The organism is Desulfobacter vibrioformis DSM 8776, from assembly GCF_000745975.1.
GTDB classification, from domain to species: domain Bacteria; phylum Desulfobacterota; class Desulfobacteria; order Desulfobacterales; family Desulfobacteraceae; genus Desulfobacter; species Desulfobacter vibrioformis.
The window spans coordinates 115,343-163,490 of sequence record NZ_JQKJ01000011.1 but is presented as its reverse complement, the minus strand read 5'-3'; the positions used below and the strand labels follow the sequence as shown (position 1 = coordinate 163,490).

Annotated in this window: 60 protein-coding genes and 1 pseudogene (1 of these 61 only partly in view); 9 read left to right on the top strand and 52 right to left on the bottom strand. The window is 50.5% G+C overall.

Going from position 1 to position 48,148, the window contains the following annotated elements; genetic code table 11:
• From Q366_RS08930 to Q366_RS08870, 12 genes and pseudogenes are all read right to left on the bottom strand, one after another.
• Positions 1-248: pseudogene (locus Q366_RS08930) on the bottom strand (IS1 family transposase); the annotation flags it as partial.
• Between the two features lie 452 nt (positions 249-700).
• Entirely contained in the window at positions 701-3,640 is a 2,940-nt protein-coding gene (locus Q366_RS20255) for a phage tail tape measure protein (protein ID WP_051957940.1), read from the bottom strand.
• Entirely contained in the window at positions 3,637-3,861 is a 225-nt protein-coding gene (locus tag Q366_RS08915; protein ID WP_035238154.1) for a hypothetical protein, read from the bottom strand. Before Q366_RS08915 ends, Q366_RS20255 begins: the two co-directional genes overlap by 4 nt.
• Before the next feature lie 53 nt (positions 3,862-3,914).
• Positions 3,915-4,349 carry a hypothetical protein gene (locus Q366_RS08910; protein WP_035238152.1) on the bottom strand — a complete coding sequence of 145 codons (435 nt, stop codon included), beginning with the start codon at positions 4,347-4,349 and terminating at the stop codon, positions 3,915-3,917.
• Between the two features lie 78 nt (positions 4,350-4,427).
• The gene (locus Q366_RS08905; protein WP_035238150.1) at positions 4,428-5,711 is read right to left on the bottom strand and encodes a hypothetical protein; all 1,284 of its coding nucleotides are present in this window, start codon (positions 5,709-5,711) and stop codon (positions 4,428-4,430) included.
• A complete protein-coding gene (locus tag Q366_RS08900) occupies positions 5,686-5,925 on the bottom strand; it encodes a hypothetical protein (protein ID WP_035238149.1) in 240 nt (79 codons plus the stop codon). The genes Q366_RS08905 and Q366_RS08900 overlap by 26 nt, the downstream gene beginning before the upstream one ends.
• Complete coding sequence (locus Q366_RS08895; protein ID WP_035238147.1) at positions 5,926-6,345, bottom strand: hypothetical protein; 420 nt, start codon at positions 6,343-6,345, stop codon at positions 5,926-5,928. It lies immediately after the preceding gene.
• Complete coding sequence (locus tag Q366_RS20250; RefSeq protein ID WP_051957939.1) at positions 6,346-6,855, bottom strand: phage virion morphogenesis protein; 510 nt, start codon at positions 6,853-6,855, stop codon at positions 6,346-6,348. It abuts the gene before it with no gap.
• A 1-nt stretch (position 6,856) separates the two neighbouring features.
• Positions 6,857-7,309 carry a gp436 family protein gene (locus Q366_RS20245; RefSeq protein WP_156968147.1) on the bottom strand — a complete coding sequence of 151 codons (453 nt, stop codon included), beginning with the start codon at positions 7,307-7,309 and terminating at the stop codon, positions 6,857-6,859.
• 111 nt (positions 7,310-7,420) lie between these two features.
• The gene (locus tag Q366_RS08880; RefSeq protein ID WP_035238145.1) at positions 7,421-8,404 is read right to left on the bottom strand and encodes a major capsid protein; all 984 of its coding nucleotides are present in this window, start codon (positions 8,402-8,404) and stop codon (positions 7,421-7,423) included.
• Between the two features lie 33 nt (positions 8,405-8,437).
• Positions 8,438-9,022 carry a hypothetical protein gene (locus tag Q366_RS08875; RefSeq protein ID WP_035238142.1) on the bottom strand — a complete coding sequence of 195 codons (585 nt, stop codon included), beginning with the start codon at positions 9,020-9,022 and terminating at the stop codon, positions 8,438-8,440.
• Between the two features lie 33 nt (positions 9,023-9,055).
• Positions 9,056-10,000 carry a hypothetical protein gene (locus tag Q366_RS08870; RefSeq protein ID WP_156968146.1) on the bottom strand — a complete coding sequence of 315 codons (945 nt, stop codon included), beginning with the start codon at positions 9,998-10,000 and terminating at the stop codon, positions 9,056-9,058.
• A gap of 71 nt (positions 10,001-10,071) precedes the next feature.
• Here Q366_RS08870 and Q366_RS08865 point away from each other — a divergent pair, with 71 nt between their 5' ends.
• The gene (locus tag Q366_RS08865; RefSeq protein WP_035238137.1) at positions 10,072-10,350 is read left to right on the top strand and encodes a hypothetical protein; all 279 of its coding nucleotides are present in this window, start codon (positions 10,072-10,074) and stop codon (positions 10,348-10,350) included.
• On the opposite strand, the gene Q366_RS20240 is transcribed toward Q366_RS08865, so the two are convergent.
• From Q366_RS20240 to Q366_RS08720, 29 genes are all read right to left on the bottom strand, one after another.
• On the bottom strand, positions 10,347-11,762 hold the full coding sequence (locus Q366_RS20240; protein WP_051957937.1) for a phage head morphogenesis protein: 1,416 nt from the start codon (positions 11,760-11,762) through the stop codon (positions 10,347-10,349). The two genes, Q366_RS08865 and Q366_RS20240, sit on opposite strands and share 4 nt — an antisense overlap.
• Positions 11,762-13,261, bottom strand: coding sequence for a phage portal protein family protein (locus Q366_RS08855; protein ID WP_051957936.1), 1,500 nt, complete (start codon positions 13,259-13,261; stop codon positions 11,762-11,764). The genes Q366_RS20240 and Q366_RS08855 overlap by 1 nt, the downstream gene beginning before the upstream one ends.
• 1 nt (position 13,262) lies before the next feature.
• A complete protein-coding gene (locus tag Q366_RS08850) occupies positions 13,263-14,732 on the bottom strand; it encodes a hypothetical protein (RefSeq protein ID WP_035238136.1) in 1,470 nt (489 codons plus the stop codon).
• A gap of 1 nt (position 14,733) precedes the next feature.
• Positions 14,734-15,309: a hypothetical protein gene (locus Q366_RS08845; RefSeq protein ID WP_035238134.1), complete on the bottom strand. Its 576-nt coding sequence runs from the start codon at positions 15,307-15,309 to the stop codon at positions 14,734-14,736.
• Positions 15,309-15,554, bottom strand: a complete 246-nt coding sequence (locus Q366_RS08840; RefSeq protein ID WP_035238132.1) for a hypothetical protein — start codon at positions 15,552-15,554, stop codon at positions 15,309-15,311. Before Q366_RS08840 ends, Q366_RS08845 begins: the two co-directional genes overlap by 1 nt.
• Entirely contained in the window at positions 15,547-15,882 is a 336-nt protein-coding gene (locus Q366_RS08835) for a hypothetical protein (RefSeq protein ID WP_035238130.1), read from the bottom strand. The genes Q366_RS08840 and Q366_RS08835 overlap by 8 nt, the downstream gene beginning before the upstream one ends.
• Positions 15,882-16,301, bottom strand: a complete 420-nt coding sequence (locus Q366_RS08830; protein WP_035238128.1) for a M15 family metallopeptidase — start codon at positions 16,299-16,301, stop codon at positions 15,882-15,884. The genes Q366_RS08835 and Q366_RS08830 overlap by 1 nt, the downstream gene beginning before the upstream one ends.
• A gap of 385 nt (positions 16,302-16,686) precedes the next feature.
• Entirely contained in the window at positions 16,687-17,016 is a 330-nt protein-coding gene (locus Q366_RS20235) for a hypothetical protein (RefSeq protein ID WP_051957935.1), read from the bottom strand.
• A gap of 3 nt (positions 17,017-17,019) precedes the next feature.
• Positions 17,020-17,376 carry a hypothetical protein gene (locus Q366_RS08820; RefSeq protein WP_035238125.1) on the bottom strand — a complete coding sequence of 119 codons (357 nt, stop codon included), beginning with the start codon at positions 17,374-17,376 and terminating at the stop codon, positions 17,020-17,022.
• 1 nt (position 17,377) lies between these two features.
• On the bottom strand, positions 17,378-17,995 hold the full coding sequence (locus Q366_RS08815) for an HNH endonuclease signature motif containing protein (RefSeq protein ID WP_035238123.1): 618 nt from the start codon (positions 17,993-17,995) through the stop codon (positions 17,378-17,380).
• Positions 17,988-18,248, bottom strand: a complete 261-nt coding sequence (locus Q366_RS08810; RefSeq protein ID WP_035238122.1) for a hypothetical protein — start codon at positions 18,246-18,248, stop codon at positions 17,988-17,990. The genes Q366_RS08815 and Q366_RS08810 overlap by 8 nt, the downstream gene beginning before the upstream one ends.
• Positions 18,245-18,583, bottom strand: a complete 339-nt coding sequence (locus Q366_RS08805; protein WP_051957934.1) for a Mor transcription activator family protein — start codon at positions 18,581-18,583, stop codon at positions 18,245-18,247. The genes Q366_RS08810 and Q366_RS08805 overlap by 4 nt, the downstream gene beginning before the upstream one ends.
• A 9-nt stretch (positions 18,584-18,592) precedes the next feature.
• Positions 18,593-18,808 carry a hypothetical protein gene (locus Q366_RS08800; RefSeq protein WP_035238120.1) on the bottom strand — a complete coding sequence of 72 codons (216 nt, stop codon included), beginning with the start codon at positions 18,806-18,808 and terminating at the stop codon, positions 18,593-18,595.
• Positions 18,805-19,074 carry a hypothetical protein gene (locus Q366_RS08795; protein WP_035238118.1) on the bottom strand — a complete coding sequence of 90 codons (270 nt, stop codon included), beginning with the start codon at positions 19,072-19,074 and terminating at the stop codon, positions 18,805-18,807. The genes Q366_RS08800 and Q366_RS08795 overlap by 4 nt, the downstream gene beginning before the upstream one ends.
• 9 nt (positions 19,075-19,083) lie before the next feature.
• Positions 19,084-19,623 (bottom strand): phage protein GemA/Gp16 family protein, encoded by a 540-nt coding sequence (locus Q366_RS08790; RefSeq protein WP_035238116.1) that lies wholly within the window; start codon positions 19,621-19,623, stop codon positions 19,084-19,086.
• Between the two features lie 12 nt (positions 19,624-19,635).
• Positions 19,636-20,250 (bottom strand): DUF3164 family protein, encoded by a 615-nt coding sequence (locus Q366_RS08785; RefSeq protein ID WP_035238114.1) that lies wholly within the window; start codon positions 20,248-20,250, stop codon positions 19,636-19,638.
• Positions 20,237-20,440 carry a hypothetical protein gene (locus Q366_RS08780; RefSeq protein ID WP_035238112.1) on the bottom strand — a complete coding sequence of 68 codons (204 nt, stop codon included), beginning with the start codon at positions 20,438-20,440 and terminating at the stop codon, positions 20,237-20,239. Before Q366_RS08780 ends, Q366_RS08785 begins: the two co-directional genes overlap by 14 nt.
• A complete protein-coding gene (locus Q366_RS08775) occupies positions 20,430-20,639 on the bottom strand; it encodes a hypothetical protein (protein WP_035238111.1) in 210 nt (69 codons plus the stop codon). Before Q366_RS08775 ends, Q366_RS08780 begins: the two co-directional genes overlap by 11 nt.
• 257 nt (positions 20,640-20,896) lie before the next feature.
• The gene (locus Q366_RS08770) at positions 20,897-21,244 is read right to left on the bottom strand and encodes a hypothetical protein (RefSeq protein WP_035238109.1); all 348 of its coding nucleotides are present in this window, start codon (positions 21,242-21,244) and stop codon (positions 20,897-20,899) included.
• A gap of 12 nt (positions 21,245-21,256) precedes the next feature.
• Positions 21,257-21,499, bottom strand: coding sequence for a hypothetical protein (locus tag Q366_RS08765; RefSeq protein ID WP_035238107.1), 243 nt, complete (start codon positions 21,497-21,499; stop codon positions 21,257-21,259).
• Positions 21,500-21,520: 21 nt separating this feature from the next.
• Positions 21,521-22,447 (bottom strand): AAA family ATPase, encoded by a 927-nt coding sequence (locus Q366_RS08760; protein ID WP_051957933.1) that lies wholly within the window; start codon positions 22,445-22,447, stop codon positions 21,521-21,523.
• A complete protein-coding gene (locus Q366_RS08755) occupies positions 22,440-24,068 on the bottom strand; it encodes a DDE-type integrase/transposase/recombinase (protein WP_035238105.1) in 1,629 nt (542 codons plus the stop codon). Before Q366_RS08755 ends, Q366_RS08760 begins: the two co-directional genes overlap by 8 nt.
• A gap of 2 nt (positions 24,069-24,070) precedes the next feature.
• The gene (locus Q366_RS08750; protein WP_035238103.1) at positions 24,071-24,922 is read right to left on the bottom strand and encodes a hypothetical protein; all 852 of its coding nucleotides are present in this window, start codon (positions 24,920-24,922) and stop codon (positions 24,071-24,073) included.
• Positions 24,923-25,216: a helix-turn-helix domain-containing protein gene (locus Q366_RS08745; protein ID WP_035238102.1), complete on the bottom strand. Its 294-nt coding sequence runs from the start codon at positions 25,214-25,216 to the stop codon at positions 24,923-24,925.
• Positions 25,213-25,803, bottom strand: coding sequence for a hypothetical protein (locus tag Q366_RS08740; RefSeq protein ID WP_035238100.1), 591 nt, complete (start codon positions 25,801-25,803; stop codon positions 25,213-25,215). The genes Q366_RS08745 and Q366_RS08740 overlap by 4 nt, the downstream gene beginning before the upstream one ends.
• Before the next feature lie 2 nt (positions 25,804-25,805).
• Positions 25,806-26,087, bottom strand: coding sequence for a hypothetical protein (locus Q366_RS08735; protein ID WP_035238099.1), 282 nt, complete (start codon positions 26,085-26,087; stop codon positions 25,806-25,808).
• Positions 26,084-26,344, bottom strand: coding sequence for a hypothetical protein (locus Q366_RS08730; RefSeq protein ID WP_156968145.1), 261 nt, complete (start codon positions 26,342-26,344; stop codon positions 26,084-26,086). The genes Q366_RS08735 and Q366_RS08730 overlap by 4 nt, the downstream gene beginning before the upstream one ends.
• Before the next feature lie 65 nt (positions 26,345-26,409).
• Positions 26,410-26,607: a hypothetical protein gene (locus tag Q366_RS08725; protein WP_035238096.1), complete on the bottom strand. Its 198-nt coding sequence runs from the start codon at positions 26,605-26,607 to the stop codon at positions 26,410-26,412.
• A 13-nt stretch (positions 26,608-26,620) separates the two neighbouring features.
• Positions 26,621-27,163: a hypothetical protein gene (locus Q366_RS08720; RefSeq protein WP_035238095.1), complete on the bottom strand. Its 543-nt coding sequence runs from the start codon at positions 27,161-27,163 to the stop codon at positions 26,621-26,623.
• Between the two features lie 117 nt (positions 27,164-27,280).
• Between Q366_RS08720 and Q366_RS08715 the strand changes: the two genes are divergently transcribed.
• A complete protein-coding gene (locus Q366_RS08715) occupies positions 27,281-27,532 on the top strand; it encodes a hypothetical protein (RefSeq protein ID WP_035238094.1) in 252 nt (83 codons plus the stop codon).
• A 67-nt stretch (positions 27,533-27,599) separates the two neighbouring features.
• Here Q366_RS08715 and Q366_RS08710 read toward each other — a convergent pair whose 3' ends face one another.
• Positions 27,600-27,860, bottom strand: coding sequence for a transcriptional regulator (locus tag Q366_RS08710; RefSeq protein WP_035238093.1), 261 nt, complete (start codon positions 27,858-27,860; stop codon positions 27,600-27,602).
• 104 nt (positions 27,861-27,964) lie between these two features.
• On the opposite strand from Q366_RS08710, the gene Q366_RS08705 reads away from it, so the two are divergent.
• The 6 genes from Q366_RS08705 (at position 27,965) to Q366_RS08680 (ending at position 33,193) form a co-directional block, all read left to right on the top strand.
• Positions 27,965-28,450: a helix-turn-helix domain-containing protein gene (locus Q366_RS08705; protein ID WP_035238092.1), complete on the top strand. Its 486-nt coding sequence runs from the start codon at positions 27,965-27,967 to the stop codon at positions 28,448-28,450.
• A gap of 165 nt (positions 28,451-28,615) precedes the next feature.
• Complete coding sequence (locus Q366_RS08700; protein ID WP_084691761.1) at positions 28,616-29,533, top strand: DUF6694 family lipoprotein; 918 nt, start codon at positions 28,616-28,618, stop codon at positions 29,531-29,533.
• A 7-nt stretch (positions 29,534-29,540) separates the two neighbouring features.
• Entirely contained in the window at positions 29,541-29,888 is a 348-nt protein-coding gene (locus Q366_RS08695) for a hypothetical protein (protein ID WP_035238091.1), read from the top strand.
• 106 nt (positions 29,889-29,994) lie between these two features.
• On the top strand, positions 29,995-30,840 hold the full coding sequence (locus Q366_RS08690; RefSeq protein WP_035238090.1) for a hypothetical protein: 846 nt from the start codon (positions 29,995-29,997) through the stop codon (positions 30,838-30,840).
• 7 nt (positions 30,841-30,847) lie between these two features.
• Positions 30,848-31,474 (top strand): hypothetical protein, encoded by a 627-nt coding sequence (locus tag Q366_RS08685; protein ID WP_035238089.1) that lies wholly within the window; start codon positions 30,848-30,850, stop codon positions 31,472-31,474.
• A gap of 516 nt (positions 31,475-31,990) precedes the next feature.
• Positions 31,991-33,193 (top strand): metallophosphoesterase, encoded by a 1,203-nt coding sequence (locus Q366_RS08680; RefSeq protein ID WP_169742947.1) that lies wholly within the window; start codon positions 31,991-31,993, stop codon positions 33,191-33,193.
• Between the two features lie 22 nt (positions 33,194-33,215).
• Here Q366_RS08680 and Q366_RS08675 read toward each other — a convergent pair whose 3' ends face one another.
• Both Q366_RS08675 and Q366_RS08670 read right to left on the bottom strand, forming a co-directional pair.
• Positions 33,216-34,115, bottom strand: coding sequence for a cation diffusion facilitator family transporter (locus tag Q366_RS08675; protein ID WP_051957931.1), 900 nt, complete (start codon positions 34,113-34,115; stop codon positions 33,216-33,218).
• Between the two features lie 36 nt (positions 34,116-34,151).
• Positions 34,152-36,257: a DNA translocase FtsK gene (locus Q366_RS08670; RefSeq protein ID WP_035238088.1), complete on the bottom strand. Its 2,106-nt coding sequence runs from the start codon at positions 36,255-36,257 to the stop codon at positions 34,152-34,154.
• A 438-nt stretch (positions 36,258-36,695) separates the two neighbouring features.
• Between Q366_RS08670 and Q366_RS08665 the strand changes: the two genes are divergently transcribed.
• A complete protein-coding gene (locus Q366_RS08665) occupies positions 36,696-37,688 on the top strand; it encodes a glycosyltransferase family 2 protein (protein ID WP_035238204.1) in 993 nt (330 codons plus the stop codon).
• Positions 37,689-37,701: 13 nt separating this feature from the next.
• On the opposite strand, the gene Q366_RS08660 is transcribed toward Q366_RS08665, so the two are convergent.
• The 8 genes from Q366_RS08660 to Q366_RS08625 form a co-directional block, all read right to left on the bottom strand.
• Entirely contained in the window at positions 37,702-38,664 is a 963-nt protein-coding gene (locus Q366_RS08660) for a hypothetical protein (protein WP_035238087.1), read from the bottom strand.
• Between the two features lie 44 nt (positions 38,665-38,708).
• Positions 38,709-40,400: a hypothetical protein gene (locus tag Q366_RS08655; RefSeq protein ID WP_156968144.1), complete on the bottom strand. Its 1,692-nt coding sequence runs from the start codon at positions 40,398-40,400 to the stop codon at positions 38,709-38,711.
• Between the two features lie 56 nt (positions 40,401-40,456).
• A complete protein-coding gene (locus tag Q366_RS08650) occupies positions 40,457-41,782 on the bottom strand; it encodes a glycosyltransferase family 4 protein (RefSeq protein WP_035238086.1) in 1,326 nt (441 codons plus the stop codon).
• Positions 41,779-42,237 (bottom strand): VanZ family protein, encoded by a 459-nt coding sequence (locus Q366_RS08645; RefSeq protein ID WP_035238085.1) that lies wholly within the window; start codon positions 42,235-42,237, stop codon positions 41,779-41,781. Before Q366_RS08645 ends, Q366_RS08650 begins: the two co-directional genes overlap by 4 nt.
• A 65-nt stretch (positions 42,238-42,302) precedes the next feature.
• Positions 42,303-43,811, bottom strand: coding sequence for a hypothetical protein (locus Q366_RS08640; RefSeq protein WP_051957929.1), 1,509 nt, complete (start codon positions 43,809-43,811; stop codon positions 42,303-42,305).
• A 10-nt stretch (positions 43,812-43,821) separates the two neighbouring features.
• Positions 43,822-46,029 carry a GumC family protein gene (locus Q366_RS08635; RefSeq protein WP_035238084.1) on the bottom strand — a complete coding sequence of 736 codons (2,208 nt, stop codon included), beginning with the start codon at positions 46,027-46,029 and terminating at the stop codon, positions 43,822-43,824.
• Positions 46,019-47,116: an SLBB domain-containing protein gene (locus tag Q366_RS08630; protein ID WP_051957928.1), complete on the bottom strand. Its 1,098-nt coding sequence runs from the start codon at positions 47,114-47,116 to the stop codon at positions 46,019-46,021. The genes Q366_RS08635 and Q366_RS08630 overlap by 11 nt, the downstream gene beginning before the upstream one ends.
• Position 47,117: 1 nt before the next feature.
• Positions 47,118-48,148 carry the 3' portion of a glycosyltransferase family 2 protein gene (locus Q366_RS08625; RefSeq protein WP_035238083.1) on the bottom strand. 241 nt of this gene lie beyond the right edge of the window, so the window shows 1,031 of its 1,272 coding nt (coding positions 242-1,272); its start codon lies beyond the right edge, outside the window; it ends in the stop codon at positions 47,118-47,120.

The following is a 48,148-nucleotide window of genomic DNA, read 5'->3' as shown; positions in this document are numbered from 1 at the left end:
AACCCGACTTTGACCAAGAGCATCTTCAGGGCCATCATCACCTTGTCTTCCGGGGTCCGCAGGTCAAAGAAGACGGTATCACGTGTCTCTGCAAAGCAGTGATCACATTTGTTGCAATAAAAGATACGTCGTTTTCCGCTCTGGGTCATATAGGTCGAAATGGCGCTAATATTACCTCGGTTCATCAGCCGATAATGGGAACATTCCGGGTTTGGGCATGGCTGGCCCCAGTCCTTGGGTTTTCGCATGGGTCAATCCTCCAATCAATTCGGTATATATATCCAAACTGATAGGATAATTGGCATTTTTTCTTTTTCAAAGTATTACCGGGTGAGCACCAAATAATCCCCACTCCAAAAAATGCAACTTCCGCCCGCCTCAAAACAACGTCCGGCGGTTGACTCCACAGGTATAGCGGTCTGATTTGGGCTTATTGTGCCCGTCAATACGGTGCGGTCAGGCCAAAACGGGATACCCCATATATTATGCAGGTTATTAAATAATTGCCGCTTAAGCTCATTTGATGCTGCCTCATTTCTGACATCGACAGAAAATCTAATTGTTCTACGGGGCCGTGAGAACAAGCAAGACCGCTTTTCGGTGCCATTGATAGACGATTGTATGCTTGTTTTCCAGACCCGCGAAACCGTAACATCCGTAATTAGGGTGATATGAATTATCAGTACATCGTTAACCGCTGTCATCTCACTATCCTTTTCACTGCCTGGGCCCGACTGCTTAAAACATTAAGTATTGCGTTCTGACCGCTTGACGTAGCTAAATATTCACCCAACACGCTTGGATCAAGCGTATTGATAATATTGATTGATGTAGATGAACTTGATTGACTTGTATTGGCGGATTGTGATTTTTTTACAGTCTCCATGCTGTTCTGGATATTGCTCAACACTTTATCCAGCTTGTGCGATGTCTCAGATGTGAGTACCCGTTCCCCCTCGTCAAGCAGCCAAGTCCCGGACTTGGGCACCCTGTCAATACCATCGTGGGCCATGCCAACGGCAGATATACTTGAAATAACTCCACCCATGGCTGATGCCATCGCAGCCATAGCAGCCATTTTGTCTGCAAACGTAACCCCTGTTGCGCCAACATCACTGATAGCGTCCCACATATTCAATGATGCCTGAGCAAGCGTAAAAATTTTTGACGCTGTGAACATGGCTTTATATGCAGCTGACTGCTCTCCTGCATAACTACCGATCATATCGGCCATACTTCCGAACATGGAAGAGGCCGAAGAAAGCGCCAGCTTATATCTGGACTGCTCGATCTGGGCCAGCCTGTCCTCATGCTGCTGCTTTATCTGCGCTTCCCTTTGGTCCCACATGGCGTTCAAATCAGACCGTTCCTGCCGGTACTGTTCCAGCAGCGTCATCTGCTGTGAATACCATGACTCCAGCTCCTGGGCCTGGGCATTGAGGGCAGAAGCTTCATCCCCGCTGTAACCGGCTCCAGGAGCCTGTGTAAACCCCACAGATGCCTGCTGGGTCACGGCCCGGTCATAGGTCTCCTGGTCAATGGCTTTGATATTGCGCATTTTATCAAGCCGTTTAAGCTCATCCCCCAGCTTTTCAGCCTCCGTGCGCACCCTGGCCGTGACCCGGACACCCTCATCCATGAGCTGGCTGTATTGCTTTGCCTCATCGTCGATCTCCCCGAAAAAAGAGCCCAGGGCCGTATCAACCCTGCTGCCGTACATTTTGTTATTTAAGGCATCAACCTTCCGGGCATAGATGGCCTGGGCTGTTTCCTTGTCCCTGAGCAGCTTAAGATTGGCTTCATAATCCTGGGCGTAGTATGTCAGCATCTTGTCATACACGGCCTGGGTGATGGTATTCATGCTGCTGTATGCGGTCTGCCATGCCTGGGCCTGTTTTGCCGCCAGTTTTTCGGTATCAGTGTCAATAGGAGCGTTGCTTACAGTGGAGATTCCCGCGGGGATAGTAGGAATAGTTGGGATACCGATCCAATCAATATTATCAACTTTGGTAGCGGTTTTAATATTTTTTATGGATTCAAGGATTTCTTCTTCCTGAGACTTTAATTTTGAGACCTTCTCCTGGAATACTGCCACCTGTTCGTCTGACCAAATTAATTGGTTGGTTCCCTCTGCTTGTTTTATTTTTTCCTGGAAGCCTGTAATTTCCTCTCTGACATCATGCAATTTATCTTTTAAAAAAGCAGTGCCGTCCGCGATATCCGCCTGGAATTGTTCAGCCTGCTCGGGCGTCATGGACAGCCAGTCCCAGAATGATACATGGGAGGCCGCAAATGTAGCGCCCATAAGTTCAGCAGAGCGGGTCACCTGGGAAATTGTTTTCACGGCCTCTGTGCCGGCCGTCACAATTCCCGTAAATAAACTGATGATGGAATCTTTGTTGTCCCTGATGGTTCGCGTCAGTTCCTGGACGCTGCCCCGCAGGCTGCTGTTTGTATCTCCGCTGATAGACAACGCCAATCCCTCGATCGTTGACTTCAAAATTTTTATATCACCTGACAGGGTGTCCATTTTGATGTCGGCCAGGGCCTGAGCCTCGCCGCGGACATCGTTCAGCTGGTTGGCCAACCGTTCATAATTGGTAATTTGATCCATTAGCACCAGCACTGACTTGCTGGCAATCAGCCCATATTTATCGGTGACTTCATTCACTCCCCATCCAGCCTCCTTAGCTGCCTTGAGAGTGCCAATCAGATCGGTCTCCTGCGTGCCCAGCTCTTTGGCTGCCTTGGCGTTGTTGATCATGGCCTGGCGCAAATCGGTGCCTGCATCCGACCCTTTAATGCCGGCGTTTGCCAGGGTGCCGATCAAAGCTGCCAGAGATTCAATATTGACACCATATTGTTTGGCGATAGGCGCGGAAAATTTTAGGGTTTCACCCATTAAAGAGAGATTGGTATTAGACCGGGTGGTGGTCCCAATCAACACATCGTTAAATCTGGCCAACTCATCCACTCCCATCCCCATAGCCGTCAAGGAGTCCGTAACGATATCGGATGCCTGCCCCAGATCCATGCCGGCGGCTGTGGCCAAATTGAGCAGGCCTGGCAGAGCTGATATTTGCTGATCAACAGTATAGCCGGCCATGGCCATGTATTGCAGGGCCTGGGCCGCCTGGCTCGCACTCCACTCCGTTGTTTCGCCCATTGTTTTTGCCATGGTGTCCAGACGGGCGAACTCTTCGGCTGACGCTCTGGATACCCCCTGCACGGTTTTCATCTGGGTTTCGTAAGACATCCCTGTCTTGACCGCCGCCACTGCCGCAGCGGCCAGGCCTCCGCCAAAACTGATGGCTCCAAGCCCGGTAATACTGGACACTAAGCTTTTGGCCCGGGAAACAGACTGCCCCATGGACTGATTTGCCCGTTTCGACGAGTTAGCAATCTCATCAAATGCACCTTTCCCGGATTTCCCAGCCTGCTTGACGGTATTTTCAAATTCCTGCACATCCTTGCGGCCGCCGGCCATGCTCTGGTTGATCTCATCCCCCAGGCCTGACATACTCTTTTCAGCGGTCTTGCCGGACTTGGCCACATCAGCGCCGAACTGCCGGATCACAGTGGCGGCATTACCCTTGTCCACTTCAAGACGTACGGTTATGGCATCATTGGTTTTGGTCATTTCTGCAGTTTGCTTTCCAGGAAGTATTCCATCCTTCCTAAATCCAGCCACTCCTCCAGGGTCAAATCATTCTTTTCAAACGGGTACCCGGCCTTGATCATCTGCCGGACCCGGTGCATCTTCACCGAGTAAGGCCGCGGGTGCCGGATTTCCCGCTTGGGGCAATTTTTGCACATCCAGGCCAGTATCTTTTCGCTGCCTGCCTCAATCCGGCATTTCATCTTGTCTTCAGCCCCGCACGGAGCCTTGTCCTCCAGGGCATTGCAGGTATCCTTTAAGAGGATGTCCCAGGGGCTGTCACCTGCTTTGGCGGGACTGCCGGTGCCCGCTTCACCGCCGTAGGGTTTTCAAACACATGCAGCCCCAGCAGAATCACATGATCCGGGGCCAGGTCGCACACCAGATCTTTCCAGTTTTCCAGGTACCCGTCATTTCCCGGCGTGGAAGAGAGCTGCACAACTTCACCGGTTTCATCTTCCCTGCCGAAATCCCCGTCCCGGATACCGGTCAGGATTTTTTTCCCGGCTTCATATGCCGCACCCGTGGCGTCAATTTGCACACTATCGCCATCGCGTTTCACTTTATCCTGTTCAAATTCCTGCCGTTCTTGTGTGGTGGGCATCCGGTAATAAATATCATGTTCTTCTCCGCCGGCCAGCTTATCCACAATGGTCAGCTTATTGTGCCCGCTCTTTGATAAAATCCGCATAACATCAAATCTCCTTTGAAAAACTAAAATCCCGGTATTCCAAATCTTGTTTCTTGTTTCCAGTCTCTAGTTTCTTGATCATTCCGCATTAACGTAATTGGCCACCTGGTTGCGCACCTGCACAATCACAGACCCGTAAGTATCATGTTCCAGCACCTTGAGATCCCCGGCCTCGGCCAGACGCTTGCCGTCCACGCTGATGGGCGCGGATAAAATCCCCACCAAAGGGAAAATCGCCCGGAACAGATACGGATACCCGGCCTCGTAATCCATGCCTGAAAGGGTGATATCCACACCAAACGTGGCATTGTCTGACAGATACTGCTGCAGGATAAAGTTACGCAGCTCCTGGTTCAAGCTGATGGTCTGGCTTCGCCCCTCGCGCATCAGCCTGGCCGCATACCGGTAATCCGTGCCCATGCAAAATTCCGCTGCAATACTGTTCTCAAGGCTCCAGGTCAGACTGGACACCTCGCAGCCCAGGGTCCGGCCGCCCACAAACTGAGACCCGTTCCAGGAGCCGCCCACGGTGATGGCCAGATTGGCCACCCGCATAGGCGTCTCCAGTACCCGGGCGGGAAAACTCATCCAGCCGTCAGACTCCGCCGGCACATAGATCACGGTATATGCCACATCATCCGTGGCAGTTCCTGGCGCTTCAATGGTCACCACTGCCGGGTCCGCATCAGACACCGCATTCACAGTCACCTGGGTGTTCACACCGTCAATGTCCGCCACAATGCTGTGCACGGCATCCAGCCGTTCAGCAGCCGTGCTGCCCTGCACCTGGCTGGCCAGGGTCAGGGATGTGGCATTGGCCGCATCTGTCACCGTCTCTTTGGCCACATTGTCCGCATGCTTGCCCGTGCCCACCAGCTCGGCGGTCAACGTAGGCCAGGCATCTTTTTTAAATTCCGCCTTAAGCGAATTCACGGCCATGGAGAAAAACAGGCGCTTGAACACCTCCTGGCCATACTGCATGGCACAGCTCATGGACGGATTGGACCGGCTCTTATCCAGATCCCCGGCAATGGGCGTGATGGTGTGCAGATACCCGGACGTTCCGGCAGCAGCCGTGGAAACCGCGCCCAGGCCAAACCCGCACACCAGGGCATAATCCTGGGGCCGGGCCTTGTTAAAGGTCAGCGACATCTTGGAGGTGGCCCCGTTGTCGTAAATGGTGTCTGCCTCTTCCTTGCCGCCCCGCAGCTCTTCCGAGTTATCCTCCCGCCGGGGTTCCAGGTCCGCGATACTGGACTTGTCCGCCAGAATCGTCGTGTCAATGTCCCCCTGGGTGTTGATGGCATCCTCACCGGCCCGGGACACCGCGATCATGTTATAGCTGGCAATTGCTGTGCTCATAGATCATTTCTCCTTGTTCTTCTGATTCTTCCGGGTCCACGGTCTCTTCCGGGGCCGCGGCGGAGTCTTCCTCATCCACTTCCCGGATCTCTTCAAACCGGTTCCGGTACCTGTCCGGCACTTGGGGATAAGATGCCCCATGTTCAAACCGCTGCCGGGCAAACGGCCCGGACATCACCTGGAACGCCGGCTGATTTGATTTCAGTTTGTACATTTATTCCTCCCGTCCGTACTTGAACCGCAGGCCCCTGCGGATCACCAGGCCCTTTTTGTGTGTCAGCAGCAGATCCACAGGCATCAGCGTGGTGGGTACTGCAGACAAAATCCCGCCGGTGAACACCTGGTCTGTCAACTTTTCGCACACATCTCTGACCTTTTCATGCAGCCCCTTGATGTTTGTCTCTGCCTGGCCCAGCCGGTCATAGATATAAATATCCACGACCAGATCCTGCTCCTGAACATTGCCCGTCAAATCGTGGTGGATACCGACGGCTCCGTCTTTAATCCCGATAAACGGGAATCCCACCCCTTCCGGGATCATTCCGGGAGCCGGCACCAGGGTCACATCGGACTTGCGCACCCAGTCAAAGGTTTCCTTGCAGAACGCCTGGATCTGCGGCAGCAGCCTGTCCATTTACCCCACCTTCCCCGTAACCACCCACCCGGTCACGGATTCGTTAAAATAGTCAATATCGTCATCACCGAAACCCAGATATTGCCGCCGGGGAATTTTTACCTGGCTGACAATGGCGCTCCCGAACTTGAGCGCCTTACCCTTTTTCGGTTTGATGGTGCCCCCGAAGTTGTGAATCGCCGCATACTCCACATTGGTGGACGCCAGGTCCACACCGGCGGCATCATGCCCGCCCTGGATGGAGCTGCGCAGGGTCCCATCCACCTGCAGTTTTTTGCCCGGCCATTTGCCTGCCTCGGCGCGCATCTCTTCGGTTGCATCGCTCAGCTTCTGCCAGCCGGTGCCGTCCGGGGCCTGTTCCAGATCAAACCGCTCCATAGTTTCGCTGAGCATGCGCCCGGAAAAATCCGCCATTACAGGCGTCATATCATCAATGCGGCTGATGGCCGCTTTGCACAGCTGCTGCACACCGTCATCCTCCCAGTTTAGGGTCAGGGCAAATCCGCTCATATCAATACTCCCAGGGCAGCGGGCCGTATATCTGACAGCGGCCCGGGCCGGAAAAAACAGGTTTCTGGCTCACCACAGCCGCAGCCCCGTCCGTGGTGCCGGTATCTTCATCAATTTCAATGCCTGGGATATCCGTATCCCCGGAAGCAATGCGCTTCAGCCGGCTGATGGCGTCCTCATACCGCTTCCGGAACTCCTCCGGAGCATCCGCCCGCCTGGACGAAATCCTGTAAATACTGATATCCACGGCCAGATCTTTGATCAGGTCCGGTACCGGACTCAATCCCGCCCCGTACCGCCCGCAAATATGGGAATCAATAATGGCCCCGGCCCCGGTAATGGCTGCCGTGATTTTGCCCTGGTCCGCAGCGCCGGCATCGCTGTCGTCGGTGTAACGGACCAGGTCACGGGCATCCATGGCCGCCTGGATATCAGCAATCGTGCAATAAGCCATATCAAGAAACTGGAAACTTGATACAAGATACAAGACGTATCAAGTGTCTTGTATCAAGGTTCCCCTCCCGTTCATTATTCAATTCTTGTTTCATGTTTCTTGTCTCTAGTTTCATGAAACCACCGTGGCCCAGCAGATCGCCTTGACCACCGGCGCCGGGAACGGCTTGCTGCGGCCGATGATCTTCACCCCGGACGGATCGTCAGACTTGACCGGTTTGGAGTAATAGGGCATGGCTGCCAGCTGGGCATCCAGATCATCCAGGGCGCAGTAAAACAGCGTGTGAATCGCATCAGAGGCATAGGCCATAATCTGTTTTGCCCCAACCTTGGCCGTGGATGCGCCGGTGATGGGGTCCAGATAACTTTCAGCCATTTTTTTGATCAAAAAACCGCCCAGGGAGATGCCGTCCGCCGACACCTCCACCCGCAGCTTGGCCTTGGGGTTCTCCCCGTACACCTCGGCCAGGGTCAGCAGCTGGTTGTAGGCATCCTTGCCCGCCCAGAATTTGACCTCACCGCCGTACCCGGAATCCTCCACCAGGGTTTCCATCTCCTGGAGATGATTGAACACCTTGCGCACATTGGCTTCCGCAGCGTCCCAGAGCACATCCGGCGTATAGCTCAGGGGGGAGCCGAAACTGACCTGATAGGTATCCGTGCCCCCGCCCTCCAGGGCCACAGGCCAGGTCACGGTTCCGGTCAGGGATTTTGCGGCAATGCCTTCGGCAGTTGCCCGGCAGATCCGGCGCAGGTTGTCGTCCACAGTGGATAGTCTGGCCTGGACCCCTTGTTCATCCAGGTGTTTGAGCCGGTTCATGTCCGCAGCCGTGAAAAAATCATGGGTGGCAACTTCAAAGGGCTCGTAATCATCCAGGGAGAGCGATCCCCGCTTGACTGCCAGGGATGCCGCTCCCCGGTTGATCAGGGGCATGGTGGCAAGGATGCTGCTCAGATCAGAGCGGCCCACCTTGTCGAACGGGTGGTTCACCTTGCGGGTAAAAAACGTGTCCACCACCGTGGTCTTGAGCGGCTGCAGCTGTTTGAGCCGCTGGGCCACTGCCTTTACATTGAAATACTTCCTTAAATCCAACATTGAATACTCTCCTTTTATTCTTGATCAATGCGCTTACACCGCGTGGATGTGCCGCTGTCTGAGCCGCTCCACAACAGCATCCCCGGCGGCTGTCTGGGCTGTGACACCCACCTTGAGCGCTGACTTTTTAACTGCTCCGAATACCACCGCATTGGACACATCCATGTCCGAGGTGTCGGTCTCAGCGTCCAGGACAGCCACAGGGTCAGGGCTGTAATCCAGCTCCACAGCAGCAGCGTTGGCCGGAGCAGCGGTAAAGCCCACCACCACCTTGCCGGTCTGGTAATTGATTGACCCGGCTCCGCCGGTGCCGGCAAGATTGCCGCAACCGTCATCATCCAGAGTGATGGATTCTGCCGTCACTTCTGCAGAACCAGGCTCAATAGGCCCGACCTGGCCGGTAAACGCTTTTTCTGTCCCATCTCCTGTGCCGATCTGTTCGGTCAAGCCGGCATATGGCAGAAATTTGCCGTCCGCGTCCTTTCCAAGGACCAGCCCGCAGGGCCAGACAGCATCGTCGGACTCCAAGGGAACCGGCTGGACATTGACCGGGGCCATGGGAATCCCGGCACGTTCGGCATCAAATGTTCTGGATGAAATGTTTCCACTGATAGGCATTTTTGCTCCTTTGCGCAGGCTTATGCTGCGCCGTTATGCATAATTGTTGATGTCTTTAAACACGTCCTGGTCATTGCCGTGTGCAGGCCCGGCATGATCCGGCTTTGCAAACTCATTCAAAAGCCCGTCTTTGTCCGGATCAAGCGCCTCAAGATCCCGCAGATAATTCTCCCTGGGGGTGACAGTCTCTTTTTTGCCGTCCGGGGCGCAAAATTCCATGGTGGCATCTGCATCAGCCATGGCCTTTGCAAAGGAGAGTACTTTGGCTTTTTCTGCCGGTTTGATCCTGCCCGATTCCGCCAGGGCATCCACCCGGGCCTCCAGGGCCTTGTCCGCCTGGTCCTGTTTGAACTTTTCAAACTCCTGCTTTGTTGCCTCATGGGCGTCCTGTTCCTTTTTCAGATCCGCTTGGGCCTGACCGGCCTTGCCCTGCAGGGCCTTGGTTTCGTTTCCGGCCTCCAGGGCTTTGACCTTGTCCTTGAGCCCCTGAATCTCTTTGTCTTTGGGGTCCATTGTCCCCTCCTTTTCAAAATTGATTTGATTGATCATGTATGTCAGAAGGGTTTCCCCCTCGCCGCTGCCGTCATCTGCTTCGAAATTTACTGGCCCCAGACCTTCCACCGCCGGTTCCTGCCCGGCCCCCAGAAGGCCCACATGCCGGATCACCATCTTCACCGGATCTATGGAAACCGATTTGGCCAGGTTTAAGCCCTCTTTTACGGCCATGGACAGGATTTCAGGCACATCCCGGTACTGAGCCCTCAATTCATCCCCAAAACGCTTTAAACTGGCAATTTTACCGAATTCAAACGCCTGGGCATGTTTCTGGGGGTGCCGGATCACGATGGGGGCATTCCCGCCTGTATTCGCCGCAAGGGCGTCCAGATCTTTCGCAGTCCAGTCCCGGGTTTGACCGTTTGAGCTGGTGTGGGTGCCTGCCTTGAAGATCAGATCCCAGTTTTTGTCTGTATTTCCCATGGATTGACTTTTCATCCCCTTGTGGTTAAAGTGGTTTTAAACCGGTAATTTTTAATATCAGGAGCCCAAAGATGGCGTTTCTTTACAAATGCGAATCCATTTTTGACCACAATCCCACGGCCAAGGAACTGACAACCCTTGGCATGGAATCTGCCGATGAGATCGACTTCGCCAAAAAATGCAGGGCTGAAGCCACCAAAGTTCACTGGCGTCAACTGTGCTTTCTTTTTGATATGCGCGGCCAAAAGGAAAAAGTGGACGAATACTTTGAAAAAGCCCGCAAGGACGGATTTGACGACCTGTTCACCCTGGGCCATGAGCTTGCCGGCGGCTGCATTCAGCATGTTTAAATTCCTCCTAAACACTTTTCAAAATCCTCCGGATTACCCAAATTCTTAAGACATGCTTTAAGCAGGGCTTTATCCTTGCCTGAACGCTCTGCCATCAACTGGCTGACAAATACGGCATAGTCATCCGTATTTTTCTTCAGGTGGATCTGTTCCATCTGTGCCAGCAATTCCATATCATCCAGCCCCAGACGCTCCAGCAGGGCATCAAACCGGCGCAGGTATTTCGCATACCCATATCCGTCAGTCTTGACTTTTTTCGCATGCACGGGCTTGTAACCGCCCAATTGATCCATCATTCGCTGATATGTCCTGCGGGACACCCACTGGTTCACTGTTTCCAGCAGGGTGCACCTGTAATCGCCTTTGACATACGATCCGATTTTCTGGTTATTGTGCTGGATCTCATGCCACAGGCTTTCCAGGGCGTACTCTTCGTTGAACGTAAGTTTGTCCGGGGTCCCCAGCTTCTTGAACGCATTCAACAGGTCCCTTGACGGTGTCATGCCGATGCCGGCAAATTCGCGTGTGGAAATGGTAATCCCGCCCTGTCCGTCCGTGGCCATCAGGTAGCCGGCGGATATGAATTCAACCTGCTTGATCCCTTTCCGGCTTAACGGCGCAAGCTTGTCTTTGATCGCCCCAACCATATCTGTCCGGGTTTTAACGCCCAGGGCCGCCTTGCCCGTCACCTTGTCAATGGCAGCTTTCCCGGCATCCCCAATGGGTTTGCTGTACTTGCCGAAATCCGGCTCCCAGAACGATTTGGCGGTATTGCCGGCAAAATTATTGTCCGGCATCAAAGGCCTTGCCGGCATCTTATTCCCGGTCTTTGGGTCAACGGGCTCCACCAGGGCGCCTTTCTTGAGATAGGTATCTTCCTTCAGCCCCTTGCGGTCCATTTCCCGCTGGGACAGGCTGGTCACCGTACACCGGCACCGGTGGCCGTTGGGCGGATAAAAGGTGTCCCAGAACGGATCATCCGCCCGTTTGACCTTGCCGTGGAGCAATGCGTGTATTGGCCTTGTACGTTTGTCCTTAATGGCTGAATACCGCCAGAACGGCCGGGTTTTAACCGTTGCCATCATCTGCTTGTACCGGCCGGTCTGGTAAGCGGTCTGCATGTTGGTGCGGTAAATGGTCTCCAGATGAAACCCCTTATCCTCCCAGCCTGCGGGCAGTTTTTTGAGTACATCCTCTTTCCAGGCCCCGAACGCCTGGCCGTCAGCCAGGGCCTTTCCCAGGCTGTCATACACGGCCTGCACCTGGTCCATCCGGGCCAGTCCGGACACGGTAAAGGCCGTGGCCCGGGCATGGCCGGCCAGATCGTAATATTCCCTGGCCGTGACCGGCACCTTGGACTGCCAATATGCCAGGGCGTCCTTTGGCGGGTATTTGCCGAATTCAAAACCCATCAGCGGTTGCCCTCTTGCCCGGATGCATACCGGCCGAAAATCTCACCCTCCATGAGCCCGGTTTCCACCAGGGAGAACAGGCTGTCCTGCTCAAGATCCTGCCCGGCAATCCCGATGAGCCGGTCCTTGAGATCCTCGGGATCATCAGCGTCCTGGATTGCCTGGCGGATCAGCCTGATATTGGCTTTGTTGGCCTTGTAAAAATCGGGAAGCACCGCGGCAATGTGGACGTCAAGTTCGTCCTGGTGACGGCCTTCGGCGCTTTCAAACTCTGCCGCAGCTCCGCCGGTAACTGCCCCGGGTTTATCCTGCTGTTCCACCAGCTCAAATTCATCCGCATCCAGGCCCTGGCGCTCGAAATGGGCCTTGGTGAATCGCACACCCACGTCATACCGCTTCTTGTCCAGGTCAGCCTGGGCCAGCCGGTCTTCGGCCTCCTCATAGGCAAACACCGGCGGATACTCGTTGGACCCGTTCACCCGGGCGTAGATCACGCCCAGATCGCACATGGCATCGCACACCAGCTGCTCATCCGCCTCGGCCACATCCTCCAGGACATGGTAATGGGTCTGGCTGGATGCATAGGTTCCCGTGGAACCGGTAATTTCACTGCTCTGGGTCTGGCAGGAGACCACCTTGCTGATCACGGCGTTCCAGAAATTCAGATAGCTGATAAACGCATCAGATCCCCCCTTTGAGTCCACTTTTACGATCTGGTGTTCCGATCCGTAGGGCAGCACAGCCACGGCATCCTGGACCATGGCGGCCAGGGAAGAGGCAAGCTTCTGCCGGTCTTTTTCGTCAAAACTGGACGGGGCCTTGGCCACCTGAAAAGCCATCCCGTACCGCTCCAGAAACCGGTTGCACCACTCCACGCCCGCCCGCTTGAACGCCACGGCCCACAGACACCGGGAGAGCAGCCGCAGCCCGTAGGGGTTCTCATACGTGGGTTCATGCTGCACCAGCAGAAATTTGCCGTAGGGCACCGGCTTTTTCTGGCCGTTTTCCAGGAAGCACAGACGCCCGTCACCGTCAAAACAGAACCAGTGCCGGGGTTTTTCTTCCATGGCAACCAGTTTCAGCCGGGAGCCGTCCACGGCCCAGTACAGTTCTATGACCGAATATCCGTAAAAAGGAGCCGCCAGCATGGCGTTAAACTGGTTTTTAAGCTTGATTCCGGCCAGGTCCATGGTCAGGTCCCGGCAAAGGGTTTCTGCGCCCTTGGACGCTGAAATTCCCTTTTCCGGCTGCCCCGGGGAATAATCGTAATTTCCCTTGTTCGTCACCTTGCGCCGGCGCAACTGCATGGCCATGGTCACCTGGTCGTCGGCAGCCAGGGCATCCAGCACTTTGGCATCATCCCCGCGTTTGCGCAGGACAGGGTCCGGATCAGGCAGAATGTCAAACACAGACCCCGTGGCCGTGGCCCAGGTGACCATCTCCGTGGTCAGGGATTTAGGTTCAATTTTTATGGGGTCGCCGTACTGGTCCAGGATCATGTCACCACCCCTTCATCATCCGGGACACAGTTCCGGCACCGGCGGTCACAGGGAACGGGGCCGGAATATCCCCGGCAATGGTCTTGATGGCAAACAACGCAAGGATAGCGGCCACAGCCGCGTCACAATGCCGCTGATTTGCCCCTGACTGGCTTTTCCCTTCCGGGGGCATGGCAATACCCTTCTTTACTTTCATGGCCCTGAAATCGTCTAAAATCGTGCTTCGTTTGGGTATGAAAAATGTCCGGTCCTCAAGGTTGGATTTAAGCCGGGGAGAGTGCTCCCTGTACCACCCCTGGGAGAGCATTACCTCTTCCACCAGATGCACCCCGTAATCCTGGCGGGCATACTCGGCCGTGGCCTGGCCGTTGCCCCGGGCGTCCAGGGCCAGCCCGGAAAGCCGGGGCAGGCGGTCGCAGATATATTTGTAAATCTGGTACTGGGTCCGGAACGGGGCATTGCGCAGCTCCAGGACAAAGGGCGTATGCACGGACAGATCCGGCAGTTCAGCCACCACCCAGTCCACGGTTAAATCCCCGGACCGGCCAAAGTCGGTGCCCATGCCGTGCCGGTGGTTTGGGTTCAGGTCTTTCAATAACGGGTCCAGATGCTCCCGGCAAAAGTCCAGGGTTTCCCGCTCGGCAAGTCCAATGTCCCAGTCCACAAAATCATCTGCCGGCGGGGTCCATTCGATCACCGAGATTTCGGGCTTCATGCACCCTTCGATCATGGTCCGGTTGAGCCAGGCCCCGCCGCCGCGTTTGGGAATACAGAACAGCTCTTCGTCCGCATCATCCCCGAAGTCCGCCAGGGTCTCTTCAATCCATTGGGCCTGGCCCTCTTCGGAAAAGGCAATGCGGCGCTTTTTGCACACCACGTTCCGGTAATACCCGTCATTCAAGGCGTCGTTGAGCGTGGTGCGGTGCAGGGAATAAGGCAGCTTGCCGGCCCGGATATCCAGGATAAGCTGGTTAAACGGGTTATCTTCTCCGTTGTGGGTGGACAAAATACCGATGCTGCCGCCCAGCATGGTCAAGGCCTTGGCAGCGGCAAATACGGTGTCGAAATCTTCGATAAAAGCCGCCTCATCCAGGATCACCCGGCCCTGCTTGGACCGCAGGGCAATGGCTTTGCTGGGAAGCCCCACCACCTCAAACCCCGTGGCAAACCGAATCCGGTACACTGTGACAGCCTGGTCGTTCTCCAGAACCACGGTTTCCTCTTCCATTTCACCGGCCACCAGGTTGAATTTTTTCGCCCACAGGGCCGTATCTCCCACATACTGGCTGGTCATGTCCTTGTTGGTGCCGATGTAATAGGTATTCATGCCCCCGGCTTCCGGTAATGTAGCTGCCAGCAGGGCAGACTCGGATGCGTCCCCAAAGGATGCGCCGATACGCCTGGACTTTTCCCAGACTTTGATCCGGGCTTTGTCCTTATTCCAACCGGTTTGATAGGGTAAAAGCGGCATATTATCCTTCCAGCAACTTTCTGATCAGCTCAGCCTGGTCCGCATCAAAACCCTTTTGCTTTGATCCGGTATCTTCTTTGGTGGCATATTGGCGTTTCATATCACCCCAGGCCTTGAGACCGGCCTGGATCTGTTTGAGATCCATGGTGTCCGGACTATTAATCATCCGGGCGGCCCGGTGCTCTATGGCGCCCCATAGGGCATCCACCATGGATGCTGGGTCATTAAAATTCACATCCGGCACATCCCTGGCCGGATCTGCCGCTCCTGGCTTTATTTTCTCCAGGGCAATGGCGATCTTCTCCATGGCGGCAACGGCATACACGTCCTGGGCATCCTTGGTGGTCAAGGCATTTTTGAGAAGCCCGGCCCGCAGCAGGACCGTATTCTCCCGGATAGACACCTGGGCGTCCCGGTACTCCCGGCGCCGGGCGGTCCACCCCTCATCCGAGCCCCATTTTTTAAGCTGGGAAACAGACACCCCCGTGGCTGTGGACACCTGGTCATAGGTCATGCCGTCCACGACATAGAGGCACCGGGCGTCCAGGCGGGTATCAAGGGGATAGGCCTCAGCCATCAGATCGGCCCCAGGGACCGGTCGATATTTTTGATTTCAGCCTTCAGCTCCTTGTATCTGACAACCTTGTCTGCCAGCTCAAAGGACTGATGCTGCACCAGCACCGGATCAATTTCCACCGGGTCTATATGAGGATTAAGCAGGATTCTCAAACTGTCCCGCAGCCCGATGATGGAAAGATTCAACTGTCTTGCGGCCAGGTCTTTTTCCTGTTTCTGTCCCAGCCAGATAAGGTGTTCACTCACGGTTCTTCTCCTTGTCGATTCGGTCCACCAGCCGGGTCATGGCCTGGGTGTTAAGGGTCACTACTTCCTTGAGATCCCCGGCCAGATCCTCATATCGCTTTACCAGGGCCGCATTGGTCACATACATATCCCGCATTTCCTGCATGTCTGCTGTGTAACGGTCCATCACCGTCTGGACCCGCTCATCGGCCCTGCGCTGGATCTCCTCTGTTTTCTGCTGGCCGAAATACCAGAACACCAACACCAGCCCGATGGGGCCAAGGTTCAGGACCATTTCAAGGATTTTCATGTAAGAGTGCCCTGATGTTACGATTGTTGCCGGGTCCATCAGGTCTCCTTTTCCGTGCTTAAAAGCTCAAAATGCACCAGATCATTAAACCGTTGATCCATGGTATCGCCATCCCGGTCCCAGTCCCCGCCCCACCGCAGCTTTATTCCCAGCTCCCGGGCCTTGCCTATGACTTTGCCCGCAAAAAAATAGAACTGACCAAGCTCATGCCACGGCACCCCTTTGCCAGAAAAGTACGGCCCCACATCCACAGCCAAGGACGGCATGGTATTGTGTTTGCCGTCTGGCCACTGAACCTTGGATTTTCTTTCGGAAAACATTTGATTCTGCCGGGCCTTGGCCCGGTGGCCTTCAATGATCGTGCAATCATCATCCTTGACCACTTCCCGAAACAGCTCCTGGAGCAGGGGATGGCAGGTGTTTAGTTTGTCGTTGGATTTAAGCGAAAATTCCGGCATTGCATTTTGATCTCCCTGTGTATAAAAAACCTTTGCGAAAACACGGAAATCTTAATGCCAGAATAGTGAAATGGTATAGTGAAGTACTTCACAAAAACACTTCACTCCGGGCCGAAAAACTCAGCTCCGGAGTGAAATAATAAAGAGGGTTTATGCAGGTTTATATATTATTAAGCTGATTGCATCTTCCAAAGCGATTCTGCTATTGCAAACCAATTGTCAGTTTTCAAATGTTCATGCCGAATGCCGTGTTGTTCACAGTATTTACGTGCCTTTGCCTGTAACTCTTTGGATGGGAATTCACTGAGTTCTGGTTCAGGTGATCTCCACATATCTGTAATTGCGTCTGACATATTATTCACATTTTGTTTAGGATTATACCAGATTAAGTTGATTCAAATCCGCGCCATTCCTGGCCCGTCATGATGATGTTTACCCGGGTCATTTCCCCGCAATGCTCACATTTTGTACGCTTTTTTGCTTCCAGCTTTTTCCTTTGATTATTCAGGGCTATTCTTTCGTAAACATAACGGCTCTCTTTCCGGGCAAACCGGCACAAAACAGCCATCGGATTCAGCAATTCACCGCAATCCTTGCATTTGCAATATGCCAGATCTTCATGAACGAGAATATGCATATGCTTGCAGCCGAAGCGCTTCAGGCGCTCCTTTTCCAGGCAAATCAATCCTGGTTTTGTGTTAATTTCGATTTCCATGTTTCACCATTTTATAATCAAGCCGTGGAAAGGAAAGCCATGTGTTTTCTCAAAAAAATCAAAGAATTCAATGGAGGTGTAGAAACCATCCGCATTAGCAAGATTTGTCTCTGCAGCCAAACTCAGGGTTATAGTACCGACAACAACATTATGCCGCCCTTCAATAGTGATCGCCTCTGTGGATTTACAGACATCTTCTCGCAGCTTGCGGCAATATTTTGTCCTGAGACCATAGAAATGATACAAGGTCTGGCCCGGCCTCGGATCTTTACCATCCTTACGCCTCGCTCTGATTGTCTGGCGTTTCTCACCCGATTCAACCTTGCCAGCGAATTGTTTTTTATAATTCAATGACGGCATTCTACCTCTCCTTTACCCGCTCAAAAACTTTAACCTTAAGCTTGGTCATTGCCAGCACAGCAGGCTTCAACTCTACCGGCATCCTGCTGTATCCTGCCTGATTGAGCCGGGCCAGTTCCGACCGGGTAACAGCCTCTAAATTGCCTGGATCAAAATTCCGCCTATCTCCATCCTTGAAGATCACCACCATCCCGGCAGGAACTGGCCCGTTATGTTGTTCATAAATATGGACGTGCTTATGTTTAAACCTGGTTTTCGCGCCGGTGTAGGGGTTCTGCTCAGCAACCTTGACAAGAATATAGCCATCCTTACTGTCGACCCGTTCGCTGCCCACAGGTCTGCAATTGGCCGGAATATTCCCCTTTTTGAAACTGCCTTTGTTCGGCCCTGTCAGGCCCTGGCCCTTTGTGTCGGCGTTCCAGGGAGAATTACCTTTTTTAAACTTGCCGTCTCTGCCAGACACGATCCCTTTTCTTGATATAAGCGCCTTGATCTGGGTGGGTGTTTTATCCATGCCGTACTCGTTATTAAACGCCTGGGTGAGCTGCCGGATATTCATAAACAAATACCAGAATTTAAGAAACTCGATCTGCCCCGGGGTATATCTTCTCTCAGTCACGGGGCCGTTCCTCCAGGGCTTCGGCCTTCTTAACTCCCAGCATTTCAGGCGCCGACTTCATGAGGCCGTCATTAATCGCCGTATATGCTTTCAGCGCCAGGGCGGCATTGTCTATAATCTGGGCTGCGCAGCTACTCATGGCCTGGGACCGTTTGATTTCCCGGTTCAAATCTTCCCCTTTCAGGTCATCGTCATTAAGCCGCTCCAACTGTTCAAACAGATGATTATTCAAATCCATAAGCTTGTTTTTCATGGTTGCTCCTTAAAGTTTTCATTATCTTCAAACAGATCCAGCTCCCGTTCCTTGACTTTCGGACGCCTGGACCGCTGCTCCTGGACAATGATCCGGATCTGCCGGGTGGTGAGCTGATAGGCCAGGGCCAGATCCCGGAAATTTTCCCCGTTGAATGCCTGGTAAATCCGGCGGTCCCGGATAGACCGGACAACAGACTCCACCTTGGGGACATACAGCGTACCACCGGAAAACATCACCAGAAGCTTCTTGGCAGCGTCAACATCAAGGGCGTCCGCCACATCCCGGATATCGCCGTCCAGGTCATCCCTGGTTATTTCGTCCCAAAGGTCCATTGGCCCCCTTCAGTATTTAATCACCACCGGCCGTTTTACGGGCGTAACGTCAAACTCAGGCACCGGACATTCCCCCGCAGCCACCATCTGCAACGCATCCACACGGACTCGCAGGCAGGCTATTTCCCGTTCCATGTTCCGAGAGCGGTCAATTTTACACGTAATAACACCCAGCCCAAGCATCAGGATCGCCGCCAACAGTATAAACACCTCAAATCTCATCATTCGGCTTCCCTGATTCCCAGATCCCTGGCAGCTTCGAAGATATCAATTCCGCCCTGATCCAGCTTTTCATGGCAAATTTGGCACTCTCCGGATACATGCATGGGACACCGGGCCTTTAATTGTTTCATCGCTTCATACGCGGCCCTGGACACCCGTTTTTCAGCCAGAGCCGCGCCAAGCACAAAGCAATAACACCTTCCAGACATAATATCCCGGATTCGCCGCCGGATCAGCCGGGTTTCAGTTTCTGTGTATCTTTTTTTCATAATTACACCTCATTGAGGGAAATGCTCGGCAATATAGAAACGCACCTCAATGTCCTCATGGGGCGCCATCCACCAGTCAGGCCCATGTTTTTTTTTCATCTGGTTTTCAAACATCCCTTTAAGCCCCTCAATTACAACAAAAGCATCATGAGATGTTTTTACCTTTGAAATTTTGAACCGTTTCTTCATCCACCTGGTCATACCGTTCTCCACCCGCCAGGAGATGAGCCCGGCCAGGGCGTCAATCTTTGACAGCTCTGCCGGGCTGGCCAGGGCCACCATCTTGCCCGGCTGTTTTTCATGGGCTGCCCGGACCGGGCGTTGCCGCCGGACATAGGGCCGCTTGTCTGACACAATGGCAAAGCCTTTTTTCACAAGCTCATCAATCAGCTCCTCGGCCTGGGCATAGGTCAGGTCCGTGGTAGAACTGACATCATACCGCGTCATCAGCATCACCTTCTTGTCCACCTTACCGATATCAAGCTGCCCACAGGCAATGGCGATAAGCTGACGCTGCTTTCTGCTGGATTCAAGATTGTTTTTATCCAAGGTGATTCCCTCCTATAACGCCGCAAAATCAAGGCTGATTGGCTGCCATTTATCCTGGTTGCCCACCCGCTCATACACCCGCATATACCGCTTTGACCCGATCACCTGCAGGCTGTCCGATATGGCATCCATAGCCTTTTTCCAGTCCGGATCATTGATCTCAAGCCGCCGCAGCCCAAGAATCCGCTGCAGGTTAAATTTACCCTCCTTATCCACGGCAAAGGCGTCATTGATAATGGTTTTAACCTCGCTGCGGCTGCCCTGGGTCCAGGAGTTCAGCAGCTTGTCAATCAGCGCCTTGGCCGCGTTCAGCCGCTCATCAGGCACCACATACTCCGCAACCTGCACCTGAATTTTTTGCCTGCCGTCGTAGGAAAACAGGTTCAGATTCCCCTTTCTGCCACCCAGGGATACCCCGTAATCAGACGCGGACATCTCCACAAAGGCGTCGATTTCAGACATGGCCACATCCTTGAACTTGGCCATCATGTTCCGGTGCGTCCGGGCTTCAATCGCAATACTCCTGACCAGCCCATCCCGGATTTTATCAATCTCCTTGACATTATCCCTATGCACCAGACGGCCCTGGCTGTCTGCCATGTATTCATTCAAATCAACTGCTGACATTTTTAAATTCTCCTTTCTTATATCCATCGTAAAGCGCCAGGCCAACAGCGCATCCCCGGCACCCGATAAACCTGTGATAAAGAGATTCCAAGCCACCACGGACCTTTTTCGTTGGTCCGGCAGCAATCGCCTTTTGCCGCAGCACACAGGTCTTCTCCGGTATGGTTGCTTTATAAACTTCACAATACATGGGATACCCTTCCTGTCTTGCGCCGGGCCTTTTCCGGCCGCCAGTTCCCGGCAGGTGCCACCGCAGTGGACCGGCACAGCCTGCAAGGCAACCCCGGGTTGGTGGTGGCGTAAATCCTGCCGCACTCATGGCAGTACATCTCAATGTAATGGGGCGGATTGTTACGGGTAACACTTCTTGAGTGAATCCGGCCATACATGGTTGGCTCCTTTCCATTGACAGTTCCGGAACACCCCGGATACACTGCCGATGCATCAGCTTGCGTGGTTGTTGCAAAAGGCCCGGATCACAGATGTTGGCGCATCTGCCGGGCCGCTCCCTATTCAACGTCTTTCTTTCCCGCCGACAGTGACTTGCGAAAATATGCGATCGCTGCGCCAATAATAAAAATTCCGGCTAACTCCTCCACGATTTTAATGAAAACCCAGACTCCGATTATTCCGATTATTATTTTCATCACTCAGCCACCTTTTTTCTATCCATCAATTCACGGATCGCATCAGCCGCAAGTACCAGCCCGTTACGCTGAGCTGCTCTATCTGTTCCATCCCCGGGCAACTCCCCCGGAATAATCCACTCCTGCACAGCTTCCCAGGCATCATCCAGGCCCCTGCGGTATTCTGAGTCATTTGTTTCTGTTGTTTCTGTCCTTATGCGGAACATCGCAGGGATAAGAAACGCGACTACAGGCAAAGATTCTCCCGTTGCGTATACCGCAAAACAAACACCCGCAGCCGTCGATACCCAGATGCACGCATAAGCAAGATATCCGGCAACATTGACTATGGTTTGATTTTTAGACACACCGCACCCCCCTTAAGCCGCTGTTAATTCTTTATTTCCGCTATGCCTTGGGCCAAGCACAGGCATGCCGTACTTCGCAGGCCACCACCGCCCCGCCGCCACAACAGCCCGGGACGCGCACCCCGGACACGGGTCACTCACCCGGTGCGCCTGCCACTTCCTGCCACAATCCAGACAGATCATGGTGGTGATATAGGACCTGCGCCTTGCGTTCTTTCCAATTATTGCCGATATCGCTGTCATTATTTTTCCCATAAGTCTCTTTCCTCCTGTTCTCTACCCGTTAACAACCTTGTCCATATCATTACCGGAAATGCCGGCATCCGACCGGGTCGCCAGCACACTTTTCAGAATATCATTGCCAGACCTGGCCTGGTCCGCAGGTGTTTTCTTCGTGGCCCGGGCCACAGACTTCCTGGGCATGGCCTCCCGCCTGATATCCATAGCCCGGGCCACAACATCCCCGTCAACCAGGTCCAGGCCGGCAGCCAGGCTGCGCCCCATGAGATCCACCACCAGGGCCTGCAGGTCCAGGAAATTGGATGTCCCGGAATGCTCAGCCACCATATTCACAGCCTCATCCGTGAACATCCGACCCACGGTGCTTTGGATATATCCGGCCACCTCATCCATGGTCAGCCCCATCATCACCACACTGTCAGAACGCAGCCGTACCTCGGAAACGCCACGTTTGGCCATGGGGTCGGACTGCCCCACCAAGACAACGGAAAACAACTCCCTTTTTCCCATCCAGTCCATTTCCCGCAGGGTCTTCAACGCACGCAGGGTATTGCCGTGCAGCCGGTGGCTCTCTTCAATCACAAGCACAACATCCTGTTTTGCCGATGCCTCACCCAGGATGCGACGCAGCTGTCTGGCCCTTATTTCCTGGCATCGCTTTGGATTCTCTTCACTCAGATCGATCACCATGGCTTTCTCAATACCTGCAATTCTCAGGCGTTCTTTGTCCTTAGACTGAACATTGACCTGTCTGGCATTCATTTTCATCAAGGCAATATCAATCGCAGTGCTCTTGCCAACCCCCCGATCTCCTACAATGCAAACCATATCCTTGTTCTGAATGGCCATTGAAAGAATCCGTTTGACACGGATGCTGTCTCCGGTTTCAAAATTCATTTTTTTGAACAGATCAAATTTAAAGCCGCAATTGACAAGTATTTCATTCCTTGTTAACTTAACCATAATTTACTATCCTTTTGTTTTCGTTATTATTTTCGACATGTACCTCAAGGGCCAGGTCCGTCACAAAACGCCGGGATAACCCATTCTCAAGTATCAAATTTTTAATGGGCTCCCGGTTTTCCTTATCCGGCACAAATCCACAGATGGATATAAAATCCTGCATGGCAACCTCCATGGACGGGTAGGTGTCGATATCCAGAGGGTCTTCCACCTGCCGGGTCTCTTTGATCCGGACCGGGAACTGTGCCACATTCCCTTTATCCGCAGGATCAGTATAAAGAGTATTCCGCAGGCCCTGCTCAACACCATTCTCATTCACGGCCTTAAGATTCCTGGCCGCCTTGGTGGCCACCTCATCAGGCGTTTCTTTCTGTCCCTTGTAAGTGCCGTATGACAGGGGTTTAAATGTCTCCACCTCGTACTTTTCGCCGGTTGCCTTATCCTGCACCACCAACCGGTCATCGAATAACCCCTGGAGCACCCATACCTGGGCATCATGCAGCCCTTTAACCTCGTATGACTCCCCGTGCAGAGCAAAGCACCCGTCATTTTCAACCTTCCGGCTGTAGCGTTTGGCCGTGGTGGCAATGGCGTTTTCCGGCATCTTCACGATACCGCCGCGCAGGCTTACCCGCTTCCAGACATTGAGCCGGGACACCTTTTTTTCGTACCGGTGGGCCATATTGTTGTAAGATTCAAGGTAGACGCCAAACCGACGCCGCAGTTCGCTTAAACGGATTTCAAAAGTCTTGTGGTTTTCCAGGTAAAAAGGGGTCTCAAACCGCTGCCAGGTGGTTCGCCAGGGCCGCTCTATTTTCCCGTGGGGCTCTGATTTTAAAGGGACGCTTGGATCAACCTCTATGGATAGCCGCTTGATGAAATCCTTGGCCGCTTCGCTGCTCATCATGGGGCCATGATCTGATTTAAGGACCTCGGGCAGCCCGATCTCAGACCACGCCCAGGACAAAAAATCCATGTTATCGCGGCAGGACTCCCCCTTGGCTGTCACATACCGGGCCTTCATCAGTCCGGAATGATCATCCACCAGGCCGTAGATCCACAGCCGCTTATCTTCGTACGGGTCCTTGGGTTTGTTTTTGTACCCCTTATAAGGCCGGGCATCCAGCTTCAGGATCGCATCCCCGTCCGGCAGGGGTTTTTTCACATAAAAACAATCCGACCCCGAGGCGTCAATATGGTGCAGCTGGTTCGGATAATCCGCCTGGAACCTCACCACCTTGTGATTGCGCTTGCCCATGCCAAGTTTCCTCATGTGCTCGTTAAATGTGGATACAGACACATCCAGCATCTGGGCGGGGATTTTGCCGTTATCCACCGCCGCCTGTATTGCCTGTTCAGTGATGATGAGCCGTTTGCCCTTGGGCGGCCGCCGCTTTATCTGGGCCACCATCAGGGCAGCTTCCGTTATTCCCGCAATTTTAGGTGTTCCTGTCCGGGCTTTGCGATCCCCTTTAAACTCCTTGGGGATGCATAGGTAAAGCGTCTTCACCGTACACCCCAGAGAGTCTGCCCAATTTTCCAGCATCCGCCGTTTCTGCCCGTGGGATGCGCACTGCCAGTCAGACAGGATCTGTTGTTTCATTACTGGTGTAAGGTCCATGTCTACTCCGCCAAAAATCTGTCTGTCCAATCCTGCCGAAGATCCTGGAGAGCCAGCTCGGCCTGGCCCATATAAGCCCCCACCCGGATTTTCAGTTCATTATCCTCATCAATGCGGTCGTCCATGATAAATTTACGGCACTTGACCACCAGGGTCTGGGTTATTTCGCAGATCTCCTTCATGTACGCCTCGCTCCAGCTCTGGTCCAGGTCCGCCACATCCAGGGGTTTTAGCCGGGCCACTTCTTTAATCAGTGCGTCCCGCTCCACGGCCAGGCCCTTGGTGGCTTCCTCGACAATTTTGTCCGTCTCCTTTGTGGCCCGGGCCAGCTTTTTTTTAAGATCCTGCTGCTGGGTTTTGTGGGATTCGATCAGGGCATCAATGACTGCTTCGATTTCGTCTTTGTTGTCAGGCTCAAGCAATACTTCAGAGTCGCCTATGATAAGTTTGTTTTTGGACAATTTGGCCGATTCTGTATTAACTGCGCGACCTAACATCCTGATTTTATTAAATGGCATCCCGAGCAAATCGACCAAGCTGGCCGAAAATGATTCTGCTATGGGGCCAATTTCTGTCAATACTCTATCAACAGTTCTTCGCGGCTCCCCGACAACTTCGTCGCAATACTCGTCCCAGGTTCTTCCGCCTTTTTTATAGCTTTTGCTCTGCTTGAGCTGATAAAGCTCGGCGTATTTGATGAACTCCAAATGACACTTTTGATGGACAATCATCTTAAGTACGCCGGTAGTCTCAGATTCTTCTCGGATAGCATCAATTTCACTAATCTTGGCTTCAGCTTCCCTGGAGGCTATATCCACCGCCGTCTCCATTGCAGTAACATTGATATCTTTCATTTAAACAGCTCCTATTTTTTCTAAATCGTTATTGGCAAGATTGCGCATAGACATCCGCGATTGCTTAATGGACTCCCAAATTACCCCCCAATAAATACCAAGCTCATACCGTTCATATACCTTCCGGACCAGTCCTCCTTCCTCAAGGGTTGCCAGGTGGCACATGACTGTGCCAAAAGGCTCTCCAACAGCATTGGCAATCTCAGTAGCAGACACAGGCTGAACCTCCTGGGCCATGAATTTCAATATCGCAATAGTCTTTTCCACCGCCGCCAACTTCCTGTATGATGTCATTTTTTCTCCTTATCTTTGACTCCGTGCTCATTTATGATATTGATGGCATGCATCAGCGGCCAGACACATTTATAATTACTTTTACGGACTTGATTAAATTGACATCTCAGCCACTCATAAATGTTATCATTCCAGCCCTTGGGGTGATCTTCGGAGTTGTCATCACAGGACTTATCAACCGATGGCAACGCCGGGAACAATACCTGGGAGTACTCTTCAATAAAAAGCTGGAGTTTTATTCTCTGCTTGTAAGTAAAACAGCAGATATGACTTGCCACATAACAATCGACTGCAAAGATGAACTGCCTTCTGAAAATTTCGTTAAGGTTGTAACTGTTTTGGAGAATCGCGCGTTCGACGAGAAAGCCGATGATCTCGAAATTTTCCTGACCAAGAATAGAATCATAGCCTCCAAAAGCGTGGTAAAGATCGTGAATGATTTTCTCCTGGCAGCGCAAATCAATGCGCCTCTTGAGGATAAGGAAGGTCCGATGAAGATCATCCATGAACGCCTGAGCCTTGAGTGTCGGACTGAACTGGGCCTTGGTTCCCTTGAAAAACGATTGAAAAAGATCAGATAAATTCATATCTAAACCTCCACAACTTCCGGATAAACCCACACAATATCCGACCTGCCAAAAGTTATATTCATATCCGCCGCGTCCTCGGAAACAGCCGTACCAGTAAGCATGCAGCCATCAAAAACAGGCTGAATCATCCGCACATACGAATGATCCAGCACGGCCCCGCAGGTATGAGTAAGGGGAATCGCCACCCCGGCCCGGGTCATCACCACCAGGGCGCCATCACTCCCGGCCTCGGCAATCGCCTGCCGGATCAGCGCCGCAGCGCACCTGTATGTCTTGTTCATGGCATCCCCCATGCGTAGATACGCCCGTCACCGACCAGCACCCTGTTTTCGTCATATATTTCCAGCTCCGCATGCCAGTCAGCCACCAGGGTGTCTACAGCAATATATTCAATTTCCAGATCCCCGTTGATTTGATCTACAAGGTCAGCCCGGATCTCATCAAACGCGTGTTCACCAGTAATCGCGTACTCTATCTCCTCATCAAACACGACATCATTAAAAAGGGTTGCCTCGGCAACGATAGTGATAGTCTCCATATTGATTTCCTTATTGCTTAAGCACTTTTCTGGTGGCCCGGAGCCGGGCTTCCAGCTCACCGAATTCATTTATCCCCCCTGCGGATGCGACTGACCCGCCGCGAACGACACAGCGACGGTTGCCATGGATCAGGAAAGATGGGTTTAATTCCCTGGATAGCCATTTCCCTCCTAAGGATGGGGTTGCGCATCAGCTTGCTGTTATCGCAAAAAAATACTGCGGGATGTTCTGACTGGTCTCTTAACCGTTTCATAGAATCCATGGACGTGCCTCCTTTAAGGCCTGCATTTCAGTTCTTTTTTAAGTTTATTGATCTCAACAATATGTTCTTCAAGCTTACCCAGCGCCATCTGCCGGATTTCTGAACCCGTGGCGATCTTGGCCCCTTCGGCCTCTACAAACGCCCGTGCAGGCTCAAGGGATTTGGTGATATGATGGATGGCGAAAAGGTAATATGCCGGGATAGGCGTCTCGGCAGGTTTACTCAGATAATTGTTTAACATATGGATAGTCAGAGGATTCCGGCAGATCATATCCTCTTTTTTTTCGGCGTCCTCAGCCGTCCGCCCAAAATAGCAATTAACCCCGTCAACAAGCTGTTCCCTGCTCAAATTCGCATCATCAATAGCTTTTTTGATGGCAGCAGCCAGTGCAACGCAAAGACCAAACTCATTTTCCGTAGCCCGGGGCTTGGGTGGACCGGTGACAATCTTCTCTTTCAATTGCCGCCGCTCCTCCAGAACCTTTTCAAGCTTGCTGGGAAATTCCCAGTCAAACTCCATTTGATTGGGGTCTATTTTTTCTTTGCGTTTAGACATTGAACCCACCTCATTGATGATATAGGCTGAAAACTGCCTGGGAATGACACTTGCAAAAAACTTTGATTTGCCATAATAGATATCCTTAACTGCTTATAACTATAAGGAGATGACATTATGAACACAGAAAAATCCAACGAATCAGAAGAGCCCTGCACCGAAAGCAAGCTTTTAGCCTTATACACGTCAACCGTTTGTCTGGCCCGCACCCTTGCTAAAGCAGGTGTTCTTGATAAAGAAAGCTTCAAGGCTGAACTCGCTTCCGGTCGGCAACGGCTTGAACTTCTCGACCCTGGCACAGGTCACTATGTTCAGGCGTTTGATGAACTTCTGCCGATGTTGACGAACGTTTGGAGCACTGACACGTAAAACTGGGTGGCGGGGTATAAGTATCCCAAAAATTGTTATCCATTTTTATTCTCCTTTATCTGTTGGTTTACGCCGCATGGCTGCCAAGACGGGTAAGGGGCCGCCCGGATTTTCCAGGATCTTTTTTAATCTCCCACACCTGGTCCACCGGCTGCCCGATCAACTCTGCGATCCGGCACCGCACCCGGTGGCTCCGGGTTTGGTTGTAAATAACCTGGGAAACCAGAGGCTGGGATACCCCGCAAATTTCAGCCACACGGTTCTGGCTGTAGCCGGCCGCCTCCAGGGCGTATTTGATTTGAATCGGGGTCATGATCTTGCGTTTCAATTGTGACTCCTTTTTTTAAAATTATTGGTGTTAAGCTATAACGATAACCTTATTAAAATTAATACACCGCTGCTGTACTAAGTGTCAAGGAAAATACAGCTACCATGTCGAAAATTGACTTAAATTTAGATTTTGATGCTATTCGGGAACGAATAGATAAAGAAAAGCACGGTATAAAACCCAGTATTTGGGCTGATAAGGTGGGCGTCTCACGTAATGTTGTCACGAACATTCACGGCAGTGTTAAGCAAAAGCCATCGCTTGAGTACATCGTGGCTGTATCAAAAGCCACAAACAAATCGGTCGACTATTACCTTTGGGGGACAAAAGAAACAAACAAACCCGAGTTGAAAAACGACACCCCTCAAGTGATTGTAGAACACCAAGACTTAATAAAAAGGTATGCAGATCCTGTCCAGGGCAAAGAAATAAACGAACAACTCATTGATATCCAGGACACAGACAAAACCCTGTTTCAAAGCGCGGTAAGCTCTATTAAATCCATTTGGGATACAGCAATGACAATCCGGCAGGTTAGAGGGAAAAAGACAGCCTCGGAAAAGAACCTAAAAAACGGAACCGATGGATGAAAACCTGCAGCACACCCAATATTTTATATATCAACTTCAAACAAGAGGAGCCCCCATGAAAAGCGCATCTATTTCTTTTGAGCAGTACAACAATTTGGCATAGACAATCGGTAGTATTTTCAATATTTCTATATCAAATTCAAACATACTCCAAAGGAGGTTCTTATGCACATCAAACCCACTGTTTCCCTAACCGTAGTCATTATCTTTTCTTTTGTCCTTATTTCCAATACCAATGCTTTTTCGCTATGGGGTCCCCCTAAAATAGATGGAACATCCGATGCAGCATTCAAAGAATCCATGGAAAAGGTTCAGAACAAATTGCCTGAAGACAAAAAAAAGCTGTTTATCAATGCCGTTCAAACAGTCATGCTCAAAGATTTTGGAAATATCCTTTCACTGGCATTCACTACGCCGGAGAAAGCCAAAACCAGCGCAGAGGAGCTCGGTGAAAAAGGAATGAAGGCCTTGCACGGCAAAACAGCAGACGAAATCATCATAGAAGCAGCATTGTTAAACCAGCAAACCGAAACAAAAAGAAAGAACGCTGAACAGGAGAGGATGAAAGCCTGGGAGGAAAAAAGAAAAAAAACTCTGGAAGAAATAAAACAGGCAGAACTCCGGGAAATCAAAGAACTGCAATCTAAAGAAATCAAAGCAGAGAAAGCCAAGGCCGAGCTACTGAAATTTGAAATAACATCATCAAGATTCCATATGGAAAAAGAAAAATACGGCCCGGATCAGCCAGTCATAGACCTTGTAGTATCCAACGGTCTGGCAATCCCCATATCAAGGGCATATTTTTCAGCAACACTCCAGAGCCCTGGCCGGTCAGTTCCCTGGTATACAAACAGTTTCAATTACAAGATCCCAGGTGGCATCGAACCAGGGGAAAAATTATCCTGGTCCCTGGCACCAAACAAATTCAGCGAATGGGGAAAAGTGGATACGTCAAAGGACGCTTTGTTAACTCTTGAAGTCCTTCGCCTGGAAGATGCTCAGGGAAAAACAATTGATCCAACAGAAGAGTTTTCGACAGTGGACCAGCACCGCCTGGACACCCTGAAAGCAAAATACCAATAAAGGCCCCATGACTGAACTACACATCCCCACTTTAAGACGCCTGGCCGAAAAACAACTCAGGGAAACCGGCAATGTCAGTAATGAAACCTTAGACCTGATCATAGAAGATTGGGGAATTGAACTTGACAGATGGAAAGACAAGGAACGGGGAAAAAAAGTTTGGCGCCAGCTCATAACGCTATATTTGCTGGCCCCGGGAAAATACATGAAAGCCGCCTGCTATATAAAAGGAATGAGCGATGCAGTCACCACTCTGTCAAAACACCACCCAAAACCCAATATGGAAAACCTTGAACAAGAACTTAAGCGGCTGGAATCCAGCCACAACACTCCGCCCCCAGACATAGTGGCATAAAAGGGGAATATATGGATTTTATAGCATTTCAATATCCAGCACATAACCCCGGCTTTTCAACTCAGCACCGCCGGATTCAAAAACAATTTCAAATTAAGGGAAATTAATGAAAAAAAAACTCAAACGGACGCTGAACTATTTCTCAATTTTGACTTCGCATCAATTTGAAACCTCTTTTGATAGTCTTATCGAAAAAGCTCTCAGTAAGGCAGAAACGGTAGGTAAACGATATCTTGAAACACCAAATGAAAGAACGCTCTTTGTAAATACGTCAAAACGTACAGATGTCGGGTTACGATTGGTTTTCTACAGTTTTGATCCTGGATACCGCCCCAAAAAAATACAGCAGAAACTTGACCAAAAAGAGCTTACGCCGGAAGATCTGAAACTGGACAAAAATGAAGAGTTAACAGAAATAATTCATATTTTAATTAACGGTAACCATGCCATTGTTGAATCCAGGCAATCAGCAGCCTCAAAACAATTGATTGCCCACTATATTTTATGGTTAATGGTGAACAAACTTGACCTTCACTTGACCGAGGTGTCGTTTGAGAAGTTGGCAAATAGGGATGTTGTAGCAGAAATTAAAAAACATGGTGTTAAGGAAATCCGACTAAGAGTCGCTGTTTATGGCGATGAATTTGAATCCGATGACATTTTTTATAAAACCCTTAACAATTCAATCAAGGAGTGCAACGGAGAAAAGGCAGACATAGTGTTTAGACCAAAGGCAAGAGGTACTTTAAGGAAAACGGCTGCCATAGAAATGTATCATAAAACGGAACTTGAGAATTCTCCAGGAGAGATATCCTTTATTTTAAACAACAATGCTGCTATTACAAAAGATAATTTCAAATTAAAAAAGGAAGTCTTCGTTGATAATGATGGAACCAACAACTCACAGTATTTTCAAATATTCTCAGAGATAGAGGACACCTTCTTGGAATAGGTAAAAGATGGTTATATCAAAGATAGTGACATGGTTGGCCCAAGATAAAAACAAACAGGCAATGCCACCTGCAGTATGGAAAGCATTGGCAGCTTATCAAAGCGTCCTTGATCTGCAAACCCCAAGCCGTAAACACTATCTGATCCGGGGGCTTTTTTGTTTTTTATTGTTAGTCGTCAATTATTTAGCCTCCGATAGCATGGATATTATTAAAACATTGGTTCCAGCATCGCTAACCATCTTGTCTATTTTAGCCGGTTTTATTATCAACTTGATCCTTATAACGGGCAATCAAGGGGATTACCATGAGATGACACATCATGAGATGGACCAGGTTGTTTTTTCAATCAAACAGATGCTTAAATTTCAAATTGAGACCTTCCTCACTTACCTTTTAACTCTTTTTCTTGGCCTGGCTGTTTACATGCTACCATGGGGATATATCCAAACTGCTACACAAGTCCTTTTTTTGACTGGCGTTGCATACTCTGTGCTTAGATCTTTAATTCTACCGTTTCAGCTTTATGAACTCCATGAATACAAATTAAACCTTATGCTCAAAAAAAAGAAAAAACGGGCTCAGAGAGCTTGGGAAGAAAAAAAATGTTCAACCGGAAGAACAAGTATGGGATAAAATACTGGCCGAGAATGACCTCCAAACGTTTCATGAAAATGCCAATTCGGCATGTGTACAGTCGGTATTAAGTTCGGTCAAAGTATGCACATCAAAGCAACTTTGAAATTGGCCTAGAAACGGAGCCTCCCACCCACCAGGTCGTTTCACCCGGCACAGACTTATAACATGTTTCCCCGTTCACTTATCACCCCCCTGCACACATTACACTTTTAAATTATAAATCAAGAGATCCTGAAGCGTTGCCGTACTTCCTTTTTATAAATTAACTGCTGAATGACGCCTTGCCTTGCAGGTACACCATATAATTAAAGAGACACAAAAACCTTGATCCGGATCAAGTCACAAAAGAAAAGCATGGAAATAAAATGAACACTGGAACACCCAATATTGGAAATGATGTGTATTGCTGGCACTTTTATGTACCACAGGAGATTAACCTTGTGCAACCTGAAACCGGCTGTTAGAATTCAGGCCTATGCGCATCACTTATAAAAATTCACAGGCAGTATGATTTTGTTTTTAATCACAGCGGTTCTGGTCATAGGTCTGATATACGGCTTTTTCGGGTTTCGAATCATCAACACCCTGCCCCTGGGTACCGGATGGAAAACCGGGCTGTGGACAATGCTGGTATCCTGCTTTGCCGTTCTTGTTTTAGCAGTGATGACCCGGTACCGGCTTCCTGATCATTGGATCACCCCGTCTCTGTTTTGGGTTGCCTATATCTGTTTGGGTTTTATGACCCTTATATTCCCTGGTATTCTGCTCAAAGATGCTTGCATGGGGGCCTATTATCTTATTCATAACCTGTTTTCTAAAAACGGAAAACAGAACAGGGACAACCGGGAATCAAAGGCAGGGGGCATGGACCCGTCCCGGAGAATTTTTTTAACCAATGCCGGGAATGCCGCGCTGACAGGTGCGGCCATGGTTTTAACCGGATACGGTGTCAACCGGGCAACCAGGGAGCCGGACGTGATCAGGGTAGATGTGCCCATCAAGGGACTGCCGGATCCGTTCAGGGGATTCACCATTCTTCAGATTTCAGATCTGCACATCAGCATGACCCTGAAAGAAAAATATGTCCGAAAAGTTGTGAACCGGGCCAGCCGGGAGCAGGCTGACATGATTGTCTTTACCGGAGACATGGCCGACGGTCACGAAAAAGATATGGGCAAAGATGCAAGCCCCCTGTCAGACCTGGATGCCCCATTTGGAAAATATTTTGTAACAGGGAACCATGACTATTATTCGGGGGCCCTTTCATGGCTGAACAAAATTGAACGCCTGGGCTTTATCCCCCTGATCAATGAACACCGTATCGTTGAAAAGGAAAACGCCCAAATCGTGCTGGCCGGGATCACCGATTACCGGGCAGGCAGGATAATGCCAGGCCATGCCTCGGATCCGGGAAAGGCCCTTAAAGGCGCGCCTTTATCCATGCCAAGGATCATGCTTGCCCACCAGCCCAAAAGTATATTTAAAACAGATTCCCTTGGCCTGGATCTGATGATCTGCGGCCATACCCATGGCGGGCAGTATATTCCCTGGAACTGCCTGGTGCGCCTGGACCAGCCCTATGTGCATGGGCTTCACCGGCACAATGCCACGCAGGTCTATGTAAGCCGGGGAACCGGCTATTGGGGGCCGCCCCTAAGGATCGGTGCCCCCCCGGAGATCACTGTACTCCGGCTGGTTAACGGATCGCCGGCATAATGCCCTGACAGGATAAATTGCATCAGTGCAGATCTGACGGGTCAATATGCACCCGGACCTGACTGACTTTATCCATATGCACCCGGATCGTCTCCCGGACCGATTCGCCTATGTCATGGGCCATTTCCACAGTGATCTTTGGATCCACCACAATGTCCAGATCCACAAGAAAAAAGGCTCCGCTTCGGCGTACCCGTATACCATGCAAGCTTTTCACCCCTTTGACGGTGAGTGCGAGATTCTCAACTTCCCGGATTTTTTTCTCACCCGGAGATTCGTCCATGATCTGTCTCACCGCGTCCATGACAATATCGTAGCTCATCTTGAATATGAACAGGGCCACCACAATACCGGCCACAGGATCAAGGACAGGATATTTCAACTTGGCGCCAATAATACCAATCAGGGCGGCAATGGAAGAAAAGGAGTCTGACCTGTGATCCATGGCATTGGCAATGGTTGACGGACTGTTGGTCTTTACCCCTGCCCTGTAGGTAAACCGGTACATCAGCTCCTTGACGGCAATTGACAGGATTGCGGCATATACGGCCGGATTTCCCGGGGCGTGGAGACATCCATGCCGGATTGCTGTTATGGCGATTCTGATAATCTCGATACCGGCGGCGGCCAGCATCGCTCCCACCACCAGAGTGGAAATCACCTCTGCCCTGCCGTGGCCGTAAGGATGTTCTTCATCTGCGGGTTTCTGGGCAATGATCAGGCTGATATAAACAAACAGGGATGCAAAGATGTCCGAGGCGGAATGCACTGCATCCGCAACCATGGCCCCGGAGTTTGACACAATACCGGCCCACCCCTTCAGGACCGTTAAAATAAAGTTTCCTGCGAACCCGACAACCGCCCAGTACCGGGCAGTCTGAAAATCTTTATCCTTTGATATCCGTTTTTGGCTTTGGCCCATTCATTCCCTGCTCCTGAAAAATCCCGGTTCAGAACATCAGTCAATACACCCGATAACCTGGCGAGGTCTGACACCGTCGGACGGGGCAACAACCCCTTGTTTTTCCATAAGATCAATGATGCGCGCTGCCCGGTTGTAACCGATCCTTAACGCCCGTTGCACCCCGGATATGGATGCCTGGCGGGTGGACATGACAAAATCCAGGGCCTGCTGGTACTTTTCATCATACTCATCATCGTCAAACGTCACTGCTTGCTGGGCCTCTTCTTTTTCCGTGGTAACGTCCATAATGTATTCGGGTTTGCCCTGGGCTTTGACAAACTCGGTGATGGCGCCTAATTCCCGCTCGGACAAATATGTGCCGTGGACCCGTTTGAGCCGGGCTGTGCCCGGGGGAACAAAAAGCATGTCGCCCCTGCCCAGAAGGGTTTCCGCACCATTGGCGTCAATGATGGTCCTGGAGTCGGTCTTGGAAGAGACCTGAAATGATATCCGGGTGGGGAAATTGGCCTTGATAATACCGGTGAGTACATCCACGGAAGGCCGCTGGGTGGCCAGAATCAGGTGGATACCTGCCGCCCTGGCCATCTGGGCGATACGGGTCAAAGAAAATTCAATATCCTTGCTGGCGGTCATCATCAGATCTGCCAGCTCGTCAATAATTACGATAATATAGGGGAATGGGGTAAACTCCTCGTCCATGTCCGACAGGTCAGCGGTCCGGACTTTTTTGTTATACTGCTCTATGTTTCGAACATGGAGCTCGGCCAGTTTTTCATACCGCTGCTCCATTTCCCTGACCACCCATTGAAGGGCAATATTGGCCTTTTTCATGTCCGTAATCACAGGCGTAATCAGGTGCGGGATGTCGTTGAATAATGAAAGTTCAATGCGTTTGGGATCAATCATAATGAACTTGACCCGGTCAGGTGTTGATTTATACAGAATGCTGCTGATCATGGCGTTGAGCGCCACGCTTTTGCCGGTTCCTGTGGCCCCGGCAATGAGCAGATGGGGCATTTTTTCAAGTCCCACGACCACGGGTCTTCCGATGATATCCTTGCCCAGGCAGATGGGCGCAGGGGATTTAATTTCATCAAAGGCGGAAGCGCTGACGATATCCCTGAACGGTACAACACTCATGGCTGGATTAGGGATCTCAATGCCAATGACATCCTTGCCCGGAATGGGGGCCACTATACGGATACTCAGGGCACTTAGGGCCAGAGCCAGGTCATCGGCCAGGTTCACGATCTTGCTGATCTTGATCCCCGGGGCGGGCTTGTACTCAAAGGTGGTGATCACAGGACCCGGCAGCACTTCCATAATTTCACCCTTGATGCCGAAGTACCCCAGTTTTTGTTCCAGCAGTTCGGCATCCCGCCTGATGGCCTCATGGTCCACCACAGTTTCCTGGCTGCCCTTTTCAAGGAAATCCAGGGAAGGCAGGCGGCACTTTCCATCACCATTGTTCTGAACATTTGCCTGGTACAAGGGCTTGTCTGCGGGTTTCGTTGAATCCGGCCGGACAGGATTTGTAATTTTCACCCTGTTTTCGGGTGGCTCTAAAAGGGTTAACCGGGCTTCCCTGGTCTTTTTCAGGGTGTCAAGGACCTGGGTCACCAAAGGCCCGGGAATTGCCTTGGCCGGCACTGTTTTTTCATCTAATTTCTCTTGGGCAGGGACCGGCTGGGAAATGTCGTTTAATTCGGGAATGGGCAAAGAGGCGTCGCAGGATTCAAACTCAAGGGTCACGCCGGGGATATCATCGTCTTCGCAGGCAGGCAGTTTTTTTTCATTAGATTTTAAGGGTGTTGACACCGGGGGGGCAGGCGCCTCAACAGGGATGCCGGGTCGTGTTTTAAATTCTTCATGGGTTTTAAGAAATTCATCATATCTGTTTTGAAGTCTGACATACCTGTTTGCCAGATTCAGATTGGTCAGCAGCAGCTTGACATATGGATTGGGAGTATTCTGCCTGTCAAAGGCTTTGTCCGCTTTTTCCATTTCATCGGTCATCACCTTTGCAATCCGTTCGGCATCACCCTGCCCGATCTCCTCGCCAATCTGAAATTTATACTCTCCGCATTCGGTTCTCAAACACAAAAGATTTTTATCTAAGCTGTAATTCTTGTTTTCCACGCTGAATAATACTTTCCTGGGATAATACTGATGAAAACCGACCGGCACGGCCACAACCCGTCCGGCTACATCAAATTCTTAAAAAATCAACCTCTTGCCATTGATTTTTCATCAAAACACACCTGATTACAACAGAATAGTTGAATTAACTTGTTGAATTAACTTGGCAGTCTCCTAAATCCGTTATCATCAGAAACATACATGGCAAGGCCGCATAGGTTATATCATAACACAGGCCGGGATTCCAGACAGTTGAAATATTCCGTTATCACTTTGACACAAATAAAGAGCGTTGAAACCATTTAACCCACATTGAGCAGGTGCTTTTTGATAAAAAATGATTTAAACTGTCTCCATCTTGAATAATCACCTGAATTCGCGGCATATTTTTTGGTATATCTTGAAATTATTGAAAAAAATCTATTAAAAGGTGAAATTATGAAAAAAATTTCTATAATCATTGTCAGTTATAACACGGCAGATCTTTTAGAAAAGTGTCTTAATCATCTGTTTGAGAGCGCCGACGGGGAGAATATGGAAGTGTTTGTGGTGGATAACGCCTCATCTGACGGATCTGGTGCAATGGTAAAAAAATACTTCAGTCATGTCAATCTCATTGAAAACCGGATTAACATGGGATTTGCTGCAGCCAATAACCAGGCATACGAACTGGCCCAGGGGGACTATATCATCCTTCTTAACCCCGACGCATTTATCAGACCCGGAACAATAAAGAACGCTGTGCGGTTTATGGAGAATCACCCTGAATGCGGTCTTGCAGGGGGGCGCCTTGTAAACCTTGAGGGCCGGTTAGACCCTTCAGCCCGCAGATTCCCAAACAGTCTGAATAAATTTTTTACCCTGTCCGGTCTGGCGGACCGCTATCCGTCATCTAAAATAATCGGCAAAGGCGATTTCAAATTTTTTAATCATAACAGTATCATGGAGGTGGACTGGGTGCCCGGGACATTTACCATTTATCGCAAAAAAATGCTGGCTTCGCTTTCTGGGACGCTGTTTGATGAACGATTTTACATCTATTACGAGGAGACAGATCTTTGCCTTCAAGCAAAACGGAACGGCTGGAAGGTCTTTTTCATTCCTGACGCACAGGTGATCCATGTCGGCGGTGCAAGTGCCAAAAAAAGGGATGATCTCACGTATGATACAGGCGGTTCCCAGGTGCTGAAATTCAGAATGCGGGCTGAATATCTATATTTTAGAAAAAATTACGGACTCTTTTCAGTATTGGCAAATGCAGGCGTTGAGATAGGATGGCATATTCTCAGATATGTCTTAAATGGTCGTGGAAACAGTCCTGATAGACGCAAACATGCAAAAGCATCTGAATCCATTAATATACTCAAACACGCATTTAACGCGCTTTTTGATACGCGATTCGGCAAAAAAGTACCGAAAATTCCTTGGTAAAGGATGTAGAGACTTACACAAAGGTGCTCATATAGTGAAATAAACTGTGAGACAGATGAATATATGCACTGCGGGGAAACTGATCCAGGTTTTTGCCCAGCAGCGCCAGTGCTGCAATGAGATAAAAACGCGCCTCTTTTATGCTGCAATCCAATATCCTGCAATGGGTTAAGATCGCCTTTCGCGTATAATACCGCTGTACTTGAAAACTTTGGCAAAACTTCATCAAATCAAAAAAGGGAATCCCTTCAACCGCTGAACCTGCCCAGTCAATGACCCTGAATTTGCTGAAGTAAAATTTTCCTTTATCCGTGTTTTTCGATCCTGAAGGCACCATAATATTGCCTTTCCACAGATCGTTATGGCTGAGGCAAAACAGTGGATGCCATCGGCCTGATTCCAGGGAATCCAAGGTATCAGAGGCGCATTTGCGTATATCCGGTGAAAAATCATCGTCATTGACCATCTGTTTGACAGGTTCGTTATAAAACGCGGCGATTTTAGGGGCAGGAAGTTTTTGACAACTTTTTTCAAGGGATCCTGCAATCCACTTTAATATGGCCGGTGCAAGCAGAGTGCGTTGTACAACCCATTTTATTCGCCCATGGGACAGCGGATAATTCATATGAAACAATGCCCATGATATGCCGTCAAAAAAGCCTGTAATAATGGGCGGCTCAATAACCCAGTTCAGCCTGTTGCCTAAAACCGATCTTGCTTCTGACGCTTTTTGAACATTGTGTGCTACTTGCATTTTTCCGTTTGGGTTTGAAAAAAGTAAAAAAGCCGAATGACAGCCCCGGCTATCGGCAACAAAGGATTTATAGGTTACATCCGGCGGGAGCAGATCCGCTTTTAATAAGCCGGGTGACAGATGAATCGTATTGATATCCAACTTAAGTTTCTCAATCACCTCGATCTTTGATAAGTGTTTTTTTAATTTCTGGTTAAAATCAGATGAAAAATGATGTGACATAATTTTTTCCTATTTTCATACATTCGATGCCAATGGTTTGGCCCCTAATCGGCATTGCTGTTTTTATCAATGTATTTCATAACGGCACGATACTTGGGTGCCGTTTCGGGATCCTGCATAGGATGTTCCAAAAGCCCCCAGCTTCCCCATTTATTGTATTGGCCCATTGAAGCAAACGAAACAAATAATTGACCTCCTGCACGCTTCCATGAATTAAGGTCTTTACGATACAGATCTTCCATGCGCGGATTTCTGTTTGCCTGATGAAACAACCACGTTAATACCTCGTCGTTTTCCAGTCCCCGGGTACCGACAAGGTGCTGCCCTCCTTCATAGGCTATGAGATCGACACCCCATTGGGCCGTCAATTTGGCATATTCCCTGAGTAGAGCACTGTTGGCATCAATCTCTTTGTCGAGAAAATCCAGAATCTGGTCAAGGGTCAAAGCGTTTTTTGCGACAACCCTGCCGGGCGACAGTTCAATCGTGGGGGATGCCGAGGAAAGCGCCATTCCGAAATAAGGGGCAATGGCCAGGGCATCCACATTCCGCGTTGTTCCGGGATCTGCAAAAAGTTGTCGCGCTGTCCAGGGATTTCCAAATTGACTGGCAAGTACCCGGACCAGCCTTTTTTTATTATGGGGGTGAAATACCTTATCCCATATGGAGAACATTTCCAGGGCCCGCTGGGTGTAGTATAAAAGCCCTGCCTGAACCGGATCATTGCCCAGGCCCATGGCAACGCCTTTTTGGCGGCAATAGGCGGCTTGTTCAAACTGATAATTCCACGTTTCATTGCTGTATTCGATGTAGATCTTCAGATCGGGATTCAGGGTATCGGCGACGGTTTGTGCAAATTGCTGCACATAGTCGTCATCAGCTAAATGGGGCATACAGAACCAAGGATCGGCATGCAGGGTATTGGCCAAGGTAATCATGTAGGAAAGCGCAACACCCCGGGAGCTGCCCTGGGTCTGCATTCCAACGGTGGGGCGCTCTGCCCATCGGGATATTTTAGAGTTGTTGGTCTCCATCCAATCCATGAAACGAATCACCTTAAATCGGGCCCACCGTGATATGAACTCAGGTTGAAACGGTTGGGTATAATGGTCCTCTCGAAAGGCTTCGGGCAGGATTTCAATGTGATGGAGGGGGTCAATATCATCCACCCGGGTCACCACAAGGCCAAGTCCTCTGGACGAAGGGTGAACGACAGAAAATGGGATTTCTGTTATTTTTTCCGATGCCGAAGCCTTTTTTTGATCCCTAAGGTTTGTCTGTCCGGTACCGGACAATAAATCAATTAAATCCATTGCAGGTGGATGGGAAACTGCGCCATGGCGGGAAGTTGAGAGCTGAGCATCGTATTTAATGGTGATCTCTCCGTTGCCCTGGTACCGAAGCAGATACCTCCCGGCCGGGTAGCGTCCACTGCCCCGGCATACCAGGGTATCTGCGGATTGCCCCGGCTGCAGCCATCGAATCCAGCCCTGGGGCGTGAGTGCAAGGGGCGGTCCCTTGCCGTAGGGCTTTCCTTTTTCTTGGGAAGCCCAGGGCTGGGCGTGTTTGAAAAGATCCTTGAAGACAAGTTCCGTTGACCAGTATCGGATACCGGCAAGATTGATCCCCATGGGAGAGCCGTTATTGGGATAAGATGCTCCATGGGTCATGACCGGTTGGAGGAGCAATAACAATACCGGCATCAACGTAATCCGGAAGAGCAGAAGTAGAGCCATTCCGTAGTTTTTCCAAGTTTCAGGCAATGCCCGATTCGAAAACATGCAACGAATACTCATGGCCTCTTCCGGTTGATAAGTTGTTTGTAGATAGCTATCATGGCGTCCGCTTTCTGGTCCCAGCCATAAGAAGCCACCCGTTCGACAGCGTGCCCGGCCATTTGGTGCAACCGTTCAGGATGGGCCATTAAAAAAGCAATCTTTTCGGCAAACTGCTCAATAAGGTAGTTTCTGGACCGGGGAAATATCTTGAATCCCGTATCCGGTGTGACGTATTCTGCCAATCCGGCGTAGTCGGGAGTGATGCATGGAAGCCCAAAAGCCATGGCTTCCAGTGCCACGGCACCGCCAAACTCCCGGATGGAAGGAAAACAAAACAGATCGGCATCGGCATAATATTGGCGGGTTTCTTCCTGTTTGATCCAGCCGGTGAAATGGACTATGTGAGTGAGCCCAAGTTTTTGGGTCAAATTTTCAAGATTTTGCCGTTCCGGGCCATCTCCCACAATGGTGAGGCTGAGGGGCCGTTGAATGACTTTACTCGAAGAGGTATCCGGGCTTTCAAATCTTGCCTTTTGGGTCAGTCGATGGAGCGCTTCCAATAGAATATCAGCCCCTTTGTATGCCACCAGACGCCCCACAAAGAGCAGATGAAAGGGCCTGTCCTGGCCATTCCGGAAGCGACGGAACTGAACACCATCGGTGTTGCCGGGAACTACCCCATTTTCATGGAAAAGCCGGACAATATCATCGCCGGGTGGGATTTGGAACTGTTTTTCTATCCACTGCTTGGTGTAGGTGGAGCCGGATAGAATCATATCCGCCTTTTTATAGGTAGCCCTGTAACCGGGAATCAATCGGGTGAAAAGACGCAAAAAATTGTACTGGGCAAACTCTTTTTGGGCCACTGCGGCAAAGCCTTCTCCACGGGGAAACGGCACCCCGCCGTTGACCGGCCCCAATAAAAAAGGGGTGTTTTGACAGGCGTTGACCAATTTAACGGGATAGCGAGGCAAAATGGGCGTCATGACATGGACCAGATCATATTGACCCGCTCGAACGGCTTTTGCAAACCCATCGTAGACTTTTCGATTGAATTCAGCATAAACCGGGTAGGAAAGGGCGTGCTGAAGGGGCCAGTTCACCCCGCCGCTTGATGTGATGCGGCTTACATGGGCGTAGTATCGTTTCAGCCGTGAAGACTCTTTGATGTAAATGATCCGATGCGTACCCCGGTTTTTTTCAAGGGGGGACCGGTTCCTTTCGTGGGTCACCAGGGTGACAGATACACGCTCTCTAATGGTTCTGTAAAAATGGGATGCCAAGAGGGGGACGGATGCCCATTGAGGATTACACTGTTCCATAACCAGTAAGATATTCATTTTTTTTCTCCTGACCCAGATCGCTTTTTCCGGACTAATTTTTTAAACGAAAATCGGTGATGGCCTCCGGTATAGAAAAAAAATCGAATCAGGAGAGCCAAGCCAAGGCCCACAACCGTGCCGATATTGTTGGCAATGATATCTTCTGCAGAGAAGTGGCGTTCCGGAAAATATTTTTGAGCCAACTCCAGAAGGAATCCTAGGGGTGCCATGCTGGTGGCCACGCAAAGTCCAAGTTTTCCGGACGTAAAAAAAGCCGCTGGAATAAATGCCAGAAAAAAGAAGAGACCTGCTCTGGCCAGCTTGTCAACGCCCATGACACTGTCCTCGGCTGTCAGGCTTCCATGGGGAAGTATGGATATCAGCACGACAAATACAATGCCTGCCCACCATGAAAAGAGTAAGGGCCTTGAAATCAGGTTTGCATATAACCAGGATTTGAGATTGGTTTTCATTGAGGACTTAACCTTTCATTTAAAAATTGCTTACGGCGTCGCGTTTTTTTAAATTCATGTTTTTGTCAGTGAAACTTAATGCTGTCTTGATCTTTTGAAGAAATGTCAAATCTGGGCCCGCTGTAATTGGCGGAAATCGTCAGCCGGGGTCTTCGGGACTTTGGGAGCGTATTTATTCCCCAATCGGCGAAATTAACCGAGCGTTTTCCCGCTTGCTGTGTGTTCCCGTGGTCAGCACTGGGTTGCTTTATTGCCCCCCTGGATGTTCGTGGCAATCCGGCCACGCCACCGGCAAAAAGAATGTAAGCGGGATTGACCATGGCATTGAGGGTACAATCCACTATAAACAACAGCGGAATCAAGGCGAGCACCGCGCCCGGAGCCACCTCAGGGTCTTTCCACCGCCGGGGAGGGAAAAGGATTAAAAATCTTACCGTGGGCAGTAAAATAAGGGCAAAGACCGATGAAAGCCCAAGAATGCCCCACCGGCCCAAAGTGATGATCCAAAATCCGTCGGTGGTGCTCAGATCCTCCCCGGTCTCTTCGTCAAAAACCCGGGAACGTCCCCATCCGCCCCAGCCGAAAATGGGCCGCTCCATGGCCTTATCTATGAGAATCAGTTCGTTGTCAAGCCGGAATTTCAAGGACAAAGACCGGTCCTCACTGAATTTTTCAGCCACAAAATCGACCAGGTTCTGGCCGTCCCAGGTTCCCGAGGTCCGGGTGGTTACATAAAGAAGCGGGACCAAAAAAAGACAGACGATCAAAATCCGGGTTCTTAAAATCACCGCACTGAAGAGCAGGAACCCACCCATCACCATCAGCCCGATGGCGGCGGAAGATTTACAGGCCACAGCAGATCCGGCAAGCATCAGCGCCCAGCCCCACATCGGTCCACCTGCCCGCCACATTTTTTGGGGAAACACCTTGGTCCAGGTACACCAGATTCCCACCAGGGCCGACATGCACATGAACGTGCCCAGCAGAATGCCGTGCTGCATAAAGACCATGGGGCGGTATCCGCCCCCCCGGATCACCTGGGAAAAATCGTGCTGCATGTAACCGTAAACAATGCGGTGGGCCTGGGGGCTCATGACCAGTTCAAAGGCTACAAAGGGGATATAGACAAGTCCTGACAGAAAAAAAAGCCCGCACAGCCAAGACTGGGCCTTGGAACTGGAAAAATAGAGGCGTCCGGCCATAAAAGGGGCTCCCCAGATGCTAAAGGCGTTGAATGCCTCCTGAATCCCGTCTTTGGCCCCCAGGCCATTGGTAACAGAGGCCAGAAATCCTGATAAAAGCCATAGAAAAAGCGGGAGATCCATGATGCTCCAGGGGTATTGAGCAAGGCGTTCCCCATCCATGGCAACCATGCCCATGATGAGACCGATACCGGTGGCCGTCACTTTATCGTATAGAATGATGGGGACGGCCAGCTTATCCATGGGCAGAAACAAAAGAGAGCCCAGCAGTGCGATTGCTGCGGCTTTGTAGGGGGGTAGTTTTGAAAACAGATAAAGCACCATGGGGATAGTGAATGTCAGTGCCAGAAGACAGAGGATATTGCCTTTCATGATAAAACCTTTACCAATGATAAATGCGTTTTAATACATACTCCAAAAAAGAATGATTAAACCGCCGTTCAAACATGCCCAGGGTTCCTGTGCCGCCCCAGTTGAGCACCGGGATAATCGCCGGGATCTCCTGCCGGATAAAAAGTTCCGCTACCCGGCGCAATTCACGGTACAAGGTTCGATTGCCCTGGATGACCAGCACCAGGACATCGGCAAAGATGGAGAGATATTCTGTAAGCTCATTTTGCATAACCGGACTGGAGTCCACGATAATCAGATCGTAAGCATTGTTCACTGTCTTCAGAATTTTTTCAAAAGTTTGGGGATTGTCATGTACTTCCATGGTTTGGGAGGCAAACAGCGCATGAATGCCCCGAAGTCCATCATGAAAGATTATCTTGTCCAGTTCCGCCAACCACTTTTCTGGGTTGATACTGCTTTCAATCAATTGTGTTGCCCTAGCAATGGTCGGAGAATCTTTTGGGGCATTCAGCCGGGACTTCAAGGCCGTTTTTTTGGGGCTGACCCCTTCAATAATCAACACCCGGGGCAGCAACTCCCCTAAAAGCTGGGCCACATTCAGGAGAACATCTGTTGTGCCGTTTCCTTCATTGACTCCGCTGAAAAGAAATATTCGGGACCCGTTGGCCCGGTGGTCTTTAAAAATGCGGATCGCAAGGCTCCTGAGTGCCTTGGACGAGACGGATTCGGTATCTGTCAAGGTCAGCTCATGAAAAGGCGACTCCTCTTTACATTCAACCTTGGAAATAGGCCAGGTGGAGGGTGATCCAAGAGCGTGGGTAATATTTTGGGGACTGGTGATACGATTATCCAGATACTCCAGAAGAAAACAAAAGGTGAATACCATGCCGTAAGGCAGGACAATGCAAACCATGAAAAGCTTTTTTGCGTTATTCCCTGCCGGGGATGATGGCGGGTAGGCAGGCGTAGCGATGGAGATGCGGCTTGGTGCATTGGATTGAACCACCAGTTCGTTGATACGCGACTCATATTTGAATAAAAGCCCCCGCATATGGGTAAGTTCGGCCTGGAGCTGCTCACCGGTAATCATCCGCTCTGAATTGAGGGCGGCTTCCTGTTTAGCGGCAGCCAGGCTTTGGGAAAGCTTTTTTCCTGCCGACTTCAAGGAATCATACCGGCTCTGTTCTTCAATCATGCGAAGATTCAGCGTATAGTTGCGTTTGCCGTAGACGGTCTGTTCAGCTATTTTTCGTACCTCGTCGGTCATTTTTTTTTCATATTCCCGCATGGCCTCCATACGCTTTTCAATATAAAGGCGGTCGGAATTTCCTTCACTGAGACCGTCGAGTTTTGTACGCATCTCCTGAAGCTGCTGATAGGTCCAGGACTGGGTGGAGTCAAGCCCCCAGTCTCCGGCCACCACCTCTTCCACCTGGGAATCCATAGGAAGCGTCTCGATCTCTTTTTTTTCCTGAATACGCTGGCGGTAACTGCTCTCCACATCAATAAGCTGGAGCGCCATTCTGACATTGGCACTCTGGAGCTGTTCCACCTTTTTGTAAAATACATTGTACGCTTCACTGAATTCACTGGTAAAGGTCTGCCGGGAAACCTCGCGCAGCAAATTAATTTTATTGTCAATTTCGCTGAGCAATGTATCCCGTTCCGACCGCAGAAAGGCCAGTCGATTATCGTTCTGTTTTTTTTGGGTGTTGTCTGCCTCTTCTTTGTAGATGGTCATGATGTGATTGACAATTGAGGCCAGTCCTAACATGTTGTTTCCCTGGAGACCCAGCTCAATGAGATGGGTGCTGCTGATGGGTTTGATGTAGAGGCGGGTATCGAGAAGTATTGCCGCCGTATCGGTTGACGCATTGGGAAAGAATAGGATATCTCGCTCTTCGGGTGTAAGTCGTTCGATGGCGGCTTTCAGGGTTTCTCGATTCCTGAGCCGGGCAGCCTGGGTACGGGAATAGTCCGTGTATTGCTGCAAAATGGAGTTCTCCTGGTCCTTTCCGATAATGGTCTGGATCACCGGATCAATTTGAATGAAGGCAGATACTTTATAAAAAGGCTTGATGGCCAGTAATACAAAGGGCACCATCAGGGTAAAAAGAAAGTTCCCCATAACAATGATAAAAACCGTGTACCGCTTGATAAAGCGGATGATATCCACGGGTTTGTTCTTTTTGGTCCCCGGCAGCAGGGTGGTATTTGCGGTGTGTTCAGTTTCCATTTTTTACGTCCACCCCAAAGATATCCAACACCTCATTGCCAATTTTGATGAACTCAAGAGAAGGAACAATTTTTTCCAGCACATAGTTGAAACGGCTGATGGATTTTTCAGTAACATAGAGAACATCGTCATCCTCCATGATATAGTTGCGGCTGAAATCAGCGTTGGTGAGCAGATGCTTTAAGTTGATTTCACGCACCGAGCCCTTTTTGCCTTCACCCTTCCGGATCAGATAGATGGTGGTGGTTTCAGCATCATCTGTGGGCCCGCCAGCCAGCATGAGGCTGTCCATGATGGTCAGTCTACCGGTCATGTTATAGGCGCCGGGGGCTCGCACTTCTCCCATGACGTAAACCAGTTCGGACTGGCTTTCGGGGATGAAAATAACGTCGTTGTTTAAAATTTTTGCGTTGAGTGCCATATTGCCGTTTTGCAATAAATCGTTCAGGTCGATCCAGATGATGGTGTCCTTTCCCCGGATGATGGCGCACCTTGTCAGATAGGTGTCTTCGGCTTCAGTAGAGTAGCCGCCGGCAATGGAGAGCGCCTCTAAAAGCGTGCCTTCTCCCGGAAAATTAACGACACCGGGATTTTCCACCCTTCCTAGGACAAAGGCTTTGTTATTTTTGTAAGAGAGGATGGAAAAGGAGATCTCCGGATTACTATAGAATTGTTTCAATTTCTCCAAAATTTCATCAGCCACGCTTTTGCGGGTGCGGCCAGCCGTTTGAATGAACCCGATGCGGGGTACCGTAATAATGCCGTCCGGGCCCACGATCATTTCCGGGGCTGAGACCTCAGGCCGGCCCCACACCTTAAGGCTTAGCGAATCCCCCGGCCCGATCAAATACTCCCGGCCGGACTCGGTTGCCTGTGTAAATTGGCGAACCTGTTCCGGTGAGGCATACCGGGTGCTTGTCTTGACCTTGTCTGTTTCAAAACGCTCTTGGGTCTCAAGTTCCGTTTCGTTAGTGGTTACCGGTCCGGGTCTGATGTCGCTGCATGCCGGAAAACACAAAAAGAGAAACATCAAGATCCGGCTGATCATCATAGGATTCACTGTGCAGTGGGGTATTTGGGTTTGCATTTTATTTTTTTTGCCTTGGAGCCATTTTCTCGGATTCTCTTTGGGTACGTTCCCACGTTGTTTTTGACCGTCTGTTTTTTATGAGGCTGAAATAGAGCGGTATTTTCCATATAATAAAAAAAGGGGCGAAACAAAGAGATCTCCATACATAAAAAGGGGCCTTTCGCAATATCAACCCTGAGAAGATATAAAAAACTGTCATGCATAAAAAAATAATCCATAGCTGGGGGTACAAAACCCAGATGGCCAGTGTGGATAAGGATGTGATCACGGCACATATAAACATGGCCGTCTGGGCCATAACAAGCAATGATAACGGAGGGATTAATAGCTCCATGATACCATCAAAGTAACAGCTCTTTCTCTCTTTTATAAAAGCCTTGATTAAGGGGGGTAGATATTTTTTAAATAACATCACCCGTCCGCCTTCCCACCGTTTTCTCTGGGTGCCGGCCTGGCGGGCACCGGAAGCCATCTCTGCATACACGATCGCATCGGGGTTGTAATGGACAAGCACGCCGTCCATGAGCAGCTGTAGTGAATATTCAATATCTTCAACCACGGAGTATGCCGGCCAGCCATAGGCGTCAACGATTTTGGTTTTAAATGCCATGCCGTTTCCCTTAAGCCCTGCCGTACCGCCCATCTGATTTCTGCCGGCAGGCCTGATGTGGTGAAAGACGGATAACGCCGCAGAGGCAAGGGCCGTGCGCCAGTTTGCCTGGGGGTTTGATACGCCGTAAAATCCTTGGACCACATCAACGCCGCTGGAAGAAAAGCTTTGGCAAATCTCATTTAAAAAGTTGGGATGCGGTATCGTGTCGGCATCAATAATCACGACGGCATCACATTCAAGATAGATGGATTTATGGGATTTAAAAAACCAATCCAGTGCCTGGCCCTTGCCTTTGGCAGACAGGTCAGAACGCTCAACAACCTGGGCACCGGCTTCCCTTGCAAGTTGTGCCGTATCATCCTGGCAGTTGTCGGCAATGACAATGATATTATAATTTGATTTTGGATAATTAAGCG

What these genes read in the sequence shown, in the direction of transcription:
- Q366_RS20255 (WP_051957940.1), bottom strand. Translation starts at nt 3,640, where the DNA reads ATGACCAAAACCAATGATGCCATAACCGTACGTCTTGAAGTGGACAAG.
- Q366_RS08915 (WP_035238154.1), bottom strand. Translation starts at nt 3,861, where the DNA reads ATGAAATGCCGGATTGAGGCAGGCAGCGAAAAGATACTGGCCTGGATG.
- Q366_RS08910 (WP_035238152.1), bottom strand. Translation starts at nt 4,349, where the DNA reads ATGCGGATTTTATCAAAGAGCGGGCACAATAAGCTGACCATTGTGGAT.
- Q366_RS08905 (WP_035238150.1), bottom strand. Translation starts at nt 5,711, where the DNA reads ATGAGCACAGCAATTGCCAGCTATAACATGATCGCGGTGTCCCGGGCC.
- Q366_RS08900 (WP_035238149.1), bottom strand. Translation starts at nt 5,925, where the DNA reads ATGTACAAACTGAAATCAAATCAGCCGGCGTTCCAGGTGATGTCCGGG.
- Q366_RS08895 (WP_035238147.1), bottom strand. Translation starts at nt 6,345, where the DNA reads ATGGACAGGCTGCTGCCGCAGATCCAGGCGTTCTGCAAGGAAACCTTT.
- Q366_RS20250 (WP_051957939.1), bottom strand. Translation starts at nt 6,855, where the DNA reads ATGAGCGGATTTGCCCTGACCCTAAACTGGGAGGATGACGGTGTGCAG.
- Q366_RS20245 (WP_156968147.1), bottom strand. Translation starts at nt 7,309, where the DNA reads ATGGCTTATTGCACGATTGCTGATATCCAGGCGGCCATGGATGCCCGT.
- Q366_RS08880 (WP_035238145.1), bottom strand. Translation starts at nt 8,404, where the DNA reads ATGTTGGATTTAAGGAAGTATTTCAATGTAAAGGCAGTGGCCCAGCGG.
- Q366_RS08875 (WP_035238142.1), bottom strand. Translation starts at nt 9,022, where the DNA reads ATGCCTATCAGTGGAAACATTTCATCCAGAACATTTGATGCCGAACGT.
- Q366_RS08870 (WP_156968146.1), bottom strand. Translation starts at nt 10,000, where the DNA reads ATGGGAAATACAGACAAAAACTGGGATCTGATCTTCAAGGCAGGCACC.
- Q366_RS08865 (WP_035238137.1), top strand. Translation starts at nt 10,072, where the DNA reads ATGGCGTTTCTTTACAAATGCGAATCCATTTTTGACCACAATCCCACG.
- Q366_RS20240 (WP_051957937.1), bottom strand. Translation starts at nt 11,762, where the DNA reads ATGGGTTTTGAATTCGGCAAATACCCGCCAAAGGACGCCCTGGCATAT.
- Q366_RS08855 (WP_051957936.1), bottom strand. Translation starts at nt 13,261, where the DNA reads ATGATCCTGGACCAGTACGGCGACCCCATAAAAATTGAACCTAAATCC.
- Q366_RS08850 (WP_035238136.1), bottom strand. Translation starts at nt 14,732, where the DNA reads ATGCCGCTTTTACCCTATCAAACCGGTTGGAATAAGGACAAAGCCCGG.
- Q366_RS08845 (WP_035238134.1), bottom strand. Translation starts at nt 15,309, where the DNA reads ATGGCTGAGGCCTATCCCCTTGATACCCGCCTGGACGCCCGGTGCCTC.
- Q366_RS08835 (WP_035238130.1), bottom strand. Translation starts at nt 15,882, where the DNA reads ATGGACCCGGCAACAATCGTAACATCAGGGCACTCTTACATGAAAATC.
- Q366_RS08830 (WP_035238128.1), bottom strand. Translation starts at nt 16,301, where the DNA reads ATGCCGGAATTTTCGCTTAAATCCAACGACAAACTAAACACCTGCCAT.
- Q366_RS20235 (WP_051957935.1), bottom strand. Translation starts at nt 17,016, where the DNA reads ATGGAAATCGAAATTAACACAAAACCAGGATTGATTTGCCTGGAAAAG.
- Q366_RS08820 (WP_035238125.1), bottom strand. Translation starts at nt 17,376, where the DNA reads ATGCCGTCATTGAATTATAAAAAACAATTCGCTGGCAAGGTTGAATCG.
- Q366_RS08810 (WP_035238122.1), bottom strand. Translation starts at nt 18,248, where the DNA reads ATGAAAAACAAGCTTATGGATTTGAATAATCATCTGTTTGAACAGTTG.
- Q366_RS08805 (WP_051957934.1), bottom strand. Translation starts at nt 18,583, where the DNA reads ATGGACCTTTGGGACGAAATAACCAGGGATGACCTGGACGGCGATATC.
- Q366_RS08800 (WP_035238120.1), bottom strand. Translation starts at nt 18,808, where the DNA reads ATGATGAGATTTGAGGTGTTTATACTGTTGGCGGCGATCCTGATGCTT.
- Q366_RS08795 (WP_035238118.1), bottom strand. Translation starts at nt 19,074, where the DNA reads ATGAAAAAAAGATACACAGAAACTGAAACCCGGCTGATCCGGCGGCGA.
- Q366_RS08785 (WP_035238114.1), bottom strand. Translation starts at nt 20,250, where the DNA reads ATGTCAGCAGTTGATTTGAATGAATACATGGCAGACAGCCAGGGCCGT.
- Q366_RS08780 (WP_035238112.1), bottom strand. Translation starts at nt 20,440, where the DNA reads ATGTATTGTGAAGTTTATAAAGCAACCATACCGGAGAAGACCTGTGTG.
- Q366_RS08775 (WP_035238111.1), bottom strand. Translation starts at nt 20,639, where the DNA reads ATGTATGGCCGGATTCACTCAAGAAGTGTTACCCGTAACAATCCGCCC.
- Q366_RS08765 (WP_035238107.1), bottom strand. Translation starts at nt 21,499, where the DNA reads ATGGGAAAAATAATGACAGCGATATCGGCAATAATTGGAAAGAACGCA.
- Q366_RS08760 (WP_051957933.1), bottom strand. Translation starts at nt 22,447, where the DNA reads ATGGTTAAGTTAACAAGGAATGAAATACTTGTCAATTGCGGCTTTAAA.
- Q366_RS08755 (WP_035238105.1), bottom strand. Translation starts at nt 24,068, where the DNA reads ATGGACCTTACACCAGTAATGAAACAACAGATCCTGTCTGACTGGCAG.
- Q366_RS08750 (WP_035238103.1), bottom strand. Translation starts at nt 24,922, where the DNA reads ATGAAAGATATCAATGTTACTGCAATGGAGACGGCGGTGGATATAGCC.
- Q366_RS08745 (WP_035238102.1), bottom strand. Translation starts at nt 25,216, where the DNA reads ATGACATCATACAGGAAGTTGGCGGCGGTGGAAAAGACTATTGCGATA.
- Q366_RS08740 (WP_035238100.1), bottom strand. Translation starts at nt 25,803, where the DNA reads ATGAATTTATCTGATCTTTTTCAATCGTTTTTCAAGGGAACCAAGGCC.
- Q366_RS08735 (WP_035238099.1), bottom strand. Translation starts at nt 26,087, where the DNA reads ATGAACAAGACATACAGGTGCGCTGCGGCGCTGATCCGGCAGGCGATT.
- Q366_RS08730 (WP_156968145.1), bottom strand. Translation starts at nt 26,344, where the DNA reads ATGGAGACTATCACTATCGTTGCCGAGGCAACCCTTTTTAATGATGTC.
- Q366_RS08725 (WP_035238096.1), bottom strand. Translation starts at nt 26,607, where the DNA reads ATGGATTCTATGAAACGGTTAAGAGACCAGTCAGAACATCCCGCAGTA.
- Q366_RS08720 (WP_035238095.1), bottom strand. Translation starts at nt 27,163, where the DNA reads ATGTCTAAACGCAAAGAAAAAATAGACCCCAATCAAATGGAGTTTGAC.
- Q366_RS08715 (WP_035238094.1), top strand. Translation starts at nt 27,281, where the DNA reads ATGAACACAGAAAAATCCAACGAATCAGAAGAGCCCTGCACCGAAAGC.
- Q366_RS08705 (WP_035238092.1), top strand. Translation starts at nt 27,965, where the DNA reads ATGTCGAAAATTGACTTAAATTTAGATTTTGATGCTATTCGGGAACGA.
- Q366_RS08700 (WP_084691761.1), top strand. Translation starts at nt 28,616, where the DNA reads ATGCACATCAAACCCACTGTTTCCCTAACCGTAGTCATTATCTTTTCT.
- Q366_RS08695 (WP_035238091.1), top strand. Translation starts at nt 29,541, where the DNA reads ATGACTGAACTACACATCCCCACTTTAAGACGCCTGGCCGAAAAACAA.
- Q366_RS08690 (WP_035238090.1), top strand. Translation starts at nt 29,995, where the DNA reads ATGAAAAAAAAACTCAAACGGACGCTGAACTATTTCTCAATTTTGACT.
- Q366_RS08685 (WP_035238089.1), top strand. Translation starts at nt 30,848, where the DNA reads ATGGTTATATCAAAGATAGTGACATGGTTGGCCCAAGATAAAAACAAA.
- Q366_RS08675 (WP_051957931.1), bottom strand. Translation starts at nt 34,115, where the DNA reads ATGGGCCAAAGCCAAAAACGGATATCAAAGGATAAAGATTTTCAGACT.
- Q366_RS08665 (WP_035238204.1), top strand. Translation starts at nt 36,696, where the DNA reads ATGAAAAAAATTTCTATAATCATTGTCAGTTATAACACGGCAGATCTT.
- Q366_RS08660 (WP_035238087.1), bottom strand. Translation starts at nt 38,664, where the DNA reads ATGTCACATCATTTTTCATCTGATTTTAACCAGAAATTAAAAAAACAC.
- Q366_RS08655 (WP_156968144.1), bottom strand. Translation starts at nt 40,400, where the DNA reads ATGGCTCTACTTCTGCTCTTCCGGATTACGTTGATGCCGGTATTGTTA.
- Q366_RS08650 (WP_035238086.1), bottom strand. Translation starts at nt 41,782, where the DNA reads ATGAATATCTTACTGGTTATGGAACAGTGTAATCCTCAATGGGCATCC.
- Q366_RS08645 (WP_035238085.1), bottom strand. Translation starts at nt 42,237, where the DNA reads ATGAAAACCAATCTCAAATCCTGGTTATATGCAAACCTGATTTCAAGG.
- Q366_RS08640 (WP_051957929.1), bottom strand. Translation starts at nt 43,811, where the DNA reads ATGAAAGGCAATATCCTCTGTCTTCTGGCACTGACATTCACTATCCCC.
- Q366_RS08635 (WP_035238084.1), bottom strand. Translation starts at nt 46,029, where the DNA reads ATGGAAACTGAACACACCGCAAATACCACCCTGCTGCCGGGGACCAAA.
- Q366_RS08630 (WP_051957928.1), bottom strand. Translation starts at nt 47,116, where the DNA reads ATGCAAACCCAAATACCCCACTGCACAGTGAATCCTATGATGATCAGC.